Annotated in this window: 51 protein-coding genes (2 of these 51 cut by a window edge); 31 read left to right on the top strand and 20 right to left on the bottom strand. The window is 66.3% G+C overall.

What is annotated here, in order from left to right:
- The 3 genes from P1K30_RS04775 to P1K30_RS04765 form a co-directional block, all read left to right on the top strand.
- Positions 1–1461, top strand: partial view of an FAD-dependent oxidoreductase gene (locus tag P1K30_RS04775; RefSeq protein ID WP_275631524.1) — the 3' portion only. The gene continues 189 nt to the left of window position 1, outside the view; 1461 of the gene's 1650 nt are visible here — the last part of the coding sequence; its start codon lies beyond the left edge, outside the window; the stop codon is at positions 1459–1461.
- A complete protein-coding gene (locus P1K30_RS04770) occupies positions 1458–2423 on the top strand; it encodes an amidohydrolase family protein (protein WP_275631523.1) in 966 nt (321 codons plus the stop codon). Before P1K30_RS04775 ends, P1K30_RS04770 begins: the two co-directional genes overlap by 4 nt.
- A 137-nt stretch (positions 2424–2560) precedes the next feature.
- Entirely contained in the window at positions 2561–3217 is a 657-nt protein-coding gene (locus P1K30_RS04765) for a riboflavin synthase subunit alpha (RefSeq protein ID WP_275631522.1), read from the top strand.
- Between the two features lie 68 nt (positions 3218–3285).
- Here P1K30_RS04765 and P1K30_RS04760 read toward each other — a convergent pair whose 3' ends face one another.
- The 4 genes from P1K30_RS04760 to P1K30_RS04745 are packed head-to-tail and all read right to left on the bottom strand — an operon-like array spanning position 3286 to position 7919.
- Positions 3286–4998 (bottom strand): ABC transporter permease subunit, encoded by a 1713-nt coding sequence (locus P1K30_RS04760; protein WP_275631521.1) that lies wholly within the window; start codon positions 4996–4998, stop codon positions 3286–3288.
- On the bottom strand, positions 4995–6041 hold the full coding sequence (locus P1K30_RS04755; RefSeq protein WP_275631520.1) for an ABC transporter substrate-binding protein: 1047 nt from the start codon (positions 6039–6041) through the stop codon (positions 4995–4997). The genes P1K30_RS04760 and P1K30_RS04755 overlap by 4 nt, the downstream gene beginning before the upstream one ends.
- A gap of 34 nt (positions 6042–6075) precedes the next feature.
- Positions 6076–7098 carry an ABC transporter ATP-binding protein gene (locus P1K30_RS04750; protein WP_275631519.1) on the bottom strand — a complete coding sequence of 341 codons (1023 nt, stop codon included), beginning with the start codon at positions 7096–7098 and terminating at the stop codon, positions 6076–6078.
- Positions 7095–7919 carry a creatininase family protein gene (locus P1K30_RS04745; RefSeq protein ID WP_275631518.1) on the bottom strand — a complete coding sequence of 275 codons (825 nt, stop codon included), beginning with the start codon at positions 7917–7919 and terminating at the stop codon, positions 7095–7097. Before P1K30_RS04745 ends, P1K30_RS04750 begins: the two co-directional genes overlap by 4 nt.
- Positions 7920–8451: 532 nt before the next feature.
- Here P1K30_RS04745 and P1K30_RS04740 point away from each other — a divergent pair.
- A complete protein-coding gene (locus tag P1K30_RS04740) occupies positions 8452–9636 on the top strand; it encodes an amidohydrolase (RefSeq protein WP_275631517.1) in 1185 nt (394 codons plus the stop codon).
- 9 nt (positions 9637–9645) lie between these two features.
- Complete coding sequence (locus P1K30_RS04735) at positions 9646–11124, top strand: FGGY-family carbohydrate kinase (protein WP_275631516.1); 1479 nt, start codon at positions 9646–9648, stop codon at positions 11122–11124.
- 19 nt (positions 11125–11143) lie between these two features.
- Here P1K30_RS04735 and P1K30_RS04730 read toward each other — a convergent pair whose 3' ends face one another.
- On the bottom strand, positions 11144–11935 hold the full coding sequence (locus P1K30_RS04730; RefSeq protein WP_275631515.1) for an SDR family NAD(P)-dependent oxidoreductase: 792 nt from the start codon (positions 11933–11935) through the stop codon (positions 11144–11146).
- Between the two features lie 135 nt (positions 11936–12070).
- Between P1K30_RS04730 and P1K30_RS04725 the strand changes: the two genes are divergently transcribed.
- Complete coding sequence (locus P1K30_RS04725; RefSeq protein ID WP_275631514.1) at positions 12071–12904, top strand: DeoR/GlpR family DNA-binding transcription regulator; 834 nt, start codon at positions 12071–12073, stop codon at positions 12902–12904.
- Positions 12905–12927: 23 nt separating this feature from the next.
- Positions 12928–13731, top strand: a complete 804-nt coding sequence (locus P1K30_RS04720) for a BtpA family protein (RefSeq protein WP_275631513.1) — start codon at positions 12928–12930, stop codon at positions 13729–13731.
- A 113-nt stretch (positions 13732–13844) separates the two neighbouring features.
- Here the strand turns inward: P1K30_RS04720 and P1K30_RS04715 are convergent, their stop codons facing one another.
- On the bottom strand, positions 13845–15311 hold the full coding sequence (locus tag P1K30_RS04715; RefSeq protein ID WP_275631512.1) for an NAD(P)-binding domain-containing protein: 1467 nt from the start codon (positions 15309–15311) through the stop codon (positions 13845–13847).
- 131 nt (positions 15312–15442) lie between these two features.
- Positions 15443–16420: a LysR family transcriptional regulator gene (locus tag P1K30_RS04710; RefSeq protein WP_275631511.1), complete on the bottom strand. Its 978-nt coding sequence runs from the start codon at positions 16418–16420 to the stop codon at positions 15443–15445.
- 316 nt (positions 16421–16736) lie between these two features.
- On the opposite strand from P1K30_RS04710, the gene P1K30_RS04705 reads away from it, so the two are divergent.
- Complete coding sequence (locus tag P1K30_RS04705) at positions 16737–17822, top strand: questin oxidase family protein (protein ID WP_275631510.1); 1086 nt, start codon at positions 16737–16739, stop codon at positions 17820–17822.
- Here P1K30_RS04705 and P1K30_RS04700 read toward each other — a convergent pair.
- From P1K30_RS04700 to P1K30_RS04680, 5 genes are read right to left on the bottom strand one after another with little or no spacing between them, the layout of a single operon-like run.
- The gene (locus tag P1K30_RS04700) at positions 17813–18784 is read right to left on the bottom strand and encodes an ABC transporter ATP-binding protein (RefSeq protein ID WP_275631509.1); all 972 of its coding nucleotides are present in this window, start codon (positions 18782–18784) and stop codon (positions 17813–17815) included. The two genes, P1K30_RS04705 and P1K30_RS04700, sit on opposite strands and share 10 nt — an antisense overlap.
- Positions 18784–19770: an ABC transporter ATP-binding protein gene (locus P1K30_RS04695; protein ID WP_275631508.1), complete on the bottom strand. Its 987-nt coding sequence runs from the start codon at positions 19768–19770 to the stop codon at positions 18784–18786. The genes P1K30_RS04700 and P1K30_RS04695 overlap by 1 nt, the downstream gene beginning before the upstream one ends.
- Entirely contained in the window at positions 19770–20630 is an 861-nt protein-coding gene (locus P1K30_RS04690) for an ABC transporter permease (protein ID WP_275631507.1), read from the bottom strand. The genes P1K30_RS04695 and P1K30_RS04690 overlap by 1 nt, the downstream gene beginning before the upstream one ends.
- Positions 20630–21682, bottom strand: a complete 1053-nt coding sequence (locus tag P1K30_RS04685; RefSeq protein ID WP_275631506.1) for an ABC transporter permease — start codon at positions 21680–21682, stop codon at positions 20630–20632. Before P1K30_RS04685 ends, P1K30_RS04690 begins: the two co-directional genes overlap by 1 nt.
- Before the next feature lie 30 nt (positions 21683–21712).
- Complete coding sequence (locus tag P1K30_RS04680) at positions 21713–23281, bottom strand: ABC transporter substrate-binding protein (RefSeq protein WP_275631505.1); 1569 nt, start codon at positions 23279–23281, stop codon at positions 21713–21715.
- Between the two features lie 408 nt (positions 23282–23689).
- On the opposite strand from P1K30_RS04680, the gene P1K30_RS04675 reads away from it, so the two are divergent.
- The 17 genes from P1K30_RS04675 to P1K30_RS04595 all read left to right on the top strand — a co-directional run bounded on the left by P1K30_RS04675 (position 23690) and on the right by P1K30_RS04595 (position 42963).
- On the top strand, positions 23690–24940 hold the full coding sequence (locus P1K30_RS04675; RefSeq protein ID WP_275631504.1) for a metal-dependent hydrolase family protein: 1251 nt from the start codon (positions 23690–23692) through the stop codon (positions 24938–24940).
- 226 nt (positions 24941–25166) lie between these two features.
- A complete protein-coding gene (locus P1K30_RS04670; RefSeq protein ID WP_275631503.1) occupies positions 25167–25847 on the top strand; it encodes a GntR family transcriptional regulator in 681 nt (226 codons plus the stop codon).
- A gap of 196 nt (positions 25848–26043) precedes the next feature.
- On the top strand, positions 26044–27354 hold the full coding sequence (locus P1K30_RS04665) for a M20 family metallopeptidase (protein WP_275631502.1): 1311 nt from the start codon (positions 26044–26046) through the stop codon (positions 27352–27354).
- Positions 27355–27409: 55 nt separating this feature from the next.
- On the top strand, positions 27410–28255 hold the full coding sequence (locus tag P1K30_RS04660; protein WP_275631501.1) for an ABC transporter substrate-binding protein: 846 nt from the start codon (positions 27410–27412) through the stop codon (positions 28253–28255).
- 70 nt (positions 28256–28325) lie between these two features.
- Positions 28326–29054 (top strand): amino acid ABC transporter permease, encoded by a 729-nt coding sequence (locus P1K30_RS04655; RefSeq protein WP_275631500.1) that lies wholly within the window; start codon positions 28326–28328, stop codon positions 29052–29054.
- A 22-nt stretch (positions 29055–29076) separates the two neighbouring features.
- Positions 29077–29919, top strand: a complete 843-nt coding sequence (locus P1K30_RS04650) for an amino acid ABC transporter ATP-binding protein (RefSeq protein ID WP_275631499.1) — start codon at positions 29077–29079, stop codon at positions 29917–29919.
- A gap of 10 nt (positions 29920–29929) precedes the next feature.
- Complete coding sequence (locus P1K30_RS04645; RefSeq protein WP_275631498.1) at positions 29930–30958, top strand: phosphotriesterase family protein; 1029 nt, start codon at positions 29930–29932, stop codon at positions 30956–30958.
- On the top strand, positions 30955–31851 hold the full coding sequence (locus P1K30_RS04640) for a dihydrodipicolinate synthase family protein (RefSeq protein ID WP_275631497.1): 897 nt from the start codon (positions 30955–30957) through the stop codon (positions 31849–31851). The genes P1K30_RS04645 and P1K30_RS04640 overlap by 4 nt, the downstream gene beginning before the upstream one ends.
- 4 nt (positions 31852–31855) lie before the next feature.
- The gene (locus P1K30_RS04635) at positions 31856–34705 is read left to right on the top strand and encodes an FAD-dependent oxidoreductase (RefSeq protein ID WP_275631496.1); all 2850 of its coding nucleotides are present in this window, start codon (positions 31856–31858) and stop codon (positions 34703–34705) included.
- Positions 34706–34721: 16 nt separating this feature from the next.
- A complete protein-coding gene (locus P1K30_RS04630) occupies positions 34722–35138 on the top strand; it encodes a DUF3830 family protein (RefSeq protein WP_275631495.1) in 417 nt (138 codons plus the stop codon).
- Between the two features lie 343 nt (positions 35139–35481).
- Positions 35482–36501, top strand: a complete 1020-nt coding sequence (locus P1K30_RS04625) for a glycosyltransferase family 2 protein (protein WP_275631494.1) — start codon at positions 35482–35484, stop codon at positions 36499–36501.
- Between the two features lies 1 nt (position 36502).
- The gene (locus P1K30_RS04620) at positions 36503–37492 is read left to right on the top strand and encodes a lysylphosphatidylglycerol synthase transmembrane domain-containing protein (RefSeq protein WP_275631493.1); all 990 of its coding nucleotides are present in this window, start codon (positions 36503–36505) and stop codon (positions 37490–37492) included.
- A 17-nt stretch (positions 37493–37509) separates the two neighbouring features.
- A complete protein-coding gene (locus P1K30_RS04615; RefSeq protein WP_275631492.1) occupies positions 37510–38841 on the top strand; it encodes an NAD(P)/FAD-dependent oxidoreductase in 1332 nt (443 codons plus the stop codon).
- Positions 38838–40502 (top strand): hypothetical protein, encoded by a 1665-nt coding sequence (locus P1K30_RS04610; RefSeq protein ID WP_275631491.1) that lies wholly within the window; start codon positions 38838–38840, stop codon positions 40500–40502. The genes P1K30_RS04615 and P1K30_RS04610 overlap by 4 nt, the downstream gene beginning before the upstream one ends.
- Before the next feature lie 129 nt (positions 40503–40631).
- Positions 40632–41738 carry a mandelate racemase/muconate lactonizing enzyme family protein gene (locus P1K30_RS04605; protein ID WP_275631490.1) on the top strand — a complete coding sequence of 369 codons (1107 nt, stop codon included), beginning with the start codon at positions 40632–40634 and terminating at the stop codon, positions 41736–41738.
- Between the two features lie 11 nt (positions 41739–41749).
- Entirely contained in the window at positions 41750–42079 is a 330-nt protein-coding gene (locus tag P1K30_RS04600) for an L-rhamnose mutarotase (protein WP_275631489.1), read from the top strand.
- 266 nt (positions 42080–42345) lie between these two features.
- Positions 42346–42963, top strand: a complete 618-nt coding sequence (locus tag P1K30_RS04595) for a hypothetical protein (RefSeq protein WP_275631488.1) — start codon at positions 42346–42348, stop codon at positions 42961–42963.
- Positions 42964–43041: 78 nt separating this feature from the next.
- Here P1K30_RS04595 and P1K30_RS04590 read toward each other — a convergent pair whose 3' ends face one another.
- Complete coding sequence (locus P1K30_RS04590) at positions 43042–43263, bottom strand: hypothetical protein (protein ID WP_420852127.1); 222 nt, start codon at positions 43261–43263, stop codon at positions 43042–43044.
- Between the two features lie 521 nt (positions 43264–43784).
- Here P1K30_RS04590 and P1K30_RS04585 point away from each other — a divergent pair.
- The gene (locus tag P1K30_RS04585) at positions 43785–43991 is read left to right on the top strand and encodes a hypothetical protein (RefSeq protein ID WP_275631487.1); all 207 of its coding nucleotides are present in this window, start codon (positions 43785–43787) and stop codon (positions 43989–43991) included.
- 489 nt (positions 43992–44480) lie between these two features.
- Here the strand turns inward: P1K30_RS04585 and P1K30_RS04580 are convergent, their stop codons facing one another.
- The 4 genes from P1K30_RS04580 to P1K30_RS04565 all read right to left on the bottom strand — a co-directional run bounded on the left by P1K30_RS04580 (position 44481) and on the right by P1K30_RS04565 (position 49151).
- The gene (locus P1K30_RS04580; protein ID WP_275631486.1) at positions 44481–45998 is read right to left on the bottom strand and encodes a sugar ABC transporter ATP-binding protein; all 1518 of its coding nucleotides are present in this window, start codon (positions 45996–45998) and stop codon (positions 44481–44483) included.
- Between the two features lies 1 nt (position 45999).
- The gene (locus P1K30_RS04575) at positions 46000–46962 is read right to left on the bottom strand and encodes an ABC transporter permease (RefSeq protein WP_275631485.1); all 963 of its coding nucleotides are present in this window, start codon (positions 46960–46962) and stop codon (positions 46000–46002) included.
- A gap of 16 nt (positions 46963–46978) precedes the next feature.
- Entirely contained in the window at positions 46979–48016 is a 1038-nt protein-coding gene (locus tag P1K30_RS04570; RefSeq protein WP_275631484.1) for an ABC transporter permease, read from the bottom strand.
- 112 nt (positions 48017–48128) lie between these two features.
- On the bottom strand, positions 48129–49151 hold the full coding sequence (locus tag P1K30_RS04565; protein ID WP_275631483.1) for a sugar ABC transporter substrate-binding protein: 1023 nt from the start codon (positions 49149–49151) through the stop codon (positions 48129–48131).
- A gap of 167 nt (positions 49152–49318) precedes the next feature.
- On the opposite strand from P1K30_RS04565, the gene P1K30_RS04560 reads away from it, so the two are divergent.
- Genes P1K30_RS04560 through P1K30_RS04540 form a run of 5 tightly spaced genes read left to right on the top strand, consistent with a single transcriptional unit; the run spans position 49319 to position 54489 of the window.
- Positions 49319–50062 carry a GntR family transcriptional regulator gene (locus tag P1K30_RS04560; RefSeq protein WP_275631482.1) on the top strand — a complete coding sequence of 248 codons (744 nt, stop codon included), beginning with the start codon at positions 49319–49321 and terminating at the stop codon, positions 50060–50062.
- 35 nt (positions 50063–50097) lie between these two features.
- Complete coding sequence (locus P1K30_RS04555; protein WP_275631481.1) at positions 50098–50838, top strand: SDR family NAD(P)-dependent oxidoreductase; 741 nt, start codon at positions 50098–50100, stop codon at positions 50836–50838.
- Between the two features lie 10 nt (positions 50839–50848).
- Positions 50849–52315 (top strand): mannitol dehydrogenase family protein, encoded by a 1467-nt coding sequence (locus P1K30_RS04550; protein ID WP_275631480.1) that lies wholly within the window; start codon positions 50849–50851, stop codon positions 52313–52315.
- Positions 52316–53503 (top strand): mannonate dehydratase, encoded by a 1188-nt coding sequence (uxuA, locus tag P1K30_RS04545; protein ID WP_275631479.1) that lies wholly within the window; start codon positions 52316–52318, stop codon positions 53501–53503.
- A complete protein-coding gene (locus P1K30_RS04540) occupies positions 53500–54489 on the top strand; it encodes an aldo/keto reductase (RefSeq protein ID WP_275631478.1) in 990 nt (329 codons plus the stop codon). Before uxuA ends, P1K30_RS04540 begins: the two co-directional genes overlap by 4 nt.
- A gap of 10 nt (positions 54490–54499) precedes the next feature.
- Here the strand turns inward: P1K30_RS04540 and P1K30_RS04535 are convergent, their stop codons facing one another.
- The 3 genes in view from P1K30_RS04535 to P1K30_RS04525 are tightly spaced (each overlapping or abutting the next) and all read right to left on the bottom strand, a layout consistent with a single transcriptional unit that may run on beyond the window.
- Entirely contained in the window at positions 54500–55723 is a 1224-nt protein-coding gene (locus tag P1K30_RS04535; RefSeq protein WP_275631477.1) for an NtaA/DmoA family FMN-dependent monooxygenase, read from the bottom strand.
- On the bottom strand, positions 55720–56700 hold the full coding sequence (locus tag P1K30_RS04530) for an ABC transporter substrate-binding protein (protein WP_275631476.1): 981 nt from the start codon (positions 56698–56700) through the stop codon (positions 55720–55722). The genes P1K30_RS04535 and P1K30_RS04530 overlap by 4 nt, the downstream gene beginning before the upstream one ends.
- Positions 56697–57054, bottom strand: the final stretch of a protein-coding gene (locus P1K30_RS04525; RefSeq protein ID WP_275631475.1) for an ABC transporter ATP-binding protein. It continues 383 nt past the right edge of the window; the window shows 358 of its 741 coding nt (coding positions 384–741); its start codon lies off the right edge, out of view — the gene reads right to left on this strand; the stop codon is at positions 56697–56699. Before P1K30_RS04525 ends, P1K30_RS04530 begins: the two co-directional genes overlap by 4 nt.

The following is a 57054-nucleotide window of genomic DNA, read 5'->3' as shown; positions in this document are numbered from 1 at the left end:
GCGGACCGTATCCGCGCGGCGGGGTTGCCCGAGGACTATCCGCACAGCGTCAGCTACCGCACCACCGTGACGGGGCGCGAGATCACCTGCGTTCCGATCCCCTCGACGGCGGGGCGCAGGCGCGGCGAGCCGGGGCCGGACACCGGCTGGCCCACGCCCGAGCCGCCGCACCGGATCAACCAGATCTTCCTTGAACCGATCCTGTTCGCCGCCGCGCAGGACCGCGCGGGCATCCGCATCGTGAACGAGGCGACGGTCACCAGCTTCACCGACACGGGGGCAGGCGTCGATGTTGCCGTGTCCTGCGCGGATGGCACCGGGTTGTCCGTCCGGGGCCGGTACATGGTCGGCTGCGATGGGGGCCGGTCGCAGGTGCGCAAGGACATCGGCGCGACGCTTCAGGGCGACGCGGTGGTGCAGCGGGTGCAGTCGACCTACATCCGCGCGCCGGGCCTGATCGCGTGCATGCAGGTGCCGCCGACGTGGGGCATGTTCGCCTATAACCCGGTGCGGTCCGGCGTGGTCTATTCCATCGACGGGCGCGAGACGTGGCTGATCCACAACTACCTGAAGGATGACGAGGCGGATTTCGACAGCGTGGACCGCGACTGGGCGATCCGCCGCATTCTTGGCGTGGACGATGCCTTTGCTTACGACATCCTGTCGAAAGAGGACTGGTTCGGCCGTCGTCTGGTGGCGGATCGGCTGCGGCGCGGCAACGTGTTCATTTGCGGCGACGCCGCACATCTGTGGGTGCCCTATGCGGGCTATGGCATGAACGCCGGGATCGCCGACGCGCATAACCTTGCGATGCACATGGGCGGTGTCTTTGGCGGCTGGGCCGGCGACGCGGCGCTGGACGCGCACGAGGCCGAGCGCCTGCCGATCACCGAGCAGGTGTCGCGGTTCGCGATGAACCACGCGCACGAGATGGCGCGCAAGCGCAAGGCGGTGCCGGACGAAATCGACGACGACACGCCCGATGGCGCGGCGGCGCGGGACCGGGTCGGGGCCGAGTTGTACGACCTGAACGTCCAGCAATACTGCTGCGCCGGGCTGAACTTCGGCTATTATTATGACGCCTCGCCCATGATCGACGCCGACGGAACGCCGCCGCCTTACGCGATGGGCTCGTTCACCGCCTCGACCGTGCCGGGGGCGCGGTTGCCCAACGTGCCGATGGACGACGGCCGCTGGCTGTACGACCATCAGGGTGCCGGGTTCGCGCTGGTGCGCACCGATCCATCGGTTGCGGTCGAACCGCTCCTGGCGGCGGCGCGCGCGGCGGGGGTGCCGCTGGTGCTGATCGACCTCAGCGACGCTCCCGCACCCTATGCCGAGGCGCTGGTGCTGGCGCGTCCCGACAACCACATCGCGTGGCGCGGGGACCGGCTGCCGCGCGATCCTTCGGCGCTGATCGACCTTGTGCGTGGCGCCAGCCGGACGGAGGCCGCTGCATGATCGTCGATACGCACACCCACATGGTCAGCGACGCCTACCTTGACCTTCTGCGCGCCGAGGGCGGGCCGAAGTACACCTTCCGCACCCTGCCGGGCGGCGGCGAGGTGATCGACAAGGACGGCGTGCCGTTCTTCACGCTGCTGCCGCCCATGTGGGATTTCGACCGCCGCATCAAGGATATGGACGCGGCGGGGGTGGATCTGGCGGTGATCTCGCTGACCTCGCCCAACGCGATCTTCGCGGATCTCGACCTAAGCCGCCGCGCCGCGCGGATGATGAACGACGCTTTCGCCGAGGCTCGCACCGCCTATCCCGACCGCTTGCGCTGGTTCGCGGCGCTGCCGTGGACAGATCCCGAGGCGGCGGTGGCGGAACTGGCCCGAGCGGTGGACATGGGGGCGTCGGGGGTGATCGCGGTGGCGACCGTCGACGGCGCGCCACTGACCGACCCGGCCTATGCGCCGATCTGGCAGGCCATCGACGCCAGCGGGCTGCCGGTGTTCCTGCACCCCTCGGTTCCGCCGGGCGAGGCGGCGCTGGGGCTGGGAGACTACAACCTGTCGCCGCCCGTGGGCTTCGTGTTCGACACCACGCTAGCCATCAGCCGGATGCTGTACGACGGGTTCTTCGACCGCTACGCCAATCTTCGCATGATCCTTGCGCATGGGGGCGGCACGCTGCCGTTTCTGATCGGCCGTCTGGACGTCTGCCACGCGAACATCCCGGCCTGCCGCGCCGGGACGCCGCGCCCGCCGTCCGAGTTCCTCGACCGGCTTTACCTTGACGGGGTGGTGTTCACCGGGGGCGCGCTGGATTTGTGTATCGAAACGGTGGGCGCGGACCGGATGCTGTTCGGGTCTGACTATCCGCACAACATCGGCGACATGGCGGGTCGGCTGGCGCTGTTGGACAGCCGCGACGTGCCGCACCGGCAGACCGCGCGGGCGCTGTTCGGTCTTTGACGCGCGCCCCGCGTTTCCCGGACGGCATCGGGGCTGTTCGGGAAAGGGGGCGCGCCTGTGCGTTGCCGCCGGGTCTGCGGCCTTGTCCCACGCCGGGCAAGGTCGTATCTCGGGCCGGACAGTCCCCGGAGGCATCCATGTACACAGGCATCGTTCAGGCCGTACGGCCCGTATCCGCAGTCACGCCCTATCCGGGCGGCAACACCTATCGCATCGGCTTCACCGACCGGCTGCTGGAAGATCTGCAACTGGGCGCCAGTGTCTCGATCGAGGGGGTGTGCCTGTCGGTCACCGGCATCGACGGCGACGGCGTGACCTTCGACGCGATGGACGCCACGCTGGACCGCACCAACCTTGGCGACATCGCCGGGCGGGGTGTGGTCAATGTCGAACGCTCCGCCAAGCCGAACGAGGAAAACGGCGGCCACGACATCGCGGGACATATCGCGACCACGGCCGAGATCGTCGAGATCGTCACCGACGCGCCGCAGTCCTTCATCCGCTTCCGTGTCGCGGCAGATTGGTCGCGGTACATCTTCCCGCGCGGCTTTCTTGCCGTGAACGGATGCAGCCTGACCGTGGCCGACAAGGAAGCCGGCGGCGAGGCGGGCGACGTGTTCCGCATCAACCTGATCCCGGACACGGTCGAACGGACCACGTTCTCGCTGTACCGCCCCGGCGACCGGCTGAACCTAGAGGTCGATCATCAGACGATGGTCATGGTCGACACCATCGAACAGACGATGGGCGCGCTGCTGCCGCGCCTGCTGGCCGAACACCTGTCGAAGGACTGACATTCAGGCCCCCGAACATGAAAAGGCCCGGACACTTGTCCGGGCCTTGTTCGTTGATGGGTCCCCGGTCAGCGGGCGTACAGCCTGTCGACCCGGAAGATCTTGTTCAGCACCGCCAGCGCGATCAGCGTCACGATCATCGTCAGGGCCGATACCGCGTGTACCGTCGGTTCCAGCGCGAAGGTCGCGTCGGCGTAGATCCGGACGGGCAGGGTGGTCATCCGCGCCGTGGTCAGGAAGCCGGTGACGGTGACTTCGCCAAAGCTCGACAGGAAGGCCATGATCGATGCTGCCGCCAGTCCGGGCGCCAAGCCCGGCAGGATGATCCGGAAGAACCGCACCGCCCCGTTCGCCCCAAGCGAGGCCGCGGCCTCTTCCTGACTGCGGTCCAGCTGATGCACCGAGGCAACAAGCAGGCTGATGCAGAAGGGGATCACCAGCACGACATGCACCGCCAGCAGCCCAAGGAAGGGCGGCAGGATGATGAAGATGCTCAGCAGCTTCAGCATACCCACCCCGATCGCCACCCCCGGCAGCGACAGCGGCAGCGCCCAGAACACCGCCAGAAGCGGCAGCCCCGGAAACCGGAACCGGCTGAGCGCGAAGGCGGCAGGGATCGACAGCGCCAGCGCGATCACCGTGGCGGCCACCGCCAGCTTGACCGAGTTCAGGAAGGCGTCGGTGTAGTTCCCGTTCGACAGGACGATCTCGTACCATTTCAGCGTGAAACCCCGGAACCGCGCGGACGAGGCTTGCGGCACGTCGTTGAAGCTTTGCACGACGACCAGATACAGCGGCATCAACAGCAGCCCGATCGCGGCCGCCAGCAGGATCCAGTAGATCACCGGGCCAAGGATCTCTTGCGTGCGCATCAGGACCGGCGGAACGGCGGGCAGGGTGGCGTTGGGGCGGCCACTGTTCCGGGCGGTGTTCATCCACGGCATCAGGAACTTGAACGCGAAGATCACCAGACCGGAAAAGCCAAGGCTGGCCAGCGTCATCACCAGCGTCAGCGCCGCCGCCGTCGGGAAGTTCAGGTTCACGATGGCTTCGCGGTAGACCAGAAGCCCCGTCGTCTGCACCCGTCCGCCACCAAGAATGGTGGCCGAGACATAGGCCGTTGATGCCATCAGGAACACGATGATGATGCCCGCGCGCAGGCCCGGCAGCGCCATCGGGAAGCGGACGGTCCAGAACACCATCGACGGCGACGCGCCAAGGCTTTCGGCGGCTTCCTTCACGCGGGGATTGGTGCCCTGCAATGTATCGTACAGCGCCAGCACCACGAAGGGCATGAACACCTGCGCCAGCGCGATCATGACCGCGAAATGGTTGTACAGCATGTTCCGGAACGGACCGATTCCGACAAGCCCGAAGATGTTGTTCAGGATGCCGTCAGGCGACAGCAGCAGGACGATCCCCAGCGAGCGGACCACGACATTGGTCAGCAGCGGGATCAGGATGACCATGAAGGCCAGCGACCGCCATTTGGTCGGCACGCTGACCAGCCACAGGGCCAGCGGATAGCCCAGCAGCACCGATACAAGCGTGACGCCACCGGCCAGCAGCAGCGTCTCCAGCAGGACGCCCAGATAGAAGCCGTCGCCCAGCACCAGCTGGAACTGCGCCAAGCTGGGGGGCCGCAGCAGCGGGCCGAAAATCTCGGAATATTCGTGAAGCGACAGCAACATCACGACGCCAAGCGGCATCGCGAAGGCGGCCAGCAGCCATAGGGTGACCGGAGCCGCAAGGCTCCGGCCGACGTTGCGTGACAGGATCACCCTGCGATTTCCCGCGTAAAGCGGCTGGACCAAGCGGCCTGCTGCGCGGCGATGTGCTCCCAGTCGAAGGCGACAAGGTTCTCGACCTGCTCGGGCGTCATGATCTTGCCGGCCAGATCCTCGGGGATCTCGACGTTGTCGACGGTGGGCGAGTAGTACGCCTCGCGCATGTATTCCTGCATGACCTCGGGCGAGAGGTGGAGGTTGATCCACTCTTCGGCCAGCACCTGGTTCGGGGCGCCGGTGGTGATGCAGGCGAAGTTCATCGCGGCGCACATGCCTTCGGTCGGGTCGGCGATGACGATCTCGGGGTTGGTCGATTCCTTGGCACGCTGCGCCAGCGACCCGAATTCGACGGTGATGTCCGCGATGTCCTGCTCGAACATCTGCCACGCCGACTCGGCCGAGGTCTGGATCGCCGCGAAGGGTTTCAGTTCGGCCAGTTTCTCGAAGCCGACATCGACGTTGAACTCGTCACCGCCATAGGTCTTGGCCAGCATCAGCAGCGCGGCCATGCCCTGCATCCCCGGCAGCGTCGGCGCGGCGAAACGGCCCGCCCATTCTTCGTTGAACAGGTCTTCCCACGAGGTGATCGGGGACGACGCTTTTTCGCCCTTGTAGACCAGCGTGCAGGGGTTGAACGCCACGCCATAGCCGCCGATCTTCGCGGCGTCGTAGAGGTGTTCGTAGTTCGGCACGGCGTCGGTCGGCGCCTGCGTCACGCCGTCGGTCACGGCCTGACGGCTTTCGTAGATGTTCAGGTAAACGATGTCGAAGCTCGGGCGGCCGCGTTCGGCATAGGCGCGGGCGCGGCGTTCGCCGGTGCCGCCCAGCACGTAGGACACGGTACAGCCGTACTTGTCGACCAGCTGCGGTTCGATCAGCGAGCGCACGATGCGTTCCTGGGTGCCGCCCCAGATGCCGACGACCAGTTCGTCACCGGGCTTCGGCTGCGCGATGGCGGTCCGCGTGAAGTGGAAGGGGGCGGCCACACCCGCGCCAAGCACGAGTTTGCCGAAAGTCCGTCTGTTCAGTTTGGTCATGTTCTACTTTCCCTGTCGTTGGTTTCGTTGTGGCTCAGATGAAGGTCACGCTGCCCGGAAGCGCGTGGATGGCGCACGCGGCGCCGACCGGCGGGACCGGCTGGTCTGAAGGTGTCAGCAGGCGCACGCGGCCGGATGTCATGGCGACGTCGGTTTCGACGGTGTCGCCAAGATAGGCCGACGCCTGCACGGTGCCGTCCGACACTTTCGGTCCGGCGGCGGGGTCGAAGCGCAGGCGCGCGGCGCGCAGCACGGCGCGGGTTGCGCCGTCGGGGGCGCCGTCCCACTGGAAGCCCGGCGCGCGGAACACGCCGTTCTGCGTCTCGCCGGTGATCACCGTGCGCTCGCCAAGGAACGAGGCGGTGAACTCGTCGCCCGGCTGGTCGCACAGGGCGCGGGGCTCGCCGATCTCGACGATGCGGCCCGCGTTCATTACGACGACCCGGTCGGCCATCGCCAGCGCCTCGGCCTGATCGTGGGTGACGAAGACCGTGGTGATCGACAGGCGCTTTTGCAGCGAGCGGATCTCGCTGCGCATCTCGCCGCGCAGGTGGGCGTCGAGGTTCGACAGCGGTTCGTCCAGCAGCAGCACCGAGGGTTCGATCACCAGCGCGCGCGCCAAGGCGACACGCTGCTGCTGGCCGCCCGACAGCTGCGCCGGATAGCGGTCGGCAAAGGGTCCAAGACCCACAAGATCCAGCGTCGCGCGGGCCCGTTCCAGCCGCTGCGCCTTGGGGATCGCGCGCATCGACAGGCCGAAGGCGACGTTGCCCAGCACGGTCAGGTGCGGGAACAGGGCATAGGACTGGAACACGACGCCGATGTTGCGCTTGTGCGGCGCCTTGGCCGTCACGTTCTCGCCGTCGACGATGACTTCGCCCGAGGTCGGCTGTACGAACCCCGCGATCATGCGCAGCGTCGTGGTCTTGCCGCAGCCGGACGGGCCGAGCAGGGCGATCAGTTCGCCCTTGTCGATGTTCAGCGTGATGTCGTCGGCAGCCAGCGACTTGCCGTAATGCGCCTGAAGCTGCTGAAGGCGAAGGTAATCGCGGCTCATGCCTGCACCACCTTGTAATCTGCGGGCTGGTCCAGCCGGTCTATGGGGAAGGCCGCGGTTTCCTTGATCAGCGTGATCAGCCGGTCGGCGGCGCGGTCCACGAGGATCTCGCCGCGTTCGGCGTCCGCCGCGGCCGCGTTGCCGCTGACGCCCGAGCCGTGCAGATCCTCTGCCATCCACGCCATCAGGCCCGGGCTGAGGATCTCGTTCTCTTCCGCCATCGTCAGCGACAGCTGCCGGAAATCCCGCGCGCGGGACATATCGACAAGGTCGGGGTGCAGCGCCAGCATCGCGCTCGTCTCGATCTCGCCGCCGTGGTAGCCGTGCTTTTCCTCTTCGGCAGAGAACAGGTCATCCACCGGGGTGATATGGAACCATGTCGCGGCGACCGCCATCATGCCCAGTTTCGCGCGCAGGTCGCGGGCGACGATCTGGCTAAGGGCGACCTGTCCGCCGTGCGAGTTGAACAGGATAATCCGGCGGCATCCGGTGCGCCGGACGCATTCGCCAAGCTGGAACCAGACCTTCGCGACCGTGTCCCAGTCTAGCGTCAGCGTGCCGGGGTAGGACAGGTGTTCCGTCGACTTGCCGAAGGGCATCATCGGCAGCGTCACGACGGTCTGGGTGTCGCCTGCGTCCTTCAGTTTCGCCATCGCACGCGAGACGATCCCGGCATTGATCATGGAATCCACGCCCACGGGCAGGTGCGGCCCGTGCTGTTCCACCGTCGCGATGGGAAGCAGCGCCACGGCGTCGCTTAGGTCGCGCTCGGCGAATTGGGCGGTCGAGAAGGACCACCAGTTCAGCGCATCGGAAGTCATGCCGGTTGTATTCCCCGTGTCTTGGTCCCGCAGGGTGCGGGTGTTTTGACGTTTGGGTATCACAAGTGAACATAACGGAACGAATAATAACGGCTACGCACAGGGATCGCGAGTGCGGATGCTGCGTTTGCCTGTTGCTTCAGCAAGGTTCGGGGCCCGCGTGTTCAACAAATTGGCGGTGCGCGAATTGGAGCGGAGGTCAGGAGGTGGCCGTTGCATCCTTGGTGTAATGGTGGCGAGTGGTGCGGTGGCCGATGAGAATATTGTCGTTGGAACAGATGCTTGTATGGCTGCTCCGCCAAGAAGCAGAGCTTTGGCCATCATTCGATTGGATCGAATATTAATCCGATTCGACAGCTGCGATGGATTTCCGTCAGGCGCGCGCCGTCCGGCTTGCCGGTGCCCTTGGGCCGGTCTGTTGGCGTGGTTCGGCCCGCGTCCCCCGGTTTGCAGGCACTATCCGCTTCCCAAATCTTCACATTCGGTATCATCTCTGCCCATGATTCCTTGCAGGCAGACCGGGGCAGACAGCATGACGCACGACACACACACCGGATTTGGCGGCCTGACGATGCCGGACGGGGCCCGGGCCGACATCGCCGTGGCCGATGGCCGGATCGCCGCGATCCTTCCGGCCGGAATGCTGCCGGACGCGACGGACATGACCGGCTATGTCGCCCTGCCGCCGCTGGTCGAGGCGCACATCCATCTGGACAAGACCCTGCTGGGCCTGCCGTTCCAATCGCACCTGCCGGGCGCCACCGTCGCTGATCGTATCGCGCAGGAGAAAAGCCTGCGCGCGTCGCTGCCGTTGTCGGCCTTCGAGCGTGGCGGCGCGCTGGTGCGGCAGGTGGCGGGCTACGGCACGCAGGCGATGCGCAGCCATGTCGACATCGACGGCGACCTTGGCCTGAGCGGGCTGGAGGATCTTCTGAAGCTGCGCGAGTCCGTGGCAGACCTTGCAGAGATCCAGATCGTTGCCTTTCCGCAGAACGGCATCCTGCGCGACGCGCCGGTCGCGGACCTGCTGGCAGAGGCACTGGCGAACGGCGCTGACCTGATCGGCGGGCTGGACCCGGCGGGGATCGACCGAGACGTGGCGGGTCATCTGGACGTGGTGTTCGGGCTTGCTGACCGTTTCGGCGTGGGCGTGGATATCCACCTGCACGACGCGGGCGAGTTGGGCCTGTTCGAACTGGCCGATATCGCGAAACGGACAGAGGCGCTTGGCCTGCAGGGCAAGGTCGCCGTCTCGCACGCCTTTGCGCTTGGCTCGGGCTTGCCGGGCGTCGGCGCGGTGGTCGAGGCGCTGGCGAAGGCGCGCGTGTCCATCGTCACCAACGGCCCGAACCGCATGGTTGCGATGCCGCCGGTGGCCATGCTGCGGAAGGCGGGGGTGGCCGTCGTTGCGGGGTCCGACAACATCCGCGACGCATGGAGCCCGCACGGCGACGGCGACATGCTGCGCCGGGCCGGGCTGATCGCCTACATGCAGGATTTCAGGGACGATTCCGACCTAGAGGTCGCGCTGTCGATGGCCACCAGCGCCGGGGCAAGGTTGCTGGGCCTGTCCGACTATGGCCTGTCCGAAGGCGCGCGGGCCGACATGCTTTTGGTGCGCGCAAGCTGTGTCGCCGAGGCGGTCGCGGGCGCTTCGCCGGATCGTGTGTCGGTGCGGGGCGGTCGGGTGATCGCGCGCGACTGCAAGCTGGTGTGAGGCGGGCAAATGGCTGACGTGATCGGGCTTGATATCGGGACCACCTCGACCATCGCGATCCGCATGGACGCGGACGGCACCATTCACGCGTCGGCCTCGCGGCCTGTGACGCTGTCCTCGCCCCGGCCGGGCTGGGCCGAAGAGGACCCGGCGCAGTGGTGGGCCAACGCGCGCGAGGTGCTGGCCGAGGTGATGCGGGGTGCGGACCCTGTGGACGTGAAGGGCATCTGCGTCACCGGAATGCTGCCGGCGGTGGTTCTGCTCGACGAGGGCGGTGCGGTGCTGCGGCCCTCGATCCAGCAAAGCGACGGGCGCGTCGCGGTCGAGGTCGAAGAGCTACGCGCCGAGGTCGACGAGGCCGCGTTCCTGCACCGCACCGGCAACGGTATCAACCAGCAACTCGTCGCGGCCAAGCTGCGCTGGATCGCAAAGCACGAGCCCGACGTGTTTGCCCGGATCGACAAGGTTTGCGGGTCTTACGACTATATCGCCATGCGCCTGACGGGCGGGTTGCGGGTGGAACAGAACTGGGCGCTGGAGGCCGGGTTCACCGACCTGTCGCGGCGCACGATCGACCCCGACCTTGTGGCGTTGGCGGGGCTGCCTGCCGGGGCGCTGCCCGAGATCGCCGTGTCGCACGAGGTTATCGGCCACGTCACGCCGCAGGCCGCGGCAGAGACGGGCCTGCCCGAAGGGCTGCCGGTGATGGGCGGTGCGGCAGATCACATCGCCTCGGCGCTGGCGGCGGGGATCGCGCAGGCGGGCGATGTGCTGCTGAAGTTCGGCGGCGCGGGCGACGTGGTGGTCGCGACCGATACGGCCCGGCCCGATGCGCGGCTGTACATGGATTATCACCTTGTTCCGGGGCTTTACGCGCCGAACGGCTGCATGGCGGCCTCGGGCGCGGCGCTGAACTGGCTGGCCGCGTTGCTGGACGGGCACGACGGTCCGCACCCCCGGCTGGATGCGCTGGCGGCAACGGTCCCGGCGGGGGCGGACGGGGTGCTGTGCCTGCCGTATTTCTTGGGCGAGAAGACCCCGATCCACGACCCGCTGGCGCGCGGCACCTTCACCGGTCTGTCGCTGAGCCACGGCAAGGCGCACCTGTGGCGCGCTTTGTTAGAGGCCGTCGCCTATGGCTTTCGCCATCACCTTGAGGTGCTGACGGAAATCGGCCATCCGCCGCAGCGGGTACTGGTCACCGACGGCGGTGCCAAAAGCCGGGTCTGGATGCAGATCGTGGCCGACGTGATCGGCCTGCCGGTGACGCTTTTGAAGGCTGACAACGGCTCGTCCGGCGGGGCGGCCTTCGTGGCGGCTATCGGGGCAGGGGTGGTGACCGACTGGGCGCAGGTCTCGTCCCTGTCGGTGGCGGGGAACACGCTGACGCCGGACCCGGACAACCGCGCGGTGTACGATGCGGGCTATGCCAAGTTCCGTTCGCTTTACAAGGCGTTAAGCCCCGTGTGGCGGATGCCGGACCGCTAGCGGGGCCGGGCGCCCATGTTTAGCCCATGTAGACGCCGCCGGTGACGTTGATGCCCTGTCCGGTCATGAACCGCGCCGCGTCAGAGGCAAGGAAAACCACGACGCCCGCGACATCCTCGGGCGTCTCGATCCGGCCCAGCGGGGTCTGGTCGACGTAGTCCTGCCGCACCTCGTCCGGGGTCATGCTGCGCAGCGAGGCCTCCCATTCCACCTCGCGGTCCTGCATTCCGGTGCGCACGAAGCCGGGGCAGACCGCGTTGACGCGGATGCCGTGCGGCGCCATCTCGCGCGCGCAGCCCTGCGTCCAGCCCAGCACCGCGAACTTGCTGGCGGAATAATGCGCCAAAAGCGGCGCGCCGACCTTCGCCGCAAGCGATGCGGTGTTGACGATGCAGCCCGCGTGGCCGCTGTCGAGGAAGTATTTGCACGCCGCCTGATTGGTCAGGAACACGCCGCGCGCGTTGACGTCCATGTTGAAGTCCCAGTCCTGATCCGTGAGATCGACGACCGGGCGCATGGTGGACACACCCGCATTGGCGCACAGCACGTCCAGACCGCCGAGATCCGCGATGGCCTTGTCCATCGCCTGCGTGACAGAGGCGCGGTCGCGCACGTCGATGGCGTCGACGGTGACCCGCGCGCCCAGCTCTTGCGCAAGACCGTTGGCGCCGTCGGTGTCCAGATCCAGAATCCGCACCACGGCCCCCTCTGCGTGGAAGGCGCGCACGATGGCGGCGCCGATTCCCGTCGCGCCGCCGGTGACGATCACCCGTTTGCCGTCGAACTCCGATCCCGCTTCCGTCTGTTTCATAGGCATGTCCTGTCCCTTTGCCCGGTCCGGGGAGGTCCGGAACGGCGTGTAACACAATTTAACAAAATACAACCTTCATTAACGGAAAGCCACATGGTAATGTGTAGGAAGGGAGAAGGACGTCAGGATATTCAGATGAGTACGGAAGGTGAGGACGAGGTGAAGGTCGCAGTGGCGAAACGCGGGCGCAGTCGGATGCCGGCGCCGGTGCGGCAGTCGTTGATCATGGCCGCGTTCGAGCGGGACAGCTTCATCTCGATCGGCGATCTTGCCGAAGAGCTTGGCGTCTCGGGGATGACGATCCGCCGCGACATCAGCCAGCTGGAGGAACGCGGCGGGCTGAAGCGCACGCATGGTGGCGCGGTGCGGGCCGAACTGCTGGACCCCGCGCCGGACCTGTCCGAACCCGCTTTCGATGCCCGTTTGCGCGAACATTCGGACAAGAAATCCACCATCGCCGCTTTGGCGGTCGATATGGTGCGCCCGGGCGAGGCGATTGGCATCGACGTCGGCACCTCGACGCTGGAACTTGCGCGGCGCCTGACCGAGGTCGAAGGGCTGCGGGTGATCACCAACAGCGTGCGTGCCGCGTCGCACCTCGCCGAGGCAGGCTGCGCCGTCTATCTGCCGGGTGGCCGGGTGCGCGCGCCGGAACTGTCGGTCATTGGGCCGCAGGCGGTCGAGGGCATCGGCAATTACTATATGAACCGCGCTTTCATTGGCGTGTCGGGCGCCGACAGTTCGGGCTTTTCCGACTATTCCCCCGAGGATTCAGAGGTGAAGCACACCCTGATGGCCCGCGCCGAGCAGGTCATCGTGCTGTGCGACAGCTCGAAATTCGGCAAGCGCGCCATGTCGCGCGTTTCAGACTTCAGCGCGGTCCATGTCCTTGTGACCGACGCTCCGCCCCCCGCGGACATTGCCGAGGCCCTTGCACGGGCCGGCACGCGGGTGGTGATCCCTTCATGACACCCTCTACAGCCGGAACCCAAATGGATCTCTTTACCCGCTCCACCAAGACCATCGTCGCAATGGCGCACATCGGTGCGCTGCCCGGCAGCCCTTTGTACGATGCCGACGGCGGGATGCAGAAGCTGATCGAAGACGTGGCATCCGACGTCGAAAAGCTTCAGGCGGGCGAGGTCGACGCGATCATGTTCGGCAACGAGAATGACCGCCCTTACCAACTGACCGCCGCACCGGAATCCATCGCCGCGATGACCGCCGTGGTGTCGGCGATCAAGCCGATGCTGAAGGTGCCGTTCGGCGTGAATTTCCTGTGGGATCCGCTGGCGACCGTCGCGATCGCAAGCGCCACCGGCGCCAGCTTTGCGCGCGAGATCTTCACCGGCCTGTTCGCATCCGACATGGGCCTGTGGAAGCCCGACGCGGGCGAGGCGTTGCGTCTGCGCCGCAACCTTGGCCGCAACGACCTGACGCTGCTGTTCAACATCAACGCCGAATTCGCGTCGTCGCTGGACAGCCGCACCGTGGCCGAGCGCGCGAAAAGCGCGGTGTTCTCGTCGCTGGCCGATGTGATCCTTGTGTCGGGCCCGATCACCGGTCAGCCGGTGGATGCCGCGCATCTAAGCTCGGTCCGCGCGGCGCTGCCCGACACGCCGATCATGGCGAACACCGGATGCAACATCGACAACGTGACCGATATCCTGTCGGTGGCCGACGGCTGTGTGATCGGCACGCATTTCAAGGTCGACGGCGACACGTGGAACGCGGTCGACGGCGACCGGGTCATGCGGTTCATGGACAAGGTGCGGGGCCTGCGCGTCGCGGCGTGACCGCAGCGCCATTGGACGTCGCGGCATAAGCGCCGCGCCATTGCTGAAACACGAATGCCGTCCCCGATAATGTCGGGGACGGCATTTTCGTGTCCGTGAGTGCAGTGGGTCGTTCAGTCGTCCATGCCCAGCATCGCCCGCGCATAGGGGGTCAACTGAATCGAAGGCGTATCGAATTCGCGCAAGGTCGGGATCAGTTGATCTTCTTGGTCCAGAAACAGCGCCCGCGTCAGCCCGCTGGCGATGCGCGGCACGCCGAAGCGGTGGCCGCTGATCGACACCGCCGACAGGCCGCCCATCGACAGGGTTGCAAGGGCGTTGAAGATGAACAGCCGCTCGATCCCGGGCGCGGCGCCGGGTACGCGCTGTTGCAGGCGGTAGTCGCGGTCGAGATAGGGCAGCTTCAGCCGCCCGGCGCTCATGTCGCCATCCGGCGGGGTGAAGCGGTCGCGCCACAGCAGCGCGTCGCCCGCAAGACGGCGCAGTTCGGGGCGGATCGACAGGTCCACCGTGACCCCGGTGGCGGCGATCACGTGATCCAGCTTGAAGACACCGCGCGGCGTGGTGACCACGGCCTTGCCGTCGTCATAGGCCACCTTGTCCCACGGGGCGCCGTTCCAGAACTTGAAGTTCGAAAAGCTGAGCGCCTTGTTGAAGTGATGTTCCGCCGGGGCTTGCGACAGGCCGGTCAGGAACGTGCCCAGTTCCCACTTGGTCTCGTCCGACAGCTCGTGGCTGTGGTTCAGGTAGCCGCCGGTTTCGAATTCCCGGACAAGGTCCAGCAGACCGATTTGTGTGCGGCGCATGAAGGTGTCGACCCGTCGCGCGCCGGACTCCAGCGCCGCGACCGAGGAATCGAAGGCCGACGCGCCGGCGCCAAGGATGCCCACGTCCTTGCCGCGCAGCCGGTCTGAATCGTAGACCTCGCAGCTGTGGTTGTACATGTGGTCGGGCAGGGCATTCCGGATCGGGTCGGGCACGATCCAGTCGCCGCCGCCCTCCATCCCGGTCGCGAACACGACATACCGCGTGCGGATCGTCTCGCCCGTGTCGAGGCTGAGCGTCACGCCGTCAGCGTCATAGTCCACGTCCACGACGTTTACGCCGTTGCGGATCGGCAGGTCCGCGATGTCGCGATACCAGCGCAGGTAGTTCATCCAGTCGACACGCGGCACGCGGTCGATGGCGTCCCATGCTTCTTGCCCGTGGCGGGCGACGAACCAGCTTTGGATGCTCAGCGACGGGATACCAAGATCCGCGCCGGTGATCGTCTTGGGCGACCGGATCTCGTAGTTGCGGGCGTAGGTTTCCCACACGCCCTCGTAGCCTTCGGGGTTGCGGTCCAGCAGCAGGATGTTCCCCACGCCCCGCCGCTTCAGCGTATGCCCCAAGACCAGCCCGGATTGCCCGGCGCCGATGATCACCACGTCGGGGATCGTCTGGCCGTTCCACTGGCGGGGCAGCACCCACGGCCGCGTGGCATAGTCCAGCATCGCAAGGTCCGACCGCGCCTGTGCGGCCAGCTGGGCCAGCCGGGTCTCGGCGTGGGTGTCGGGACGGTGCGGGATGGCAATATTCATCAAGGGCTCCGGAGACATCGGGCCGCGCGACACATTCGGTTCGCGGGCTTCGTGTCATTGTGCCGTGCTGCACTGCGGCAGAGTAGCATCCAGTATCGGACGCCCCGTTGCCATTCCGGCAACGCCCTTGGTTATGCGGCGCCCGTGCTGATGCCACCGTCGGGTGTCGGCTGCCCGGTCAGGTTCCAGACCCGCTCGGCGAACTCGGGCAGGGCGTCTTTCAGAAGCTCCAGCATCACTGCACCGGCGCTGGACAAAAGGCGCTGCGGTCGCACGAAAATCCCCAGCGACGGGTTCGGGGCAAGCGCGTCGACGATTGGCACGAAGACCATCGCCTGCTGTTCAAGATCGCCAAGGATGCCGACGGGATTGCGCACGCCGATGCCCAGCCCGGCCTTGACCATGACGGTCATGATGTCCGGAGAATTGGTTTCCAGTACGGTGCTTTGCGGCGCCGACCGGTCGATCTGCTGTTGCCACGTCGTGCCGCCGACCATGCCTTCTTTCGCGCGGATGAACCGTTCGCCGGCTAGGTCGTGCAGGCGCAGCGACGCACGGTCGCCAAGGGCCGCGCCTTTCTGCGCGATCACGCCCACCGGCATCTCGGCTCGCGCGGCGATCTGAACGTCGGACCGGATCGGCGGCATCATCGCCATGCCGATGTCGATCTCGTCCGAGGCGACAAGATCCAGCGTGTCCAACGCCGACTTGATTTCGACCGAATAGGTGACGCCGGGGTGGTCGGCGTGAAAGGCGGCAAGGATCGGCGGCAGGAAATCGCGACCGATCGCGGCCTCGCAGGCGATGCGGACATGCCCCCGGCGCAGGCCGCGCAGGTCGTCGATCTGGGCAATGGCGCGTTCAAGATCCTGATCCAGCCGCTGGACATATTGGTACAGCACCTCGCCCGCGGCGGTCAGGCGCACGCCTTCAGAGCGACGCTCGAACAGGCGGCACTGAAGCTGATCCTCAAGCTTGATGATCTGCCGGTTGATGGCCGAGGCCGCAACGGACAGATGCTCGGCCGCTTGCCGCATCGAGCCAGAGCGCACTGTCTCGCTGAAATAGCGCAGCGCGACGAGGTGGACGTGAACGAAAGAGGCGGGCATGGCGGTGCTCCTTTGGGTGCCACTCATGTTACGCAAGGGGTGTGATGCCGAAAAGGCAACGCGGTGGCCTGCTTGAATCACGTTTCGTGGGCGCACAGTTCTTCGGCAGCGGGCGCCGCGCTGGTTGGAAATTCAGCGCTAAGACGGCCGCCGCCCGTGGCGAGGCGCCCCCTTTTCGGAACATGCCCGTTGCCCGCCCTGCAACGACGGCTATTTTTCCGGTCTTTTCCCGGTGCGGCGGCATTGGATGGCAGTTGGCGCGCGCACCGGCCCCTGTACTGGCCCCTGTGCGGATACGCTGTCGGAGGCTAGGTTTATGGCAACTCCTCAACCGATGACGAAAGAGGTTCTCATGGCGCTTGACCGACCGCAAATGCAGGACACAGCGGCGCTGGACCGCCTGATGGCGCAGATGCCGGATTATCATTCCGAGTTTGCCAAGACATATGCCAACCACGCGCCGATGGTGCTGGTGGCATTGCACCGGATCGGTGGCGACGGCGCACGGATGAACGACTGGTTCGACCATTACCGCGACGAGAAAAAGCTGTTCGGCCCGCCCGCGCGGCAGGCGCCCCTGACCGCCGAGACATGGGAGACCGCCATCGGTCACCGCGACCGCGAGACCGACCTGCGCGATTTCTTCGTGGCAGAGGTCGACCGGCTGGGGATCGAGGGCGCGCTGGCCGCCTATCTGCCGCGCCTGTCGCCGGGGGTCGGTGCGTCTGCGCTGCACGCGCTGATGCGGATGGCCTATGCCTTGTTGCGCAAGGACGCGACAGAGGTGGCGGTGTCGTTGGCCTATTGGTCCGCCTGCTGGCTGGAGATGCCGAAAACGACCGGCGCCGCGCCCGTCACCAAGGACCCGGCCGAGGTGCTGACCCGCGTCGCCGCCATCGACGCCCTGCACCGCCTGCCGCAGAAGGAACTGCTTTGGCACAACATGATGGCTGTCGGCGAGGTGCCCGAGTTCGCGCCGGTGGTCGACTGGATCGAAGTGGACGACGACATCGTCGCGCGTATGGCGTCCGCGTCGATTGCTCTGTTCACGGCGACGCAGGACTTCTGCGCGCTGCACGCGGTGACGGGGATGCACTGGATGCGGATCGTGCTGCCGCACTGCCCGACGCCGGACGTCATGCTGCGGCATTTCTGGCAGGGCGTCGCGGCCCTGATGGGCTCGATGGGGTTCCCGTCGCTGCCGTCGGCGGAAACGCTGGACGCATGGCGTCGGTTGCCGGTTCCCTCGTGGGACGAGATCAACGCGGCGGCGGCGCAGTCCTATGACGAGCACGACCTGTCGATCACCTTCAGCTGTCAGGAAGAAATGAAGCTGTACGGCGATCCTTTGTATCAACTGGCGGCGGCCCGGCGCATGGGGCTGGTGCCCGACTATACCTGACCGGCGTCTGCGGGCGCTGCCGCGTCCAGCGGGAAGTGGCAGGCGGCGCGGCGGCCCTGCGGGTCGGTGACCACGGGCGGATCGGTCCGCGTGCAGATATCCTGCGCAATCGGGCAGCGCGGGTGGAACCGACAGCCTGACGGGGGCGACGCTGGATTGGCCACGTCGCCGGGCAGGTCATCGGGCAGGCGGCCCGCACCGTCGGCGCGCGGAATGGCGTGGACCAGCCCGCGGGTGTAGGGATGGCGCGGCGCGCGCCACAGGTCGTCCGGTTCGCCCTGTTCCGCCAGTTTGCCAAGGTACATCACCGCGATGTCGTCCGCGATCCGGCGCACGATGGACAGGTCGTGCGAGATGAACAGCATCCCCATCCCCGTGTCCTTCACCAGATCCGCCAGCAGCCGCGCGACCGAAGCCTGCGCCGAGGCATCCAGCGCCGAGATCGGTTCGTCCGCCACGATGCACCGGGGCTTGGCGGCAAGGGCGCGGGCGATGGCGATGCGCTGGCGCTGGCCGCCGCTGAACTCGTGCGGGTAGCGCGTGGCGATCCCGGCGGGCAGGCCGACGCGTTCCAGCACCTCTGCGACCTTGCGGTCGACGTCGCCGCCGCGATCCGTCCCGGCGCGGACGCCATCGGCGACCTGCTCTCCGATCCGGCGGCGCGGGTTGAGCGAGGAATAGGGGTCCTGAAACACCATCTGCAACGCCCGCAGGCGCGCCGGTCGGGCGCCCCGGTCCAGTGGCAGCACCGGCTCGCCCTCGAACCGGATCGACCCTGCCGAGGGGGCCAGCAGACCGACCGCCGCCTTGCCAAGGCTGGATTTGCCACAGCCGCTTTCACCCACCAGCGCCGTGACGCGGCCCGCTTGAATCGTCAGGTCGATGCCCGCCACGGCGCGCACCGGCAGGCCGCGCGCGCCGGGATAGCTGACCTCGACGTTGCGCATTTCCAGCAAGGACATCAGGCGGTTTCCCTTTCGGCCAGCGGGTCGGGGGTGCAGGCGATGCGGCGGTTCGGGCCGATCCGGACCAGCGGCGGCGCCGTGGTCTTGCACGTCTCGGTGCTGAACGGACAGCGCGGGTGAAAGGCGCATCCGGGCGGGTGCGTTTCAAGCGAGGGCGGCAGGCCCGGAATGGGCTGCATCCCCCCGCCGCCCGCGGCGCCATCGGGCAGCGCGCCCAGCAGTCCGTGGGTGTAGGGGTGGCGCGGGCGCGTCAGCACGTCGGCGCGGGCGCCGCTTTCGACGATGCGGCCCGCGTACATCACGGACACCTCGTCGGCGACGGCGGACATCACGCCAAGGTCGTGGGTGATCAGCAGCACCGACAGGTCCAGCTCTTGCCGCAGCCGTTCGAACAGGCGCAGGATGCCCGCCTGCACGGTCACGTCCAGCGCCGTCGTCGGTTCGTCCGCGATGATCAGCGCGGGCTCGCAGCACAGCGCCATCGCGATGGCGATCCGCTGGCGCATCCCGCCCGAGAACTCGTGCGGGCTGCGCTTCATCGCGGTGCGCGGGTCGGGGATGCGGACAAGGTCCAGCATCTCTTCGGCGCGGGCGTTGGCCACGGATTGCGACGCCCGGAAGTGGCGGCGGTAATGTTCGGTCATCTGCCGCCCGATGCTAAGCATCGGGTGCAGCGCGGTCATCGGGTCCTGAAAGATCATCGCGATCTGCCGCCCCCGCACCGCCGTCGTCTCGCGCCGGGACATGCTCAGCACGTCGCGGCCGTTCAACGCCACCGTCCCGCTGACCCGCGCGGTGTCCGGCAGCAGGCCCATCAGCGCCATCGACGTCAGCGACTTGCCTGACCCGCTTTCGCCCGCAAGCCCGGCAATCTGGCCCCTGCGGACCGTCAGATTCAGCTCGCGCACCGCGAACAGGCGGGTGCCGTCGGATTTCGGCAGGCTGATCGACAGGTCGGAGATCTTCAGAAGCGGGTCGGACATCACAGGTGTTTCCGGCTGCGGGGGTCGATCACGTCGCGCAGCGTGTCGCCCAGAAAGTTCGCGGCCATCACCACCAGCAGGATCGCAAGGCCGGGGAAGACGCTCATCCACCACTTGTCGAAGTACTTGGCGCCCTCGGACACCATGGCCCCCCATTCCGCCGCCGGAGGCTGCGCGCCAAGGCCAAGGAAGGACAGGCCCGACAGGATCAGCACGGCGTGGCCGTATTCCAGTGCCACCAGCACCACCAGCGGGCCGGTGATGTTGGGCCGGACCTCTGACCACAGGGTCCGCAGCGACGAGGCGCCCAGCAGGCGGCGCGACAGCACATAGGGTTCCTGCCTAAGCGTCAGGATCATCGAGCGCGCGACGCGGGCGTAGATCGGCCAGCTGACGATCACCACCGCCAGCACCGCGTTGAACAGCCCCGGTCCCAGCGCGGCGACCACGGCCATCGCTAGGATGATGTCGGGGAAGGCCAGCACAAGGTCGGCCAGCCGCATGATCACGCTGTCGACCCAGCCGCCGAAGAAGCCTGCGATGGCGCCCAGCAGCGTGCCAAGGATGCCCGCCATGACGACCAGTTGCAGCGCATAGGGCAGCGACAGGCGCGCGCCGTGCAAGACGCGGCTGAAGATGTCGCGGCCCAGCTGGTCGGTGCCGAACCAGTGCTCGGCGCTTGGCGGCATCAGGCGTCCGCCATCCTGCGCCAGCGGGTCATAGGGCGCGATCAGCGGCGCCAATAGGGCCACGACGGCGAAGGCGATCAGGATCGCGGCGCCGATCAGGCCCAGCGGCTGCATCCACTCGGACCGCAGGCGGCGACCGGCCTTGTGCGGGTTTGCGATTGCGTCGGACATCAGTAGCGGATCCTCGGATCAATGACCGCGTACAGGATGTCGACGGCAAGGTTTACAAGGATGTAGATCACCGCGATCACAAGGCTGACGCCCATGATCGCCTGCAGATCCAGCGTCAGCGCGCTGCGATAGGCATACAGACCCAGACCGGGCCATGAATAGACCGACTCGACCAGCACCGCGCCCGCCAGCATCCGCCCGAAGGCCATGCCGGACACGGTGATGATCGCCGCCAGCGCGGGGCGCAGGGCATGGCGCAGGATCACGGTGTGCGCGGGCAGGCCCTTGGCGCGGGCGGCGCGGACGTATTCGTTGCCAAGCGCGTCCAGCATCGCGGCGCGGGTAAACCGGGTCACGATGCCCGTGGTATAGGTGGCCAGCACAAGGGCGGGCAGGGCGATGTAGGCCAGCGCCTCGCGCAGGGTCGACCACTGGCCGGTCAGCAGCGCGTCCAGCGTGAACAGCCCGGTCACGACCGGAGGGGCGGGCGTGCCGGGACCCAGCCGTCCGACGCCGGGCGACAGGTTTAGCACGAAGAAGAAGACATACAGGCAGACCAGCGCCAGCCAGAAGGTCGGGACCGACACACCGGCCAGCGATACCACGCGGATCAACTGGTCCGGCCATCGGTTGCGCCAGACGGCGGCGATCAGGCCAAGCGAGACGCCCGCCGCCATGGCGAGGATCATCGCCACGATGGCCAGTTCCAGCGTCGCGCTCATGTACTGGGCTAGGTCCGCGGCGACCGGGCGGTGGGTTTGTTGCGACTCGCCCAGATCGCCCTGCAACAGGCGGAACAGATAGCGCCCGTATTGTTCTGGCAGCGAGCGGTCGAGGCCATAGCGTTCCCGGTACAGCGCCACGATCTCGGGGTCGGCGGCGGCGCGTTCGCCAAGGTTGGCGGCGACGGGGTCGCCGGGCACCACCTGGGTAAGCCCGAAGGAGATGAACGTCACGCCGACGCAAAGCAGCGCCCCGACCGCGAGGCGCTGCAGCGCATAGCGCAGCAGCCCGGGCAGGCGATACCATCCTGATTTCAAAGTGCTCATCATGACGGTGTCTTCCTGCCCGGGCCGGGGTCTTTAGTCAGCCAAACGGACGTCGCCAAGGTCGACGGTCCACATCGGGTTGTACTCCAGCGGTTCGATGGTCGTCGAGCCGACAAGCGTGACCGGCGGCTGGAACAGCGGGATGAACGGGCCGACCTCGTTCAGCACCGTCTGCCATTCCTGGTACAGCGCGATGCGCGTCTCGGCATCGGCTGCGACCTCGGCCTTGGCGGCCAGTTCTTCCAGTTCCGGCGAACCACCCTCGGCCCAGCCAGCGCGCAGGCCGACCAGTTGGCCCGACGTGAACGGCAGCGAGTTGCTGGGGTGCGGCGTGCCGCCCCACCACTGGACGCTCATCTCAAGCGTACCGCCGCGATAGTTGTCGAGGTTGGCCTGAACCGATTCCGGGTTCAGTTCCACGCTGATGCCGATCTCGGCAAGGTCGGACTGGATCTTCGCCGCGATGTCGGCGAAGGCGATGCCGTACTTGGCGATGTCCGCCGCATAGCTCAGCGTCAGGGTCGGATCGGTGATGCCGCTGCGGTCCAGCGCGGCCATGGCGCGGTCGAGGTCCTGCACCGGCACGCCGTCCAGCGGCAGCGAGCCTTCGATCATCGTCGGGATGATGCCGGCGGGCTGCACCGCACCTTCACCGATGAAGTCGATGATGCCGGTATAGTCGATGCCGTAGCGGATGGCTTCGCGCAGGTCGGCGTTGGTCGACAGCTCGGAGATTTCCGGGTTCCCGTTCAGGAACAGAAAGCCCATGTCGGCGGCGGGGACCGAGATCACGTTGACGCTGTCCGCGATCGAGGTGACCTGATCGGGACGCAGGGCCAGCGCGATCTGCGACGCGCCGCGCGCGACGTTCATCTGCTGGGCGTTGCTGTTGACGTTGCGCACCACGATGCGGTCGAACACCGGCGCTTCGCCCCAGTAGTTTTCGTTCGCGGTCAGGATCACTTCGGACGAAGTGTCGAACTTGGTCAGCGTGTAGGGGCCCGAACCGATCGAGGTGCCGGACAGGTAGGTCTCGGCGCCGTCCTCGGGGGTCGCGGTGCCGCCGTTTTCCTGAAGCACTTCGGCGTTCAGGATGCCAAGCGCGAGGTTGGTCAGTTTGAAGGGCAGGGCGGGGTCCGGTTCCTCGGTGGTCAGGACGATGGTGCCCTCGGCCTCGCCAGCGGCGACCGATACGCCGTTCATCAGGTAGGACGGGCTGCCTTTCAGGTCGCGCGCACGCTCAAGCGAGAAGACGACGTCCGACACTTCGACGGGCGAGCCGTCGCTGAAGGTCGCGCCGGGGGTCAGCGTGAAGGTGAAGGTTTTGAAGTCTTCCGAAATCTCGGGGACGCTGGCCAGCAGCGGCACGACCTGCGTCACGTCCGAGCCATCGAAGGTCACGAGCGTTTCGTAAACCGGGTGCAGCACAAGGCTGGCGGTCGGTTCGAACGCGCGCGCCGGGTCCGCGGTCTTCAGCTGGAAGGTGGCGTCGACGACCAGCGTCTCTTGTGCCAGCGCGGGCAGCGCGGTCATGGACATCAGGCCAAAGGGAATCGCAAAAGCCAGACCTGTCAGGCCCTTGCGGGTGCGAAGCGATAACATGTGATAACTCCTGTCGGGGTCGATGCCGGCGGCTTGTCCGCCGGTCAACTGGGTTGGATGTGTGGGAAAGTGTGGCCGCTGAGGCTTCTCTGTGTATGCGGATTGTATACTATGAGGACGCAATGTGCTGTCAACCGCTGTGACGAGTCTGGGCTCTCCCGCATGGTGGGATGAGCAAAATTTGGGCGGGTGCGGCGGAATGGGGCGGTATCAATCGGTCCCGGCCTTATCGCCAAGCGGCCCCGTCCCCCGGTTTCGCGGGGCGTCGCTAAATTCTGCATTCTGACGGTATACAATCCGAAAGCGATATGAAACGATCACTCCAACCCCGGAAGGACGATGCGCTTTGCGCTGGCCCCGCGAAGGGCTGCGGCGCCCCGGGACACGACCAACAGCGAAGGAATCAGGATGACCCCCACCGACTATGCCCTCACGGACGCGCAGATCGTGGATGTGGCCGCAGGCGAGATCCGCACCGGACTGGCCGTGGTGGTGAAGGGCGGCAAGATCGCCGCCATCGTGCCGGAAGGCGAACTCGACTCAGGCGTCGCTAAAGTCTCGCTCGAGGGCCGCTATCTGTCGCCCGGCCTGCTGGATTGCCACGCGCACTGCTTCATCGGCGGGTTCGACGATGGCACCAACGTGTTGCCGTCCGAACTGACCGCGCGGGCGGGCAAGCACCTGAAGGGCATGCTGATGCGCGGCTTCACCACGGTGCGCGACGCGGGCGGCGCCGATCAGGGCCACCGCGCGGCGGTCGAGAAGGGGGTCTTCGCCGGTCCCCGCCTGTTCGTGTCGGGCCGCATCCTGTCCCAGACCGGCGGGCACGGCGACCATCGGGGCCGGGCCGATACCTGCCATTGCTCGGCAGAGATCGGCGGAACCTCGGTGATCGCGGACGGTGTTGACGCGGTGCGCAAGGCGGTTCGCGAGAACGCGCGGCAGGGCGTCGACCAGATCAAGATCATGGCGGGCGGCGGCGTCAGCTCTCCGGGGGACAAGCTGATCCATCCGCAGTATTCGATGGACGAGCTGTACGCGATCGTGGACGAGACCGAACGCTGCGGCCGCTACGTGCTGTCCCATGTCTACAGCGATGTCGGCATCCGGCGCGCGGTGACGGCGGGTGTCCGGTCGATCGAGCACGGCAACTTCCTGACCGCCGAAACCGCGCGGTTGATGGCCGAGAAGGGCGCGCACCTTGTGCCGACGCTGATCACTTACGAAGCCGACGGCAAATACGGCAAGGGCTTTGGCTGGAGCGACGAGAACGCCGAGAAGAACGACGAGGTTCTGGCCTCGGGTCTCGACTCGCTGCGGGTCGCGCAGGCGGCTGGCGTGAACATCGGCTACGGCACCGACCTGTGCTGGTCGCCGAAGACCTATCAGGGCGACGGTCTGATGATCCACCAAGAGGTCTGCGGACCCGCAGAGGCGTTGCGCCATGTGACGGTGAACAACGCCAAGATCGTGCGGATGGAGGGGCAGGTCGGTGAAATTTCTGAAGGCGCCTTTGCCGATCTTCTGGTGGTCGAGGCCAACCCGTTCGACGACCTGTCCTGTTTCGGACAGCACGAGAACCGCGTCGTGTCGGTGATCCAGGGCGGGCGCACCGTCCGCGATTCCACGTCGCGGCTGGCGCCGCCGGACGCGGCCTAAGGCGCGGCGCCGCGGTGGACGGGACGCTGGCAGGTGATGCGCGCAACGCGGCGAGTGTGCCGCAGGGTGCACACACTTGCCCGATGACGCGACCGCACGGTATACAGTCGCGGGCGTCCGGTACACTATGGGTCAACATCATGTATTCGATGACCTGCGCGCGGGGCAAAGGGCGTCACCGGGCAATTGCGTGCCACCGGAAGGCCAGAAGTCAGTGAGTGAAGCGATGACGAACCCGACGCAATCGATCGAGCACCCGTCCGAAGAGATCCTGCGCCCGAAGCGCGGCACCCTGTCGGGCCGGGCCTATGACAAGATCTCGACGATGATCGAACAGCGGCAGTTGGCCGCCGGTAGCGTGATCGTGGAACAGCAGATCGCCAACCATCTTGGCATCTCGCGGACCCCGCTGCGGCAGGCGTTGCAGCGCCTTGAAGCCGAGGGCGTTCTGGTGAAATCGGCCAATCGCTCGTTTCAGGTGCGCAAGGTCGAACTGCGCGAGTACCTGCAAAGCCTCAAGACCCGCGAACTGCTGGAAGCCGAAGCGGCGGCGCTGTCGGTCGACCGGGTCAAGGACGAGGATATCCACGCCGCGCGCGAGACGCTGAAGGCGGTCGAGGCGAAGCGCCCCTATGACATGCTTGCGCACTGGCGGTCCGACGACGAAGTGCACGGCCTGTTCATCGCGAATTGCGGAAATCAGGTCATGGCGGACGTCATCATGGGGCTGCGCGCCAGCACCAAGATGTTCGAGATCGACCGCCTGTCGGAACGGCTGGAGCCGGACAGCCGTCAGCACGAAGCGATTCTTGACGCCATCGAATCTCGCAATGCCTCGGCCGCCCGCAAGGCGGTGGCGACCCATATCCGGTCGCTGTTCCAATTCGCCATCGAGGCGGTGTCCTGACCCGATCCCGGGTCCTGTTTCCAACGCATTGATAAATCGCCCATAAAACGGTCGAAACCGGCCGTTGCGAATGCGTTTTTTGTCCGGTTTCGGGTTTTCTTTCCCTGCCGGCAACAAGCGTATTGCGTTCGCGCTGTGCACTGTTCATGATGAATTGTATACAAGCAGTGTCCGAAAAGCGGACGGGGAGGATCTTGTGCCCGAAGGGACAGCACAGGTTGCGGAAACCGAAACGGATGCCGGGGCGGCGATTGCCTTCCTGCGCGAGCTGATCGCGGCTCAGGCCGACGGCGAAGCGCAGGTTCAGCAGATCATCGCGGACCGGCTTGCGGCGGCGGGGTGCGACGTCACCACTCACGACTACGATCCGGGCGCGGTGCCGGTCGTGGGCGAATTCGCCCAGGATGGCGCGCGCAACGGAACCCGCCGCCGCGCCGTCGTGGGAACGTTGCCCGGCGATGACGCCTTGCCCAGCCTGCTGATGTTCGCGCACCCCGATGGCGAGCCGGTGGCGGGCACCGACCGATGGACGCACGATCCCTTTGCGGGCGAGGTCGACGGCGGCCGCATTTATGGTTGGGGCGTCGCCGACGACCTTGCGGGCTGCGCCGCCGCCGTGCTGGCCATCGAAAAGGCGGCTGCCACGGGCAAGCCGATGGGGCGGGCGGTGTTCGCCTCGACCCCCAGTAAACGGTATGCCCGCGGGGTTGCGGCCCTGCTGCACGACGGGCTGACCGCCGACGCGGCGCTGTATCTGCACCCGGCGGAATCCGGGGTCGGGATGCGCGAGATCAAGGCGCTCGCCTCGGGCCATCTGGAATTCACGGTAACGGTGAGAGGCCGCCAGCCCGACACCACGGAACCGGGCCACACCGCGTTCTCGCACCTGTCCGAAAATCCGGTCACCAAGGCCATTCTGATCCATGACGCCCTGATGGCGCTGGCGGACGAGCGTGCGGCGCGCGTGCGGCACCCGCTGATCGAGGCGGTCGTGGGCCGGGCCACCAACCTGCACGTCTCGCGGATGCAATGCGGCGAGCTGCGCAAATTCGGTCGCATCGTCGACACCTGCATTCTGGGTGGCGCCGTATCCTTCCCGCCGTCCGAAACCTATCGCGAGGTTCAAGAAGAGGTCGAAGCCGCCGTCGCCAAGGCCGCGGAAGCCGATCCGTGGCTGAAGGACAACCCGCCCGTGGTGGACTGGATCACCGGCGTCACCGGCGCCGAGGTGCCCGACGACCACCCGCTGTACGTCACGTCTGCGGGCGCCGTCAGCGCGGTCACCGGCGAGGCCCCGTTCGTGAACGCGATGCACACCTCGTCCGACATCCGCAACCCGGCGGTCGAGGCAGGCATTCCCTGCGTCGGGCTGGGCTGTCTGTCGGGCGATCTCAGCCAGAACGACCGCCATGACGAGTGGGTCGACGAGGCCGACTTCCTGCGCATGGTCGACGTGACCGCCCGCATCGTCACCGACTGGTGCAGCGGTGCGGGATCAAAAGAATAACAAGCAAGAAAAGGCCGGAAAGCGGCCGGATACACACCCAACAGAGGAACCCGTGATGACACTGACCAAGACCTTCCGCCTATCCCTTGCGGCCACGCTTAGCCTTTCGGCCGCTGCCGTGTCGGCTCAGGATTGCCCCGCCGACCTTCCGGTCGTCGAGGCCGGCAAGCTGACCATGTCGATCAACGCGACCATCCCGCCCAAGCAGTACATCAACGAAGATGGCGAGATCGTCGGCCTGCACCGCGACATGGGCGACGAGATCGCCAAGCGCCTGTGCCTTGAACCGGTCTACATGAACGTCGACTTCGCCGTTCAGATCCCCGGTCTCGATTCCGACCGCTGGGACATGATCAACACCGGCCTGTACTTCACCGACGAACGCGCCGGGCTGATGCAGCTGGTGCCCTATTCGGTCAACGCGCTGGCGCTGATCGCGGCGGCCGACAACCCGCTGGGCATCGAAAGCCCCGAGGATCTGGCCGGACATGCCGTCGGCGTCGAGATCGCCGGCTTCGAAGAGCGCAAGATCAACGAGATCAACGACGCGCAAGTCGCCGAAGGGATGGAGCCGATGGATATCCGCGCCTTCAACACCTACGGCGAGACCTTCCTTGCCCTTGGCGGCGGTCAGATCGACGCCGTGTTCGCCGGTGACGCGATCGGGTCCTACTACCAAGAGCAAGGCCGGTTCTCGAAAGCGGCGACGGGTCTGTATCCCGGCACGCCCGGCGCCTTCGCCTTTGACGAGCCCACGCTGGCACAGGCCGTGGCCGATGCCTTGAACGCGATGAAGGAAGACGGAACCTACGACGCGATGATGGACGAGTACGGCACCACCAAGATCGACGTCTGGGACCGCTGGCCGGGCGAGTTCACCTATTTCTACACCGGCGACTGAGGCCGCGCACGACCGCAGCAGGGCCGGGCGGCATGTCCGGCCCTGAACCTCTACCGCAAGAAGGCACGTCATGAGTTTCAGTTGGGACCATTTCTTTCGTTACCTGTTCAGCGACTACATGCTGAACGGGGTCTGGACGACGCTATGGCTGTCGTGCGTCGCGATGTTCATAGGCTGCGCCCTTGGCGTCGTGGTCGCCTTCATGAAGATGTCCCGGTTCTGGCTGGTGCGTCGCATCGCGATCACTTTCATCTGGATCTGGCGCGGCACGCCGCTGCTGGTGCAGATGGTCATCATCTACGCCGTGTTGCCCCACGCCGGGCTTAAGCTGGGCGTGATCGAAAGCGCGATCCTTGCGCTGGCGCTGCACGAAGCGGCGTATTTCGCCGAAATCGTCCGGTCGGGCATCCTGTCCGTGTCGAAGGGGCAGACCGACGCAAGCCTTGCCCTTGGCATGACATGGCCGCAGCGGATGCGTTACGTCATCCTGCCGCAGGCCACCCGCATCATCATCCCGCCGCTGGGCAACCAGTTCACCCTGATGATCAAGACGACCTCGATCGCCTCTGTCATCTCGATGGAAGAGCTGTTCCGCCGGACGCAGCAGTTGGCGCAGATCGAGTTCCGCGTGCTGGAAGCCTACCTGTGCGCGGCTTGCTGGTATCTGCTTATGACGACCGTCTGGGGCGAGATGCAGAAGCGGATCGAGCGGCATTACGACAGGCCATTCGGTCCGGTCGCGGACACGAAGAAAACCCCCGGCACGCCCCTTTCGGGTGATGCCCCGGCGCAGGTGTGACCGAGGCGACAGGATGGACAGCATGACTGATACCGAGACACCCCTGACCGCCGCCGATGGCGTGGCCGACGCGCCGCGGTCGGTCGGGCCGCGCGACCTTGGCCCGCCGATCGTCGAGATCCGCAACGTGCAAAAGCACTTCGGCTCGAACCACGTCCTGCGCGATGTCAGCCTGACGGTGCGCACGGGCGAGGTGGTGGTGATCGCCGGTCGCTCCGGCTCTGGCAAGTCGACGCTGCTGCGCTGCGTGGACCATCTGGAAACCATCGACGGCGGCAGCATCACCGCGTGCGGGCACCTGATGGGCTACCGGCAGGATTCCAGCGGCAAGCTTGTGCCGCTGGGGGACGGCAAGGTCGCGCGCCAGCGGCGCGAGATGGGCATGGTGTTCCAGTCCTTCAACCTGTTCCCGCACCTGTCGGCGCTGCGCAACATCACGCTGTCGCCGGTGAAGATCATGGGCGAGAACCCGGCAAAGGCCGAGGCGCATGCGCGTGAACTGCTGGCCCGTGTTGGCCTGCCGGACAAGGCCGACGCCTATCCGGCGCAGCTGTCGGGTGGCCAGCAACAGCGCGTGGCCATCGCACGGGCGCTAGCGATGCGGCCCAAGGTGATGCTGTTCGACGAACCCACCTCGGCTCTGGACCCGGAAATGATTTCCGAGGTGCTGGATGTGATGATCGACCTGTCCCGGCAGGGCATGACGATGATCGTGGTGACGCACGAGATGGGCTTTGCCCGCGCGGCGGCGGATCGCGTGCTGCTGATGCACGGCGGCGAGATCGTGGAAGAGTCGCCGCCCGAAGAGTTCTTCACCAACCCGAAGTCCGAGCACACCAAGCTCTTTCTGTCGAAGATCCTGTAGGGCGGGCGTGGTGGCTTCTATCCGGACAGTTCTGGGCGATGTGACGCCCGATGCGGTGGGACCCGTGATGTTCCACGAGCATGTGCTGTTCGACATCGTGCCGCCGGGGCTGGACGGGGACCGCGACGGCCCGATCGGGATCGAGGACCGCTGGCAAATGGACTACCGCTCGAACGAGTCAGCCCGGAACGCGTTGCAGACAGACCGCGCGGTCGCGGCTTCGGAACTGGCGGCCTATGCGGCGGACGGCGGGTCGCTGATCGTGGATCAAAGCGTCTTCGGTCTGGCCCGCGACATGGCCGGGCTGGCCGAGGCGTCGCGCGACAGCGGCGTGCATGTCGTCGCGGCGGCGGGCACCTACGTGGACGCCTACATGACGCCAGAGATCCGCACGATGCCGGTCGCTCTGCTGGCCGACAGGTTCGCGTCAGAGGTTCTGGACGGCGCCGACGGCACCGGCCTGCGTGCCGGGCTGATCGGCGAGATCGGCTGTTCATGGCCGCTGTTGCCATCCGAGACCCGCGCGCTGGAGGCATCCGCCGACGCGCAGCGCCGCACCGGCGCCGCGATCAGCGTTCATCCGGGGCGGCATCCCGACGCCTGCGGCCAGATCCTGGACATCCTTGCCGCCAACGGCGCCGATCTGTCACGGGTCGTGCTGTGTCACATGGACCGGACCCACCCGGATGGCGCCGGGATCGAACCGCTGCTGCAGCGGGGCGCGAACGTGGAATGGGACTTTTTCGGTATCGAACAGTCGCATTACTGGATGACCGACGACGTCGAACTGCCCACCGACCTTGGCCGCCTGCGGCTGATCCGCGACTTTGCCGCGCGCGGTTTCGCCGACCGAATTCTGGTGTCGCACGACATCTGCACCAAGACCCGTCTGCGCCGCTGGGGCGGGCATGGCTATGGCCATATCCTGCGCAACGTGCGGGCGCTTATGCAGCGGCTGGATTTCGGCGCCGACCTGATCGGCGCGCTGCTCCGGGACACCCCGGTCCGATTGCTTACCTTGAAGGAGACCGCCCCATGACGGCAAAATTTCGTGGCACCTATTCGGTGATGGTGACCGCCTATGACGATGCGGGCGCCTTCGATCCCGGCGCGATGGCCCGCTATACCGATTGGCAGATCACCGAGGGCATTCATGGCCTTATGCCGCTTGGCTCGACCGGCGAATTCCTGTCGCTGACCACGAAAGAGCGCGAGGCCGTGGCCCGCTGCGTCGTCGACACCACCGCTGGCCGGGTGCCGGTGCTGATCGGGGCCGGGGCCGAGCGGACAGAGGACGTGATCGAAAACTGTCGCATGGCCGAGGACGTGGGCGCGCAGGGGATGCTGATCATCCCGCCGTTCTATTCGACCCCGACCGAGGACGAACTGTACCGCCACTACGAGCGCATCGCCGCCTCGACGCGCCTGCCGATCATGATCTACAACAACCCGGCCACGGCGAATGTCGACCTGACGCCGCCGATCGTCGCGCGGCTGTCCGAGATCGACGGCGTCGATTACATCAAGGAGTCCACGATGGACGTCACGCGGGTGCGCGACATCATCGACATGTGCGGCGACCGGATGACGGTGTTCGGCGGCATCATGGGTTTCGAAAGCTTCGTGAACGGCGCGGTCGGCTGGGTCGCGGTGGCGTCGAACGTGCTGCCCCGGCAATGCGCCGACCTGTTCACCCTGACCGCGGACAAGCAGGACTATGACGCGGCGCGGGCCCTGTACCATGAGATCCTGCCGATGATCCGGCTTGTGGGCGGTCACCGCTATGTCTCGGCCACCAAGGCGGCGCTGAAGCTGATGGGCATGGACACCGGCAATCCCCGCGCGCCGCGCCTCCCGCTGCCGCCCGAGGACATGCCCGAACTGTTGCGCGCGATGCGGGCCACGGGCCTGATGCAGGAGGAACGGGTCTGACCCGATGACTTTACGGTTTCGCTGGAATGGACAGCAGCTGACAGGGCGGCCGGGCGACAGCATCGCGGCCGCCCTTTCGGCTGCACAGGTGACGCGGTTCGGCACCGGCGGCAACGGGCAGCCGCGTGGACCGTTCTGCGGCATGGGCGTGTGCCAGGACTGCGCGGTGAAGGTCGATGGCCGGACCGGGCGGCTGGCCTGCATGACCACGCTGCGCGATGGCATGGAGATCGAGGCGCAGGACGACCGCGCGACGCCCTCCGTCGCGACCGAGGGCGCGCCGCTTGATGTTGAGCAGGTGACCGTGGATGTCGCCGTGCTGGGGGCCGGACCGGCCGGGCTGGCCGCGGCCACGCGCCTTGCGCGGGCAGGCCTGCAGGTGCTGGTTCTGGACGAACGCTCTGACGCGGGCGGTCAGTACTATAAACCGCGCAGCGCGGGCTTTCGGGGCGGGGCCGCCGCCGACGCCCAGCACCGCGAAGGCGATGCGCGCCGCCAAGCCGCGACCGACGCGGGCGTGCGGATTGCGGGTGGCCAGACCGTCTGGTTCGCCCGCGCGGACGAAGCGGGTCGTTTCGACCTGCGGTCGCTGGGGGGCGACGGCGGGCTGGCCGTCGCGGCGCGGTCGGTGATCCTTGCCACCGGCGCTTACGAAGTGCCCGCGATGGTGCCGGGCTGGACGCTGCCGGGGGTGCAAAGCATCGGCTCGGCCCAGACGCTGGCGCGCCGTTACGGGGTGGTGCCGGGCAAGCGGGTTTTGATCGCGGGCAACGGACCCCTCGCGTGGCAATTGGCACATGAAATCAAACAGCTCGGCGGCAATGTTGTCACGGTGCTGGAACGTGCCGCGGTGGCGGATCGCGGGGCGCTGCTGCGGGCCGGGTTGGCCGCGCCGGGGCTGGCGCTGGACGGGCTGCGCTATCGGCTGGGGATGCGGCGGTCGGGCGTGCCCCTGAGGACCGGCTGGGACGTCGCCGCCGTGACGGGGGACGCAAAGGCCGACGGCGCCGTGCTGCGCCACATCGCCAGCGGCCGCACCGAAACCATCGCCGCCGACGCGATCTGCATCGGTGAAGGCTTTGCGCCGCAACTGGAAATCGCCCGCCTTCTGGGCGCTCCGCTGCGACTGGACCCGCGAACGCGCGCACCCCTCGTGATCCGCGAAGACGACGGCGCGACAGCCGTCGCGGGGCTTTGGGTCGCGGGCGACGCGGGCAGCATGGGCGGCGCGCGCGTGGCCGAGGCGCAGGGCGCGCTGGCCGCGCATGGGGTGGCGCGATACCTCGGCAAGGATCTTCCCGCCGACCCGTCGCACGCCCGCCGGATGGCCCGGGCCCGCCGGTTCCAGTCGGCGCTGTGGACCTTGTTCGACGCGCCGCCGCGCGCGCCGGTGCCTGACGAGACAACCGTCTGCCGGTGCGAGGCGGTGACCGCCGCCAGCGTCCGCGCCGCTATCGCGGCCGGGGCCACCGACCCCGGCGCCGTCAAGCGCGCCACGCGCCTTGGCATGGGCCGCTGTCAGGGCCGTTACTGCGTTCCCGCGGCACTACGGCTGCTGGCAGAGGCGGGCAGGGACACCGCGCCCGAGACGCTTCTGGCGCCGCAGATCCCCGTCAGGCCGGTGCCCGTCGCGGCGTTGACCGTGGAAAAGCCCGAATGGGGCGGCCACCGGGAAAGCAGCCCCTCGGCCCGGCCCTCTGCGGGCGAGGCAGCGGATTTCGGCGAGATCACAGCCGACCTTGCCATCGTCGGCGGCGGCGTTACCGGCATCTCGGCCGCGCTGTTCGCCGCCCGCGAAGGCGCCAGCGTCGTCGTGCTGGACCGGGGCCGCCTGAACGCCGAGGCCTCGGGCGGCAATGCCGGCAGCCTTCACCTGCAGCTGCTGTCGTGGGATTTCGGCGCTAAGGCGGTGGGCGGCGGCGGCCTGCAACTGGCGACCCTGCCGCTACAGCAGGAATCCATCGCGCTGTGGGGCGACCTGGAACGCGAACTTGGCGCGGATTTCGAGATGTCGGTGACCGGCGGCCTGATGGTCGCGGAATCCGAGGCGCAGATCCCGTTCCTTGAACAAAAGGCCGCGTCCGAGGCGACGTTGGGCGTGCACACCGAAGTAATCGGCCCCGACCGCCTGCGCCAGATCGCGCCGCAGGTGTCCGACCGCATGGTCGCCGCCGCGTGGTGTCCGGGCGAGGGCAAGATCAACCCGCTGGCCGCGTCCAACGCGCTGATCGCCGCCGCGCGCGCCGCCGGCGTCCGTTTCGAGGAGCAGGCAGGCGTAACTGCCATCGCCGCCACGTCGGACGGTCACCACCTGCAGACCACGCGCGGGGTCGTCCACGCGAAGCGGTTGCTTCTTGCGGCGGGTGGCTGGTCTGGCGAACTGGGCCGGATGCTGGGCGCGCCGATCCCCGTCAAGGGCGCGCCGCTGCAGATGGTGGTGACCGAACGCACCGCACCGATCCTGCCTTGCCTGCTGGCCCATGCCGACCGCCACCTGACCATGAAGCAGACCGCCGCCGGGACCGTTCTGATCGGTGGCGCATGGACCGCGCGCACAGGGCCGTCCGGCCAGCCGCAGGTGTTGCCCGACAGCCTGGAGGGCAACCTGTGGGTCGCCGCGCGCAGCGTGCCCGCCGTCGGTGGCCTGCGCGTGCTGCGCAGCTGGGCCGCGATGAACATCGACATCGACGGCGCCCCGCTGCTGGGGGCGCTTCCGGGCGTGCCCGGTGTCGCGGTGGCGGCCTCCGCCAACGGCTACACCCTTGGCCCCCTGATGGGCCGCGAGGCGGCGTCCCTCGCACTTCACGGCAGGGCCCGACAGGACCTTGCCCCCTTCGACTTCGACCGTTTCTGACTGCAAGGAAGACCCAATGACCAAGCTCGTGATCCACGCCGGACCCTACACCTTCGACGCGAAGCTGGAGGAAGAGGCCGCGCCCCAGACCTGCGCCGCCTTCCGCAAGGCGCTGCCGTATCAAAGCCAGATCGTCCACGTCCGGTGGTCGGGCGAGGGCGTGTGGATTCCGCTGGGCGACCATGACTTCGGGGTCGGCTACGAAAACCACACCTCGCACCCCGCGCCGGGTCACATCATCCTGTACCCCGGCGGTATCTCCGAGACCGAGATCCTGCTGGCCTACGGCGGCGTCGATTTCTCGTCCAAGATGGGCCAGCTGGCGGGCAACCACTTCATCACGCTGACCAGCGGCCACGAGAACCTGATGAAGCTGGGCAACCTCGTGCTGTGGGAAGGCGCGAAGGACATCCGCTTCGAACTGGCGGAGTAGGCCGCACGCGGCGGCGGCCAGAAGCGGCTCGCGTTTCCAGTCAGGCGAATTGACCATGATTGTTGCGACGTGGTCCGAAGGTTTTCGGGCCACGTGCGGTGCATTTGCATAATTTATTGGCGCATGTTGCCTGCACGTTTCTGATCGTGCAGAGAATGCAGGTGCAGCGAAGCTTGATTGGCTGCGTTAGAGCGGTGCGCGTGTATGCTAAGTGTCGGAAATGTAATCGAGAAGATTGCTTTCCGGTAGCAGGCGACAGAACGGGCGGGTTCGCGGCTCGGGTTGATGGAGTGGGCAACTAGAGCTAAATTAAGGCAATTGCGGCGGGAATTGGACTGGTTTTATGATTACGAACGCTCCCGGAGGGACGCAAAGCTTAATTTCGATCGTTGTGCCCTGCTACAACGAAGAAGAAGTGATTTCCGTCACGATAGATCGGCTTCTGTCCGTGTCGTCGGGGTTCGAGAATTGCCGTACAGAAATCATCTGTGTCGATGACGGAAGCCAAGACCGCACGCTGCAAATCCTTGAAGGACTGGCAGAGAAGCATGATGCCGTTCGCGTCCTCAGTTTCGCGCGCAACTTCGGGCACCAGATTGCCGTAACCGCCGGCATCGACGCGGCTGTCGGCGATGCCGTCGTTCTGATCGACGCCGATCTTCAGGACCCCCCCGAGGTTATTCCCGAGATGATCGCGAAATGGCGCGAGGGGTTCGACGTTGTCTACGGCACCCGCAGCGAGCGGGAGGGGGAGTCCGCCTTCAAGCTATCCACTGCCCGCGCTTTTTACCGCGTCCTGAACGGACTTTCCGAGGTGCCGATCCCACTGGACACCGGCGACTTCCGTCTGATGAGCCGTCCCGTGGTCGACACGCTGAAAAGCATGCCAGAGCGTGACCGGTTCGTGCGTGGAATGGTGTCTTGGGTCGGGTTCGAGCAAACCGCCATCGAATACCGTCGCGCCAAGCGCCATGCAGGTGTGTCGAAGTACCCGCTGCGCAAGATGATCATGTTCGCGGCGGACGGCATCATCTCGTTCTCGACGGTGCCGCTGCGGTTGGCGATCACGCTTGGGGTGCTGTTCGCCTTCTTTGCGGTACTAGGGATCTTCTATGCCCTGTTCATGCGGATTTTCACCGACAACTTCGTCGAAGGCTGGACGGCGCTGATGATCGCGGTGCTGTTGATCGGTGGGGTACAGTTGGTCTGTCTTGGGATTCTCGGCGAGTACACCGGCAAGATCTATCGCGAGGTAAAGCGTCGCCCTCTGTACATCGTTCAGAAGCGGATCGGCTTCGAGCCTCATGTAACGGCACCCCGGCCGGTAGCGGCGCTGGAACGCGCCACGGCGGTAGGAGACTGACATGACTGCCGGAAAAGCCCGTCATCTGGCGGTCGGCTTCGCCGTCGCCGCCTTTTTCTGCTGGCTGATCGTGCGCCAGCTGGATTTTCAGACCTTCCTTGCCGATCTTAGCGAGGCGCGCATTGGTTGGCTGGTCGCTGCGGTCGCGGTCTTTTTTGCCGGGTATGCCTGCCGGATCGCGCGTTGGCGCGCGATGCTGCAGCGGGACAACCCGACGGTAAGCTGGGCCACCTGTGCGGGGCCGTTCATGGCGTCAATCGCCGCAAACAACGTGCTGCCGTTTCGTGCGGGTGACATCCTGCGGGTCTTCGCGTTTCGCCGCCGGATCGGTGTCGGCGGGGCCGAGGTTCTTGCCACACTGGTTGTCGAGCGCCTGCTGGACCTTCTGGTGCTTCTGATGCTGATGGGCGGCGCGCTTTTGTATTTCAAGCCGGACACGATGGCGTTGTTGGGTTTGGGCGCGGGGGCACTGATCGCGATCGCATTCGGCATATTGCTGGTGCTGCTTTTCCCACAGGTGTTCCGGCCGCTGGTGACTTGGGGCGTGCGGTTGTTGGGGCGGCTGTCGCCCAAGGTGGGCAGTTGGGTCGACGGCCACGCGACGAGCGTCCTCGATACTGCGATCTGGTTATCGAAGGGCGCGGTGATGCCGCGTCTTCTGGCTTGGTCGGTGGTGGCGTGGCTGTTCGAGGGACTGGTGTTTTACTCGGTCGCGCAGTCGCTTCCCGCAATCGCGGATGCGATGGGGGGCTGGCTGGCACTGCCGGTGGGCACCCTCGCGACGCTTATTCCCAGCACTCCGGGCTATGCAGGCACCTTCGACTATTTCGTCATCCAGGCGATGACGTCCATCGGCAACGCGGTCTCGGCCGCCACGGCTTATGCGCTGCTTGTCCATGCCGCTCTGTGGCTGCCCGCGACGCTGGTCGGCGGGTTGTGGTTGGTGATCGCCGCACCCGGAGCACGACGGGCGGCGCAGGACGTTTCTTGAGGAATTGGGTAGAGTAAATGACATCGGGTAACACGAAATCGGTCGCGGTCGTCGGCGGCGGCTTCACTGGGCTGTCGGCCGCGTACGAGCTTGCGCAAGCGGGGCACACCGTCACCGTCTACGAGGCGGCGGACGAAGTCGGCGGTCTTGCATCGGCTTTCGACGTGGGCGGCGAGCGGCTGGACCGTTTCTATCACCACTGGTTCACCAATGATCTGGCGGTGATGGATTTGATCGAAGAGATCGGCATGACTGACTCTGTTGTGATCAACCCGACCAACACCGGGATGTACTACGGCAACAAGTTCTTCAAGCTGTCGACGCCGATGGACCTGCTGAAGTTCACCGCATTGTCGTTTCCCGACCGGATTCGTTTGGGCCTGCTGACGCTGAAGGTGCGCAAGATCGAAAGCTGGAAGCAGCTTGAGAACATAACCGCGTACGACTGGCTTCGTAGTATGGCGGGCCAGCGCGTTTTCGACGTCGTCTTCAAACCGTTGCTCGAGGGCAAGTTCGGTCCCTATGCCGATAAGGTCTCCGCGGTGTGGATGTGGAACAAACTTAAACTGCGGGGCTCCAGTCGCGGGCAGGCTGGCGAGGAACGGTTGGCGTACCTGACTGGCGGCTTCGTGCGTCTTGCCGAGCGACTGGCCGACATCGTGGACGAGAAGGGTGGCCGGATCCTGCTGAATGCGCCCGTGACCGAGGTGCGGCCCGATGAGGACGGTCGCTGGCAGGTCACGACACCCGACGGAACCGAGACCTATGATCAGGTCGTCGCCACCCCGGCGCTGCCCCTGATCGGCGAAATGGTGAAGGGCTGGGCCGAACCGGGTTACGTCGAACGCCTGAACGGCATCGACTATTTGTCGAACGTCTGTCTCGTTCTCGAACTGAAGCGGTCCTTGTCCGAAACGTACTGGCTGAACGTCAACGACCCGAGTTTCCCTTTCGTCGCGGTGATTGAGCACACCAATTTCGAGCGGGCAGAGACATACGGCGGCAGCCACATCGTGTACTTGTCCAAGTACCTTCCGCACACGGATGCGATGTACTCGATGGACGCGGACGAAGCGCTGGACTTCTCTTTGCCCTACCTGAAAGAGATGTTCCCCGAGTTCTCAGAGGATTGGATTCACAAGCATCATCTTTGGCGCGAACGCTGGTCGCAGCCGGTCGTGGGCAAAGCTTACGGCAGCAAAATTCCCGCCGAGGCAGGGCCCCGTGACGGGTTCTGGGTCTGCTCAATGGCGCAGATCTATCCAGAGGACCGGGGCACCAACTATGCCATCCGCGAAGGCCGGCGCCTTGGCTCCGAGCTTGCGAGCCGGCTTGAGGAGGCGGTGTGATCCCGCGCAACGGCCTTTCGGCGAACCAGCCGAACGGGGCCAAGCCTTGGGCATTGGGCCGGCTTGACCGAAACTATGCTTTGGCGTGGGTCATTCTGGCGGTCGTGGCCGTGATCCTCTCTGCCGTGTTCCTCTATCCCGGGGCAACCTATTCCGGCGCGTATCTCGGCGACGTGCTGATCGCTCTGGAAGGCGCGTACCGGATCGACGCGGGCCAATGGCCCAGTATCGATTTCCGCTCGCCGCTTGGCTTCATGTCCTACTGGCTGCCCTATCTTGGTTGGCAGGCGCTGGGGCAGTTCGGCGGCGCGATGGAATTCGCGTCGGTCCTGCTGGCGGTCATCGTCACTCCGATGGCGATGATCATGGCGCAGGCGCGGGTCGGCGCGATCCTTGCGGCGCTGTTTTCGGTCTGGGTCTTCGTCCTGATCGTCGTGCCGATGGAGCCGGGCTGGCCCGGCCTGTGGTCGAACCAGTCGATGCACTACAACCGTTGGGGCTGGCCGATCCTGTCCACGGTTATGCTATTGGGGATCGCACCGCGCGACACCAACCGATCGCGTTGGAGAACGGCGCTGGACGTCGCTTTCGTGGCGGCACTGCTGTTTTTCCTGTTCTGGCTGAAGGTCACCTATTTCGCCTTTGGGGGCGCTTTCCTTGCGATGGCCTTCCTGATCGCGCCGCGCCTCCGGTGGACGGCGTTCGCCGCCGGGGCGATCACGTTGGCGCTGGTGGGAATTTCAGGCCTCGCGGGGCTAGGCCTTGGCGCGTACGTCAACGACATCCGCGAGGCGGGGGCGGCCTCGGGCGTGGTACGTGGCGGCTTCGTCGGGCTGATTATCGACAACGCAGCAGAGTTCTTTCTGGTCGCGGTGCTGGCGGTTTACTTGCTGACCGTCGCGCGTCCGACGCTGTACGACATAGCCGTGTTCCTGTTTGTGCCTGTCGCCGCGATCATCATCCTGGGTCAGAACCACCATCCAAACGGCCCGCTTTTGCTGGCCGTCCTGTTTCTTTTTGGCGCCCGCATCCACACAGGTCCGCCGCGCCCGGAACTGCCGGCTTTGCTGTTCGCGATCTTCGCAGTGCCGCACATGGCGCAGACGGCGATGTCCACGCTGACCTTTGCCCGTAACGCCGATGACGGTTCCGTTGCGATCGGCTATCCGGGGTTCGAGACGTACTATGTCGGGGACACCCGCAATAGCGCACTGTCTGCTGTCGCTGCTGCGTCGACGCCGGAAGAGGCGTTCGTGACAGGGCGGCTGATCGGCTCTGACCGCTATACCCACACGTATTCCCAAGGCGAAATGCTTGAGATGATCGACAGCGGCGTGACGTTGCTGCAAGAAAACGAGCTCACCGACCTGCGGATCATCGCCTTCGATTTCCTGAACCCATTCCCGATGTTCGTCGGCGCGCCGCCGATGAAGGACATCCACATATGGTTCCATCCGGGAAGAAACATCTCGGAAGGAACGATGCCACCTGCCGACCCATTTTTGTCCGGGGCAGAGGTGGTCATGGTGCCGAAGCTGGGCTTCTCGGACGCGACGCGGCTGATGTGGGACGCCTATGGTGCCTATGTCGAGGATGGCTTTGAGGTGGTCGCAGAAAACGCGATCTGGCGCGTGTACCGCCGCGTGCCCGGCGCCAGCTAGGCTGCAAAGCAATGAACAGTCCTTTGCCCGAAAACCCGGTGGCGTCCGCGCCGCCGGTTCTCTAGCGTCGTCTCTGGAGGAGGGGCGCGGCGGCCGTCCGCGCCCGGCCGTGAGGAGGCGGCCGAGGCAATGGCAACCATCGAGAAAATCACCCTGCGCATGGTGGACCTTGCGCCGAAGGTGCAGCGCACCGACGCGATCCAGTCCTTCGTCAGCCAGGAGACGCCGCTGGTGACGATCACCGACAGCGACGGCGCGGTCGGGCAGGGGTATTCCTACACCATCGGCACCGGCGGCTCGTCCGTGATGCGGCAGCTGTCCGACCACCTTGCCCCCCGGCTGCTGGGACGCGAGGCCGAGGAGGTCGAGGCGATCTGGACCGACCTCGAATTCTTCACCCACGCGACGACCGTTGGGGCGATCACCTCGATCGCGCTGGCGGCGGTGGACACCGCGCTGTGGGATCTGCGCTGTCGCCGCGCCGGGCTGCCGCTGTGGCGGCTGGCGGGCGGCGCGAAGCCCAAGGCGCCCTGCTACACGACCGAGGGCGGCTGGCTGCATTTGCCCGTACAGGCGCTGGTCGAGGACGCGCTGGATGCAAAGCAGAAGGGCTTCAAGGGCAGCAAGGTGAAGATCGGCAAGCCCTCGGCGGCCGAGGATTCCCACCGGCTGGGCGCGGTGCGCGATGCCGTGGGCCCCGAATACGAGATCATGACCGACGCGAACCAGGCCTTCCGCCGCGACGCCGCCCGCCGCCGCGCGCTGGCGCTGGCCGAACACGACCTAGCGTGGATCGAGGAACCGCTGCCCGCCGACGACGTCGAGGGCCATGCCGAGCTTGCCCGCATCGCGCCGATGCCGGTGGCGGTGGGGGAAAGCCTGTACTCGATCCGCCACTTCGCCGACTACGTGGCGCGGGGTGCGGCCTCGGTCATACAGGTCGACGCGGGCCGGATCGGCGGCATCACCCCTTGGCTGAAGGTGGCGCACATGTCGGAGTGCCACGGGCTTGCCGTCGCGCCGCATTTCCTGATGGAACTGCACGCCTCGCTGGTCTGCGCCGTGCGCAACGGGGTCTGGGTCGAATACATCCCGCAGTTGGACGACATCGTCGGCGACCGCCTGCGGATAAAGGACGGCTATGCCCACGCCCCCGACACCCCCGGCATCGGCATCGACTGGGACGAGGACGAGATCGCCCGCCGCGCCGTCGCCGAATTCACAACCCACCTGTAAGGAGCCCGCACATGATCCGCATCGGACAGGTCATCGGCATCAAGCCCGAGGTCATCGAGGAATACACCCGCATCCACGCCGAGGTCTGGCCCGGCGTGCTGGAGCGCATCGCCGCCAGCAACATCCGCAACTTCACCATCTTCCTGCGCCGCCCCGAGAACCTGCTGTTCGCCTACATGGAATACCACGGCACCGACTGGGAGGCAGACACCGCCAAGATCGCCGCCGACCCAGAAACCAAACGCTGGTGGGAAATCACCGACCCGATGCAGGTCCCTCTGGAGACCCGCGCCGAGGGCGAATGGTGGGCCGGGATGGAAGAGGTGTTTCATGTGGATTGAGGGGGGCTGACGTTCGCTGCGCCATGCATCTAGGTCCTAGAGCTTTGAGTCCGGCGTTACGGACGCCGGCAGTGCAGAGTGAGAATTGTCGCTGCTATGGAGGTTTCGACGCAATACCTGCCACTTAACCTCAATATGTGGTAAGCGGCGCAGCTATGGGCGACTCCTTACCTCCACCCCCTGGATGGGGAAACGACCCCGTCACCCAATACCTCGACGCCTGCCGGGGCAATCAGTACGCGACTTTCGCGAACCGGCGGTCGGAGGTGTTCGACCTCACGGCTATCGACGGTATGTTCCGCAAGCTGCTGGACGGGGCCATTGACCCGAAGCCGCTCCTGCCGTTGGGGTTCCTGCTGCGGGCACATTCCGCCTACCTCGCCTCCGTGGGTGCGGTCATGGCGGGGCAGCTACACGAGCTACAGCCTCTGCTGCGAGCCGGTCTGGAGCAGGCGGGGTACGGACACTTCATCGGTAACGACCAAGCCCGGTGGGAGCGGTGGATGGACCGCCACGATACCCCTGACACGATGAAGGCGGTGCGGAGGGAGTTCACCCATCGCGCCGTCGCGGATGGTCTGATTGCGGCGGATGCCAAGCTGGGCGGTATCTACACTCAACTTTATGACCAGACGATTGACTACGGCGGGCACCCCAACGAGCGGGGCGCGTCCATGAACTCTGACATCGTGGACCTGCCAGATGGCGGGAAGCAGATGCTGGCAATCTATCTGCACAGTGATCCACTGATGCTGGACTTCAGCATGAAGATGACCGCCCAGGTTGGTCTCTGCGTGCTGCGGATCGCCAAGGTGATCTACCCAACGCGAGTGCAGGCGGTGGGCATCGCGTACCAGCTGGACGACATGTGCAAGCGGTACTGAACCGACCCGTAGGCTAGCGGGGGGCTGGGCTGAGGAGGTGGCCGCACCTTCTCCTTGCTCGGATTTTGTGGACAGCGTTTAGCTCACTTCGCGGGCCTTTCGCTCGAAGGCGATCGGGCTTTGGAATTCGAGCGATGAATGTCGTCCGACGAGATTGTAGAACCCGTCGATGTATCTGGCGACGGCATTTTCCGGCTGCCGGCGGGAATGCCAGACGACTGGCCACATCTGCCCCGACTTGATGGTCTTGAAGAAGGTTTCCACCTCCGCGTTGTCATAACAATTTCCCTTGCCACTCATGGAGACAAGGATGCCGCGCTTCTGGAGCTTGGCCTGGAAGTCGACAGAGCAGTATTGCCGAAGTTTGGGGCTTGGATGGAGACAAAACGGTAGTACACTCTACTCAGGAAAATTGCGTTCTTTTTATTAGCATTGGGTATGGGCTGGTAGGTGAACCTAGCTATGGCGGCATGGCTGGGACCAAACAGAAACGGGGCTTTGAATTTGTATGAGATGGTGGACCGAGCCACTGCAGGAGCATGCTCCATTGCAAATTGTTTTGGCAGATTGGGTGCCTGCGCTGCTCTCGATCTTATTGGGGGGGGCTATTAGCATCAATAGTATTTCCGCGTTGGCAGGATCGGTACCTTGCGCGGAAAGTTATTATTGAACGAAGGCAAGCCCTACGGGAAAGTATATCTGCACTTTTTTCGGCATACGTAATTTGTTGGCGGCGGCTGATCGAAATCGCTACGCATGAGAAAGGTCTACTTGGCACTGAGAAATCAGTCGAACATCTTGCCGAGAGAAAGGAACGTTTTGTGGCTGATCGTCAGGCGGCTAGGGATGCACTCGTAGGAGAGATATCCCGATACAATGTGTATGCGCCGCCCGCCGAGCGTGTGGTACTGGAAGGCTTCATTCGCTGGGACGAAAGCCAATCGACCAAGACGCTTGAGGAACTACCAAAAATAGAGGAGTGGCGCACGTGGCAACAAAAAGTTCTCAGGGCGTTGGAGAAGGGATGAGACTCTATCTCAACGGTGGCGCACTCTTGCTATGCCTGTGGATTCCGAGCAATTCGGTGTCTGCAGATGAATTCGTCCCCAGACCTGATCATCAGCTACAAGTCCAGAGAGATATGGTATCGATAGGTGACGATATCGTATTCTGTAAGGTCACGATTAGGGGCGAGGATGGATCGGAAACGATCGAGATTGTGGAAATAGATGCTTGCTTGGTTGGCACTGTGCGAATACCTGAAAATGCTACACGTGCCGATATCGACGAGATATTAGAACATGGAATATTAGGCGGACGAGAATCTGATGTAAAAGGATTAGTTCGCGACTCACTTGATTGTCCGGGGCCTGGTTGCCCACTACGCCTCTTGCCCTGGTAAAGTTCTGACAGAGGAATGATCCGGCGGCAATTTGAATGGCTGTAGTACTCCGAGTTGCTCTCGGGACCGGTCGTCCGGCGCATTGGGCCCCCGCAACCATCCCCGGCCACCCCCACTACCCAACCTCGCCCATGTCATGGATCCGGTCCATCACCGCCCGGCTCACGCTGTCATACTCTCCGGTGTTCGGCAGTTCTCCGGTGACGCGGTAGCCGTCCATCACCACGATGCGGTCGGCGACGGCGATCATTTCGGGGAGGTCGCTGGTGATCAGCAGGATCGAGGTGCCATTGTCCGCCAGCTCTCGCAGCAGCTCGTGCAGGTAGGCCTTGGTCTTGATGTCGATCCCGACCGAGGGCTCGTCCACGATCAACAGCCGGACCCCCGCCGCCAGCCATTTGGCGACCGAGATCTTCTGCTGGTTGCCGCCCGACAGGTTCGCGGCGGTCTGTGACAGGCTGGGGGTTTTGACCTCGAGCTTCCTAAGATACGGCAGCACCGCGTTGCGGATCTTGCCGTCGGTCAGTGTTCCCAGCGCGCCGCCCAGCTTGCGCCAGATCGGGACGCCCGCGTTGGCCAGCACCGAATGCTGCAGGATCAGGCCCTCGGTCTTGCGGTCCTCGCTGACATAGCCAAGGCCGTGGGTGTGGATCGCCTCGAACACCGACCGGATGCGGACGGGCTTGCCGTCGACCCGCACCTCGCCGCCGGTGACGGCGGACTGGCCGAGGATCGACTTGGCGAGTTCAGTGCGGCCCGCGCCGACAAGGCCATACAGCCCCACGATCTCTCCCTTCCGTACCGACAGCGACACGTCGCGGTGGCCGAGGGCGGTCGAGACGCCGGTCAGCCCCAGCACCTCGGGCTGGGCCGAGGTGTCGCGGGCGCGCCATGCGCCTTCGCCCTCGGCGCGGCCGATCATCATCTGCACAAGGTCGTGGCGGGTCACCCCCTCCATCGAGCGGCTTTCGCAGGCATTGGCCCCGTCGCGCAGCACGGTGACGCGGTCGCAGATCTCCTGCACCTCTTCCAGCTTGTGGCTGACGAAAACAAGGCTGGTGCCGTCGTCGCGCAGGCGGCGGACGATCTGGAACAGGCGGTCGGTCTCGGACGAGGTGAGCGAGGCGGTGGGTTCGTCCAGAAGCAGCACCCGGCTTTGCAGCGACAGGGCCTTGGCGATCTCGACCAGCTGCATCCGCGCGACGGACAGGTCCGACACCGGGGTGGCCGGGTCGATGTCCAGTTCCAGCGCGTCCAGCCAGCGCCGCGCCTCGCGGTTCAGCCGGGCATAGTCGACGGGTTTGAGATAGCTCGACCCAATCTGTTCCAGAAAGATGTTCTCGGCGACCGAGAAGCGCGGGAACAGGTTGCGTTCCTGGTGGACCACGCCGATGCCCTTGGCGATGGCATCGCGGGGGTTGTGGAACTGGGTGTCCTGTCCGTCCAGCAGCAGGGTGCCGGCGGTGGGCTGGTGGACGCCGGTGATCACCTTGATCAGCGTGGACTTGCCCGCGCCGTTTTCGCCCAGCAGCGCGTGCACCGATCCGGGCAGCAGCGACAGCGTGACGCCCTTCAGCGCCATGACACCGGGGAACGCCTTCTGGACGCCCTTGGCTTCGAAGATGGGGGTCATGTCACAGGGTTCCTTTCGCGGTGTCGCGGGCGCGCAGCTTGTTCAGGCCGACGGCGGCAAGGATCAGCGCGCCCAGCACCACCTGCACAAGGAACGGGTCGATCGAGAACAGCACCAGCGCCTGCGTGATGATCGCGACGATGACGACGCCAAGGGCGGTGGCGGTGACGCTGACATGCCCGCCTGCCAGAACCGCGCCGCCGATGACGGGGGCGGCGAAGGACAGGATCAGCCAGTCGTCGCCGATGGACGGCTGCCCGATCTGAAGCCGGGCGACCACAAGGATGCCCGCCAGCGCGGCAAGGACCCCCGAGATGCCGTGCGCGATGATCACCGTGGCGTTGACCGAGATGCCGGACAGACCGGCGGCATGGTCGTTGCTGCCGACGGCGAGGATGAACCGGCCCACCGGCAGGCGGCGCAGCATGTACCACAGCACAACGGTGGCCACGATGGTGGGCGCCAGCAGCCACGGGATCGGTCCGGCGATGGTCGCGGCGCCGAAGGCCTTCACCGCGTCTGGCACGCCGTAGAACGGCTGCGCCTCGGTGATGCCAAGGTTGATGCCCTTGTAGATCGACAGCGTCGCCAGCGTGATGACGAAGGCCGAGATGCCGGTGATCCGCACCAGCACGCCGTTCAGCACGCCGCACAGCAGCCCGATCACCAGCGCCAGCAGGGCGGCGGGCAGGGCAGGCAGGCCCCAGACCTCCATCATGCCGGCGAACGAGATCGCGGCAAGACCGCCAATCGCGCCGACCGACAGGTTCATCTGGCCGATGGCGATGATGATCATCTGCGCGAAGGCGATCAGCGCGTTGACCGCGATGGCCAACAGCAGGATCTGGATGTTGTAGGACGACAGGAAGTTGCTGCTGAGCGATCCGATGATCACGATGGCCAGCACCGTGGCCAGCAGCGGGCCGAACCAGTCGGTCCGGGACAGGCGAGAGATCTGTTGCATGGGTCCGGCTCCGGTCTCAGGCAAGGTTGCGGCGGGCAAGATAGCTGCGGCGGGCCTTGTCCAGCAGGACGGCGACCAGCAGCATCAGGCCAAGAAAGCTTTGCACCCAGAAGGCGCCGATCTGCAGCATAAGCAGGCCGCTGGTCAGCATGGTGACAAGGAACGCGCCCAGCACGGTGCCCAGCACCGACACCTTGCCGCCCTGCAAAAGCGTGCCGCCCAGAACGGGGCCAAGGAAGGCGGGCAGCAGCCAGTCCTGTCCCAGCTGTCCCGCCATCGACGGGATCGCGGCGCCGTTGCGCGCCACCAGCATCAGCGCGGCGATGCCCGCCAGAGCGCCCGACAGCATGTGGCACAGGATGACCATGCGGCCCACGCGGATGCCCGACAGTTCCGCCGCCGCGGGCGAGGCGCCCGCCGCCAGCATCTCGCGCCCCAGCACGGTGCCGCGGTACAGCCACGCCAGCACGACCGCGACCGCCAGCGTCACCAGCAGAAGCGGCGACACATAGCCCATCACCCGGGCCCGCCCGAAGTCGGAAAACGCGCCGGGCAGTTCGCGGAAGGCCTCGGCCTTGGTCAGGAAGATCATGACGCCGAAAAAGATGCTCATCGTCGCCAGCGTGATGATGAAGCTGTGCAGTCCGGTGCGGACCACCGTCCAGCCGTTGATCCAGCCCAGCAGCGCGCCAAAGGCCAGCCCGGCGGCGACCGCCACGGGCCAGGGCAGGCCCAGCCCCTCGATCATCCAGCCGGTCGCCATCGCGGCGCAGACGCCCATCGCGCCCACCGCAAGGTTCAGGCCCCCGGTGACGATGACGCTCATCATCGACAGGCCGATCATGATGTTCACGGCAGAGTTTCGCCCCAGCGCGAACATGTTGAACGGCGAGAAGAAGCCGCGTGTGGCGAAGCCGAAGATGATCGCGAAGATCACGATCAGCAGGATCAGGCCGAACTCGTTCGACAGGAAGAACCGGCTGCGCGACAGGCCGGTCCGGGGACCAAGCGGGCTGTCCGAGCCGGTGGAATAGGAAGCGTCTTGCAGCGTCATGGGGCGGCAGGTCTCGTGCGGTCGGGAAAATGGGCCGCCGATGCGCTCAGCACCGGCGGCAGGGGAGCGGGGCGGCCGGGCCGGGAGAGCCCCCTTGCCGCCCCGTTTGTCGTTACTCGCAGTTCAGGTAGGTCGCGTCGAAGTCGGCCAGAATCCGGTCCGTTTCGGCGCGCATCGTGTCGAGATAGCTGTCGGCGTTCGACGCATCGACATAGGCAGTGCCGCTGTCGATGAACTTCTCGGTCAGCGCGTTCGACCCGAACGGCGCGTCGTCCTTGATCGTGCAGCCCGACCGCAGCTTGTCCAGCGCGTAGGCGCCGATATAGCCTTGGCCATAAGGGTTCTGGATCATCGTGCCGTCGATCACGCCGTCCTTGATCGCGCTGATCACCGCCTCGTCGTGGTCGATGCCGACCATCGCGATGTCATCGGTGCCCATGCGGCGCAGCGCGTTGGCGGCGACCACTGCCGGCACCCATGCGGTGGCGATGATCCCGTCGACCTCGCCCGCGTTGGCGGCGAGATAGGCGTTGATCTTCTCTTCCGCCGGTTCGGGCGCGTCGATATCGGCGATCACCTGCACCACGGTGGCGCCTTCCTCTTCGGCGGCCTTCAGCACCGCGTCGATGCGCAGCTGCGTGTTGGGGTCGACGAGGAACCCGGTGAAGTGGGCGATCCGTTTCTCGCCGTCACCCATCGCCTTGATCAGCTCTTTCGCGCCCAGATAGGCCGAGTTGCCGGTGTCGGTGCCAAGGCAGAACGCCGCCGGCGACGGATCCTTGTAGCAGCCGCCGCCCGCGATGATCGGAGAACCGAAACCCGCCAGTTCTTCGGCGGTGGACACGGCGCCGACCGGGTCGCCCGGGAAGATCAGGAAGCCGTTGTAGCCTTGGCTCAGAAGGCTTTCCAGAAGCTGGTTCTGCTGCGCCAGTTCCCATTTCTGCGGGATCTTGTAGCTGGCTTCGCCAAGGCCAAGGTCTGCGGCGGCATCGACGCCTGCCTGCTCCCAAGCGGCGAAATAGGGGTGCGGGCCGCCGGGAACCAGCGCCAGCGTGCTGTCGTCGGCGGCGCTGGCCACGGTGGCGCCGGCGCACAGAAGGGCAATCGCAGCCGCGCTGCGGGAAAGACTTTTCATGGTGATCTCCTCCTTGTCGAACCGGGGCGGACAATCCGGCCTCGGTTTTCGTGGACCCTCCATTGTCCACTTGCTTTCGCTGGTCGGACCCTAGTATGCTTGTATACAAGTTGGCAAGTCGAAACTTGCTGATAGCATCCAAACCGAGGTCTCAGGGGATCGACGCCATGACCAAGCCACCGCCACAGGGCCCGCGCGGCAAGCTGTTCGGCGCCAGCGCGCAAGGGCTGGAAGAGCTGGAGCTTGTGCTTGGCCGGAACGGCTCGGTTTCGGATCAGGTGCATGACGCGCTGCGCCGCGCGATCATCGAGGTTCGGCTCGCGCCCGGCGCGCCGATCAGCGAAAATTCGATCTGTCGCCAGTTCGCGGTGTCGCGGACGCCGGTGCGTTCGGCGATTCAGCGGCTGTCCGAAGAGGGGCTGGTCGACATCCTGCCTCAGCGCGGCAGCTACGTCGCGCCCTTGCGGCTGGGCAATCTGCGCGACAGCCATTTCATCCGCCGTTCGCTGGAACTGGCGCTGCTGCGCGAGACCGCCGCGATCTGGACGCCCGAGATGAGCCAGACGCTGCGCGACATCGTGGAAAAGCAGCGACAGGTGATCGCGGCAGAGGACCCCGACGGGTTCTTTCTTGCCGACGAGGAATTTCACCGCACGCTGGCCGGGTTTTCGGGCCGCGCGGGAGTGTGGGACGCAATACAGGCGGCGAAGGTCTCGCTGACCCGATTCTATCGCTACTGGGCGCAGGCGGACCGTCTGCCGGACGTCCTGACCGAGCACCTCGCGGTGCTGGACGCGCTCGACCGGGGCGACGTGGACGGCGCAGAGGAGGCGCTGGCCACACACCTCGACATGGCATTCGTCATCTTCGACCAGATGCCGGAAGAGGACAGGAAACAGCTGCCCGTCTGAACGGGCGCACATACAGGACCACTGGGAGGAACTTCATGGAGCTTCAGGACAAGACCGCGCTGGTCACCGGCGCGGGCGGCGGCATTGGCCGCGCCGTGGTAACGGCATTGGCGGCCGAAGGCGCGCAGGTGATCGCGCTGGACCGGGACGCCGACGCGCTGGACGCGCTGTGCGCCGACGTCGGGCCGAACTGTTCCGCCGCCGTTGCCGATCTGTCCGACGGGCCGGGGCTTCAGGCGTTGGCGGCCGATTTGCTGGGCAAGCACGGCCGCATCGACATTCTGGTCAACAACGCCGGCATCCTGACGCCGCACAAGCTGGCCGGGATCACGCTGGAAGACTGGCACGCGCTGATGTCCGTGAACTTGGATGCCGCGATGCTGCTGACGCAGGCGGTGGTGCCGGGGATGAAGGACGCGGGCTGGGGCAGGGTCATCAACATGGCGTCCTATGCGTGGAAATCCGGCGGGCTGACGGCGGGCACCGCCTATTCGGTGTCCAAGGCCGCGCTGGTGGGCCTGACCTATTCCACCGCGCGTGAACTGACCGGCACCGGAATCACCGCGAACGCCATCGCCCCCGCCTATGTCGTGTCGCCGATGATCATGAACCAGCTGTCCGACGAGGACCGTGCACGCCAGCTGGCGGCGATTCCCGTCGGCCGGTTCTGCGAGCCGGAAGAGGTGGCGCATACGGTGCGGTTCCTTGCCTCGCCGCTGGCCGGGTTCATGACCGGGCTGACCATCGACATGAACGGCGGCCTGCAGTTCGGCTGAGGGGGACGGTATGACCGACAGACTGAACGACGCGGCGCTGACCCGGCTGCCGGATGGCGTCGCCCGCCCGCAGTACGACCGCCGCGCGGTGACACCCGGCATCGTCCACCTTGGCGTGGGCGCGTTCCATCGCGGGCATCAGGCGGTGTTCATCGACGACTGCCTGAACCGGGGCGAAACCGGCTGGGGCATCATCGCCGCCTCGCTGCGCAGCGCGACCACCCGCGACGCGCTGGCGCCGCAGGATACCCTGTACACCTATTGCGAGCGGGACGGGCAGGGCGAGACGCTGCGCGTGGTGGGCTCGATCCTTGAAGTGCTGGTCGCGCCCGAGGACCCCGCCGCGCTGCTGGCGGCGCTGGCCGATCCGCGTGTGAAGATCGTGACGCTGACGGTGACGGAAAAGGGCTATCTCGCCGACCTGTCCACCGGGCGCTTGCTGACGGACCATCCCGATATCGTGCATGACCTTGCCCACCCGGAGGCACCCCGCTCGATTTACTGCTACCTGACCGAGGCGATCCGCCAACGGCACGAGGCCGGTGCGCCGCCGCTGACGCTGCTGTCGTGCGACAACCTTCCCTCGAACGGGCGCATCCTGCACGGGGCGCTGGCGGATTTCGCGGCGCTGCGCGATCCGGCGCTGGCGGACCACATCCGGGACGCGATCCGCTGTCCTTGCGTGATGGTCGACCGGATCGTGCCCGCGACGACCGACGCCGACCGTGACGGCGTGGCGGCGGGGCTGGGCGTCACCGACGCGTGGCCGGTGGTGGCGGAACCCTATTTCCGCTGGGTGATCGAGGACGACTTCGCCGGGCCGCGCCCCGCGCTGGAACAGTCGGGCGCCGAGTTCGTGACCGATGTCGAACCGTTCGAGCATATGAAGCTGCGGATGCTGAACGGCGCGCATACCGCCATCGCCGCCATCGGCCAGTCTGCCGGACTTCCCACGGTGGACGCGGTTTATGCCGTGCCAGAGGTGCGCGATTTCATCGACCTGTACTGGCGGCAGGTAGGTCCGACGCTGCGGGCCGAGGTCGACGGCGCGGCTTACGTGGTGGGGCTGCGGCAGCGGTTCGCGAACCCGTCGCTGAAGCACAAGGCGGAACAGATCGCCTCGGACGCGTCGCAAAAGGTGCCGCAGCGCATCCTTGCGCCGCTGTGCGAACTGCGCGCGGCGGGTCAGCCGCACGGGGCGCCGATGCTGGCGCTGGCGCTGTGGCTGCGGTCCTGCGCCGCGACGAACGAAAAGGGGCAGGGGGTCGCGATCCACGATCCGGCGTTTCACGACTGGGACGCGCCGGATCAGGACGCCTTGCCGCCCGAAGACGTGGTGCGGCGGTTCCTAGGCTTCGCGCGCGTGTTCGGCACGACGCCGGATCAGACATTTGCGGCGGACCTTACCGCCGCCTACACCGATATTCGCACACACGGCGTTCTTGCCTGCCTGCGCCGCATGACCAAGGAGGGGTGAATGCAGGAAACCTGGAGATGGTACGGAGAGCCGGACCCGATCCCGTTGGCCCATGTGCGCCAGACCGGCGCCACGGGGATTGTCACCGCGTTGCATCAGGTGCCGGACGGCACCGTCTGGCCCGAGGAAGAGATCCTCAAGCGCAAGGCGATGATCGAAGCTGCGGGCATGACATGGACGGTCTGCGAGTCGATCCCGATGGAGCAGTGCGTCAAAAGCGGCGGCAAGGGCGCGGCCGAGGCGGTGGGGCGCTGGAAAGACACGTTGATGCGCGTGGGCCGGGCCGGCGTGCCGGTGGTTTGCTACAATTTCATGCCCGTCGTGGACTGGACCCGCACCGACCTGCGCTGGAAGGCGCCGGGCACCGGGCTGGCGCTGCGGTTCGAGATGGTGGATTTCGTGGCCTATGACGTGTTCGTCCTGAACCGTCCCGGCGCGTCCGACGACTATGACGCAGCACTGGTGGCCCGTGCCGAAGCGCGCGCGGCAGAGATGTCCGAGGACGAAAAGCTGCTGCTGGAAAAGAACGTCATCGCGGGCCTTCCGGGCGGCGCCTTGGTCCAGACGCGGGCGTCCATCGCGGCGCTGATCGACAGCTTCAAGGGCATCGACCGCGAGACGATGCAGGGCAACCTGATCGCCTTCCTGCGCGAGGTCGTTCCGGTCGCGGAAGAGGCGGGCGTGCGGCTGGCCATCCACCCCGACGATCCGCCCATTTCGCTGTTCGGCCTGCCGCGCGTCGTCTCGACCCCGCAGGACGTGCGCAACATCCTGTCGGCGGTCGACAGCCCGCACAACGGCATCACGCTGTGCACAGGATCTTACGGCGCGCGGGCTGACAACGACCTGACAGCGATGGCGCAGGAATTCGCCTCGCGCACCAACTTCGCCCACCTGCGCAATGTCACGGTGGAAGAAGACGGGTCCTTCTTCGAGGACGATCACCTTGAAGGGCGCGGCGACATGATCGCGATCATCGAGGCGCTGCTGCGCGAGGAACGGACCGCCGCCGCCGAGGGACGCCGCCCGGACATCCCGATGCGCCCCGACCACGGGCACCTGCTGGGCGACGACATCGACAAGGTCACGAACCCCGGCTACTCGTACAACGGTCGCCTCAAGGGGCTGGGAGAACTGCGCGGCATCATCCGCACCGTCTCGCGTCAACTGGACGGGGAAGCCGCATGAAGACGCGCAGACTTGGCAACACCGCGCTGAACCTGACCGAGCTGTCCTTCGGCGCGGCCCCGATCGGCAACCTGTACCAGCCGGTGGACCGCGCGCAGGTCATGCAGGTGCTGGACACCGCATGGGATGCGGGCATCCGCTATTTCGATACCGCGCCTTACTATGGGCAGGGCCTGTCCGAGCGGCGGCTGGGCGATTACCTGCAGGGCAAACCGCGCGGCGACTTCGTGCTGTCGACCAAGGTGGGGCGGCTTTTGTCGCCGGTCACCGACGGCCCGCTGCCCGACAACGGCTTTGTCGACGCGCTGCCGTTCAACGTGCGCTACGACTATTCCTACGACGGCATCATGCGGTCGTGGGAAGACAGCCTGCAGCGGCTTGGCCTGCCCTCGGTCGATATCCTGTTCGTCCATGACCTTGAACCCGATACCTTCACCGGCGACGACTATGCGGCGCATCTGGAGACCTTCGCCAAAAGCGGCATCAAGGCGCTGGAGCAACTGAAATCCGAAGGCTCCATCGGCGCTTACGGGCTGGGGGTGAACCAGGCCGAGGCCTGCGTCAACGTGATGGAACGGGTCGGGTTGGACTGTCTGCTGATGGCCGGGCGCTATTCGCTGCTGGATCGTTCTGCCTGCACGCGGCTGATGGGCATGTGCGAGGACAGCGGCACCGCGATGGTGGTGGGCGGCGTGTTCAACTCGGGCATCCTTGCCACCGGCGCGGTGCCGGGCGCGACGTTCAACTATACCGAGGCCTCCGACGAGGTGATGGAGCGGGTGCGCGGGATGCAGGCCGTGGCCGAGGCCCACGGGGTCACGCTGGCCAACGCGGCGTTGCAGTTCCCGCTGAAAAACCCGGTGGTGGCCAGCGTGCTGATCGGATCGTCGAAGCCGTCCAGCCTGACGCGGAACTTCGACACCTTCGCCGATCCGCTGCCTGACGCGCTGTGGCCCGAGATGGACGCGCTGGCGATCCACGGCTGATCGCTGTGCGTCAGCGGTGGCGCAGGTGAGGGATGACGTGCCCGCCGAAATCCGCGATGCCGCCGGGAAGCATGGGCGGCATCACGTTGAACCCGTCGGCGGCGCCGTGGGCGATCCAGTCGTCCAGCGTCGCCGCGACCTCGGCGCCGGTGCCGACCAGCAGCAGGTGACCGTGCCCGGCGGCGAAGCGGTTCGCCATGTCGCGCAGGGTCAGCCCCCGGTCCTGTGCGTCCGCTACCAACAGCCGCGCCCGCGAGTTGCTGAACGCGTTGTCGCGCAGGTCCTCGGGGCGATGCGCGAAGGGGGCGTCGGGATCGTCGCCCGACAGGTCCAGCCCGATGAACCGCGCCAGCTTGGTCAGGACGTGCTGCTGCCCGACAAGCTCCGACAGCTCGGCCAGTTGCGCCTCGGCTTCGGCCCGGGTGTCGGCCACGAAGGGCACGACGCCGGGCAGCACCGCCAACGCGTCGGGGTCGCGCCCGGCGCTGGCGGCAAGGACGCGCACCTCGTCCCGGAACGCGCGGGCGCTGGCCCGGTCGTTTTGGACCGTGAACACCTGATCGGCATGGCGCGCCGCGAAGGCGCGGCCCTTGGCCGACGACCCGGCCTGCGCAAGCACCGGCCGTCCATAGGGCGCGGGCGACAGGTTGACTGTCCCGTCCAGCCGCCCGAAGCGGCCTTCGCGGCGGACCGGCTGCGGCGCGGCGGTCAGCCATCGCGCGCCGTCCTTGTCCGCCACCCGGTCGATGCCGTCCCAAGCGGACCACAGCGCCTGCACCGCCTCGACCACCTCTTGGGCGATCTCGTACCGGGTGTCGGTCGGCGGCATCGCGTCCCAGCCGAAGGTCGTGGCCTCTTGCGGGTAGGACGACGTGACGATGTTCCACCCCGCGCGCCCGCCGCTCAGGTGATGCAGGCTGAGGATGCGGCGGGCAAGGTGGAACGGATGGTTGAAGCTGGTCGAGGCGGTGCCGGTCAGCGTCAGCCGCGTCGTCGCCGCCGCCAGTGCCGCCAGAACCATGAACGGGTCCAGCGTTTCGGACGGGTGCAGGTCGGGGTGGTCCTGCAGGCACAGGATGTCGCCAAGAAACAGCCCGTCGAAGCCGCCGGCTTCCGCGTCGCGGGCGCAGGCGGTCCAGTGCGCCAGGTCCAGCGGCGCGGTCGCCCGCACCGCCGGATGCCGCCACGCGGCTTCGTGACTGCCGTGGCCGAACAGGACGGCGTTCAGGATCATTGATCCATCCAGCCTTGGTCGTACCAGTCCGCCACGCTGCCGGGCCAGTCCAGCGGCTGACCGTCCGTGCCCTTCAGGACGCCGCTGTCGAACAGGAACTTCGCCATCCGCGCGACCCGCTCGGGGTCGATGGCGCCGACGGGGGTGTCGCCATCAGTCAGGAACCCGCCCTCGACGATCGCCTGCATCGAGCCTTCGACCAGCGCCGCGTTCGGGAAGTCTCCGGCGGCGATCATCAGTTCGGCCGCGTCGTTAGGGTGCGCGGCGGCCCATTCGTACCCCTGCTGCGTCGCCTGCATGAACCGCGCCACGATGTCGGCGTGGTCGCCGAGGTAATCGCTTCGGGTGCCGATATAGCCGTTCTGCTGGTCCGGGATGCCGTAGTCTGCGTAGGCGAAGGACGCCTGGTCGCGGCCCAGCAATTCGCTGTTCACGCCCTCCCACGTTGCGACCTCCAGCGTGAAGTCGACCGCGCCGGTGGCGAGTGCTTCATAGGCGCCGGTGCCCAGCGTGACGGTGTCGTAGACCGGATCGCCGCCGTCGGTCTCGATCATGGTCGAGATCAGCGCGTGCTCCCAGTCGCTGCCGAACCCGGCATAGGTTTTGCCCGACAGGTCGGCGGGCCGGGTGATCGCCGCGTTGTCGGCACCGTAGACCAGCCGCCCCGTTTCGTGCTGCATGGTCACCCACAGGGCCACAAGGTCGGCACCGCCCGCGCGTGCGCTCATGAACCCAAGCGAAGTCATATAGGCGAAATCCGCCGCGCCCGCCGCCAACAGCGCGGTCGAGCTGGTGTCGGAATAGGGCAGGATGTCCACCTCTAGCCCGGCGTCGTCGTACAGGCCCCGGTCGCGGGCGGCGATCAGGCCGACGTGGTTGGTGTTCAGCGTCCAGTCCAGAGCGATGGTCACGGGGTCCTGCGCCAGCGCGGCGGCAGGGGCCGACAGGGCGGCGAGGGTCAGCAGGGTGCGGATCATGAGGTCTCCTCCAGCAACAGGGTTCTGAGTTTCGATCGTGTGTCGGCCAGCGCCGCCTCGGTCCGGGCGGCGCGGGGCGTGGTCAGGGGAATGTCCGTGACGATGCGGCCGGGCCGGGCGGACATGACAAGGATGCGGTCGGCCATCTGCGTGGCCTCGTGCAGGTCGTGGGTGACCATCAGCACGCCGCGCGGGGTGTCGGTCAGGCGGGCGCACAGCCAGTCCTGCATCCGCAGGCGCGTCACCGCGTCCAGCGCAGAGAACGGTTCGTCCAGCAGGATGAACCGGGTGTCCTGCACGATGGTGCGCAGGAAGGCGGCGCGCTGGCGCATCCCGCCGGACAGCTCTGACGGG

The organism is Psychromarinibacter halotolerans (assembly GCF_029168315.1).
Classification (GTDB): Bacteria; Pseudomonadota; Alphaproteobacteria; order Rhodobacterales; family Rhodobacteraceae; genus Psychromarinibacter; species Psychromarinibacter halotolerans.
Note: the sequence above shows the minus strand (reverse complement) of the source record. Positions and strands in the feature narration are given on the sequence as shown.

Excerpts from the sequence above, each read along its gene's own strand:
- P1K30_RS04770 (WP_275631523.1), top strand. The coding sequence starts at position 1,458 with ATGATCGTCGATACGCACACCCACATGGTCAGCGACGCCTACCTTGAC.
- P1K30_RS04765 (WP_275631522.1), top strand. The coding sequence starts at position 2,561 with ATGTACACAGGCATCGTTCAGGCCGTACGGCCCGTATCCGCAGTCACG.
- P1K30_RS04755 (WP_275631520.1), bottom strand. The coding sequence starts at position 6,041 with ATGACCAAACTGAACAGACGGACTTTCGGCAAACTCGTGCTTGGCGCG.
- P1K30_RS04750 (WP_275631519.1), bottom strand. The coding sequence starts at position 7,098 with ATGAGCCGCGATTACCTTCGCCTTCAGCAGCTTCAGGCGCATTACGGC.
- P1K30_RS04745 (WP_275631518.1), bottom strand. The coding sequence starts at position 7,919 with ATGACTTCCGATGCGCTGAACTGGTGGTCCTTCTCGACCGCCCAATTC.
- P1K30_RS04740 (WP_275631517.1), top strand. The coding sequence starts at position 8,452 with ATGACGCACGACACACACACCGGATTTGGCGGCCTGACGATGCCGGAC.
- P1K30_RS04735 (WP_275631516.1), top strand. The coding sequence starts at position 9,646 with ATGGCTGACGTGATCGGGCTTGATATCGGGACCACCTCGACCATCGCG.
- P1K30_RS04730 (WP_275631515.1), bottom strand. The coding sequence starts at position 11,935 with ATGAAACAGACGGAAGCGGGATCGGAGTTCGACGGCAAACGGGTGATC.
- P1K30_RS04725 (WP_275631514.1), top strand. The coding sequence starts at position 12,071 with ATGAGTACGGAAGGTGAGGACGAGGTGAAGGTCGCAGTGGCGAAACGC.
- P1K30_RS04720 (WP_275631513.1), top strand. The coding sequence starts at position 12,928 with ATGGATCTCTTTACCCGCTCCACCAAGACCATCGTCGCAATGGCGCAC.
- P1K30_RS04715 (WP_275631512.1), bottom strand. The coding sequence starts at position 15,311 with ATGAATATTGCCATCCCGCACCGTCCCGACACCCACGCCGAGACCCGG.
- P1K30_RS04710 (WP_275631511.1), bottom strand. The coding sequence starts at position 16,420 with ATGCCCGCCTCTTTCGTTCACGTCCACCTCGTCGCGCTGCGCTATTTC.
- P1K30_RS04705 (WP_275631510.1), top strand. The coding sequence starts at position 16,737 with ATGGCAACTCCTCAACCGATGACGAAAGAGGTTCTCATGGCGCTTGAC.
- P1K30_RS04700 (WP_275631509.1), bottom strand. The coding sequence starts at position 18,784 with ATGTCCTTGCTGGAAATGCGCAACGTCGAGGTCAGCTATCCCGGCGCG.
- P1K30_RS04695 (WP_275631508.1), bottom strand. The coding sequence starts at position 19,770 with ATGTCCGACCCGCTTCTGAAGATCTCCGACCTGTCGATCAGCCTGCCG.
- P1K30_RS04690 (WP_275631507.1), bottom strand. The coding sequence starts at position 20,630 with ATGTCCGACGCAATCGCAAACCCGCACAAGGCCGGTCGCCGCCTGCGG.
- P1K30_RS04685 (WP_275631506.1), bottom strand. The coding sequence starts at position 21,682 with ATGATGAGCACTTTGAAATCAGGATGGTATCGCCTGCCCGGGCTGCTG.
- P1K30_RS04680 (WP_275631505.1), bottom strand. The coding sequence starts at position 23,281 with ATGTTATCGCTTCGCACCCGCAAGGGCCTGACAGGTCTGGCTTTTGCG.
- P1K30_RS04675 (WP_275631504.1), top strand. The coding sequence starts at position 23,690 with ATGACCCCCACCGACTATGCCCTCACGGACGCGCAGATCGTGGATGTG.
- P1K30_RS04670 (WP_275631503.1), top strand. The coding sequence starts at position 25,167 with ATGACGAACCCGACGCAATCGATCGAGCACCCGTCCGAAGAGATCCTG.
- P1K30_RS04660 (WP_275631501.1), top strand. The coding sequence starts at position 27,410 with ATGACACTGACCAAGACCTTCCGCCTATCCCTTGCGGCCACGCTTAGC.
- P1K30_RS04655 (WP_275631500.1), top strand. The coding sequence starts at position 28,326 with ATGAGTTTCAGTTGGGACCATTTCTTTCGTTACCTGTTCAGCGACTAC.
- P1K30_RS04650 (WP_275631499.1), top strand. The coding sequence starts at position 29,077 with ATGACTGATACCGAGACACCCCTGACCGCCGCCGATGGCGTGGCCGAC.
- P1K30_RS04640 (WP_275631497.1), top strand. The coding sequence starts at position 30,955 with ATGACGGCAAAATTTCGTGGCACCTATTCGGTGATGGTGACCGCCTAT.
- P1K30_RS04635 (WP_275631496.1), top strand. The coding sequence starts at position 31,856 with ATGACTTTACGGTTTCGCTGGAATGGACAGCAGCTGACAGGGCGGCCG.
- P1K30_RS04630 (WP_275631495.1), top strand. The coding sequence starts at position 34,722 with ATGACCAAGCTCGTGATCCACGCCGGACCCTACACCTTCGACGCGAAG.
- P1K30_RS04625 (WP_275631494.1), top strand. The coding sequence starts at position 35,482 with ATGATTACGAACGCTCCCGGAGGGACGCAAAGCTTAATTTCGATCGTT.
- P1K30_RS04620 (WP_275631493.1), top strand. The coding sequence starts at position 36,503 with ATGACTGCCGGAAAAGCCCGTCATCTGGCGGTCGGCTTCGCCGTCGCC.
- P1K30_RS04615 (WP_275631492.1), top strand. The coding sequence starts at position 37,510 with ATGACATCGGGTAACACGAAATCGGTCGCGGTCGTCGGCGGCGGCTTC.
- P1K30_RS04605 (WP_275631490.1), top strand. The coding sequence starts at position 40,632 with ATGGCAACCATCGAGAAAATCACCCTGCGCATGGTGGACCTTGCGCCG.
- P1K30_RS04600 (WP_275631489.1), top strand. The coding sequence starts at position 41,750 with ATGATCCGCATCGGACAGGTCATCGGCATCAAGCCCGAGGTCATCGAG.
- P1K30_RS04590 (WP_420852127.1), bottom strand. The coding sequence starts at position 43,263 with ATGAGTGGCAAGGGAAATTGTTATGACAACGCGGAGGTGGAAACCTTC.
- P1K30_RS04580 (WP_275631486.1), bottom strand. The coding sequence starts at position 45,998 with ATGACCCCCATCTTCGAAGCCAAGGGCGTCCAGAAGGCGTTCCCCGGT.
- P1K30_RS04575 (WP_275631485.1), bottom strand. The coding sequence starts at position 46,962 with ATGCAACAGATCTCTCGCCTGTCCCGGACCGACTGGTTCGGCCCGCTG.
- P1K30_RS04570 (WP_275631484.1), bottom strand. The coding sequence starts at position 48,016 with ATGACGCTGCAAGACGCTTCCTATTCCACCGGCTCGGACAGCCCGCTT.
- P1K30_RS04565 (WP_275631483.1), bottom strand. The coding sequence starts at position 49,151 with ATGAAAAGTCTTTCCCGCAGCGCGGCTGCGATTGCCCTTCTGTGCGCC.
- P1K30_RS04560 (WP_275631482.1), top strand. The coding sequence starts at position 49,319 with ATGACCAAGCCACCGCCACAGGGCCCGCGCGGCAAGCTGTTCGGCGCC.
- P1K30_RS04555 (WP_275631481.1), top strand. The coding sequence starts at position 50,098 with ATGGAGCTTCAGGACAAGACCGCGCTGGTCACCGGCGCGGGCGGCGGC.
- P1K30_RS04550 (WP_275631480.1), top strand. The coding sequence starts at position 50,849 with ATGACCGACAGACTGAACGACGCGGCGCTGACCCGGCTGCCGGATGGC.
- uxuA (WP_275631479.1), top strand. The coding sequence starts at position 52,316 with ATGCAGGAAACCTGGAGATGGTACGGAGAGCCGGACCCGATCCCGTTG.
- P1K30_RS04540 (WP_275631478.1), top strand. The coding sequence starts at position 53,500 with ATGAAGACGCGCAGACTTGGCAACACCGCGCTGAACCTGACCGAGCTG.
- P1K30_RS04535 (WP_275631477.1), bottom strand. The coding sequence starts at position 55,723 with ATGATCCTGAACGCCGTCCTGTTCGGCCACGGCAGTCACGAAGCCGCG.
- P1K30_RS04530 (WP_275631476.1), bottom strand. The coding sequence starts at position 56,700 with ATGATCCGCACCCTGCTGACCCTCGCCGCCCTGTCGGCCCCTGCCGCC.